General features: G+C 43.6%; 51 protein-coding genes (1 of these 51 running past the window's edge). 29 read left to right on the forward strand and 22 right to left on the reverse strand.

Going from position 1 to position 57,671, the window contains the following annotated elements; all coding sequences use genetic code 11:
- Window positions 1-203: 203 nt before the first annotated feature.
- Together IEX80_RS27040 and IEX80_RS27045 are read right to left on the reverse strand one after the other, a co-directional pair.
- A complete protein-coding gene (locus IEX80_RS27040; RefSeq protein WP_188834753.1) occupies window positions 204-761 on the reverse strand; it encodes an REP-associated tyrosine transposase in 558 nt (185 codons plus the stop codon).
- Window positions 762-892: 131 nt separating this feature from the next.
- The gene (locus tag IEX80_RS27045) at window positions 893-1,261 is read right to left on the reverse strand and encodes a glyoxalase superfamily protein (RefSeq protein WP_229701780.1); all 369 of its coding nucleotides are present in this window, start codon (window positions 1,259-1,261) and stop codon (window positions 893-895) included.
- 228 nt (window positions 1,262-1,489) lie between these two features.
- On the opposite strand from IEX80_RS27045, the gene IEX80_RS27050 reads away from it, so the two are divergent.
- The 5 genes from IEX80_RS27050 (at window position 1,490) to IEX80_RS27070 (ending at window position 10,120) form a co-directional block, all read left to right on the forward strand.
- Entirely contained in the window at window positions 1,490-2,524 is a 1,035-nt protein-coding gene (locus IEX80_RS27050) for a sensor histidine kinase (protein ID WP_188834754.1), read from the forward strand.
- Window positions 2,524-3,225 (forward strand): LytR/AlgR family response regulator transcription factor, encoded by a 702-nt coding sequence (locus IEX80_RS27055; RefSeq protein WP_176622262.1) that lies wholly within the window; start codon window positions 2,524-2,526, stop codon window positions 3,223-3,225. The genes IEX80_RS27050 and IEX80_RS27055 overlap by 1 nt, the downstream gene beginning before the upstream one ends.
- Window positions 3,226-3,645: 420 nt before the next feature.
- Window positions 3,646-6,447, forward strand: coding sequence for a TonB-dependent receptor (locus IEX80_RS27060; RefSeq protein ID WP_188834755.1), 2,802 nt, complete (start codon window positions 3,646-3,648; stop codon window positions 6,445-6,447).
- Window positions 6,438-7,250, forward strand: coding sequence for a DUF4249 domain-containing protein (locus IEX80_RS27065; protein ID WP_188834756.1), 813 nt, complete (start codon window positions 6,438-6,440; stop codon window positions 7,248-7,250). The genes IEX80_RS27060 and IEX80_RS27065 overlap by 10 nt, the downstream gene beginning before the upstream one ends.
- 359 nt (window positions 7,251-7,609) lie before the next feature.
- A complete protein-coding gene (locus tag IEX80_RS27070) occupies window positions 7,610-10,120 on the forward strand; it encodes a TonB-dependent receptor (protein WP_090534211.1) in 2,511 nt (836 codons plus the stop codon).
- Window positions 10,121-10,314: 194 nt separating this feature from the next.
- On the opposite strand, the gene IEX80_RS27075 is transcribed toward IEX80_RS27070, so the two are convergent.
- Window positions 10,315-12,123, reverse strand: a complete 1,809-nt coding sequence (locus tag IEX80_RS27075) for a MutS-related protein (RefSeq protein WP_188834757.1) — start codon at window positions 12,121-12,123, stop codon at window positions 10,315-10,317.
- 63 nt (window positions 12,124-12,186) lie between these two features.
- On the opposite strand from IEX80_RS27075, the gene rlmH reads away from it, so the two are divergent.
- The 5 genes from rlmH to IEX80_RS27100 all read left to right on the forward strand — a co-directional run bounded on the left by rlmH (window position 12,187) and on the right by IEX80_RS27100 (window position 15,382).
- Window positions 12,187-12,660, forward strand: coding sequence for a 23S rRNA (pseudouridine(1915)-N(3))-methyltransferase RlmH (rlmH, locus tag IEX80_RS27080; protein WP_129568404.1), 474 nt, complete (start codon window positions 12,187-12,189; stop codon window positions 12,658-12,660).
- A gap of 156 nt (window positions 12,661-12,816) precedes the next feature.
- Window positions 12,817-13,755: a cation diffusion facilitator family transporter gene (locus IEX80_RS27085; RefSeq protein WP_188834758.1), complete on the forward strand. Its 939-nt coding sequence runs from the start codon at window positions 12,817-12,819 to the stop codon at window positions 13,753-13,755.
- Window positions 13,756-13,821: 66 nt separating this feature from the next.
- Window positions 13,822-14,103, forward strand: a complete 282-nt coding sequence (locus IEX80_RS27090; protein ID WP_188834759.1) for a hypothetical protein — start codon at window positions 13,822-13,824, stop codon at window positions 14,101-14,103.
- A gap of 64 nt (window positions 14,104-14,167) precedes the next feature.
- Complete coding sequence (locus IEX80_RS27095; protein ID WP_176622251.1) at window positions 14,168-14,575, forward strand: Dabb family protein; 408 nt, start codon at window positions 14,168-14,170, stop codon at window positions 14,573-14,575.
- 87 nt (window positions 14,576-14,662) lie between these two features.
- Window positions 14,663-15,382, forward strand: a complete 720-nt coding sequence (locus IEX80_RS27100) for a hypothetical protein (RefSeq protein ID WP_176622249.1) — start codon at window positions 14,663-14,665, stop codon at window positions 15,380-15,382.
- 237 nt (window positions 15,383-15,619) lie between these two features.
- Here the strand turns inward: IEX80_RS27100 and IEX80_RS27105 are convergent, their stop codons facing one another.
- The 3 genes from IEX80_RS27105 to IEX80_RS27115 form a co-directional block, all read right to left on the reverse strand.
- Window positions 15,620-16,126, reverse strand: coding sequence for a DUF5606 family protein (locus IEX80_RS27105; RefSeq protein ID WP_188834760.1), 507 nt, complete (start codon window positions 16,124-16,126; stop codon window positions 15,620-15,622).
- 79 nt (window positions 16,127-16,205) lie between these two features.
- Window positions 16,206-16,643: a peptidylprolyl isomerase gene (locus IEX80_RS27110; RefSeq protein ID WP_090534226.1), complete on the reverse strand. Its 438-nt coding sequence runs from the start codon at window positions 16,641-16,643 to the stop codon at window positions 16,206-16,208.
- A gap of 104 nt (window positions 16,644-16,747) precedes the next feature.
- Entirely contained in the window at window positions 16,748-17,251 is a 504-nt protein-coding gene (locus IEX80_RS27115; RefSeq protein WP_139160067.1) for a hypothetical protein, read from the reverse strand.
- A 275-nt stretch (window positions 17,252-17,526) separates the two neighbouring features.
- On the opposite strand from IEX80_RS27115, the gene IEX80_RS27120 reads away from it, so the two are divergent.
- A complete protein-coding gene (locus IEX80_RS27120) occupies window positions 17,527-18,708 on the forward strand; it encodes an asparagine synthetase B (protein ID WP_218117107.1) in 1,182 nt (393 codons plus the stop codon).
- Window positions 18,709-18,877: 169 nt separating this feature from the next.
- Here the strand turns inward: IEX80_RS27120 and IEX80_RS27125 are convergent, their stop codons facing one another.
- The 7 genes from IEX80_RS27125 to IEX80_RS27155 form a co-directional block, all read right to left on the reverse strand.
- Window positions 18,878-19,408: a PH domain-containing protein gene (locus tag IEX80_RS27125; RefSeq protein ID WP_090534230.1), complete on the reverse strand. Its 531-nt coding sequence runs from the start codon at window positions 19,406-19,408 to the stop codon at window positions 18,878-18,880.
- A 306-nt stretch (window positions 19,409-19,714) separates the two neighbouring features.
- Complete coding sequence (locus tag IEX80_RS27130) at window positions 19,715-21,253, reverse strand: serine hydrolase domain-containing protein (protein ID WP_229701781.1); 1,539 nt, start codon at window positions 21,251-21,253, stop codon at window positions 19,715-19,717.
- 119 nt (window positions 21,254-21,372) lie between these two features.
- Window positions 21,373-22,251 (reverse strand): succinate--CoA ligase subunit alpha, encoded by an 879-nt coding sequence (gene sucD, locus IEX80_RS27135; protein WP_090534235.1) that lies wholly within the window; start codon window positions 22,249-22,251, stop codon window positions 21,373-21,375.
- A gap of 599 nt (window positions 22,252-22,850) precedes the next feature.
- Window positions 22,851-24,098 carry a C4-dicarboxylate transporter DctA gene (gene dctA, locus IEX80_RS27140; protein WP_090534239.1) on the reverse strand — a complete coding sequence of 416 codons (1,248 nt, stop codon included), beginning with the start codon at window positions 24,096-24,098 and terminating at the stop codon, window positions 22,851-22,853.
- A 133-nt stretch (window positions 24,099-24,231) separates the two neighbouring features.
- Window positions 24,232-25,008 carry a hypothetical protein gene (locus tag IEX80_RS27145; RefSeq protein ID WP_188834762.1) on the reverse strand — a complete coding sequence of 259 codons (777 nt, stop codon included), beginning with the start codon at window positions 25,006-25,008 and terminating at the stop codon, window positions 24,232-24,234.
- A 336-nt stretch (window positions 25,009-25,344) separates the two neighbouring features.
- The gene (locus tag IEX80_RS27150) at window positions 25,345-26,145 is read right to left on the reverse strand and encodes a hypothetical protein (RefSeq protein ID WP_176622239.1); all 801 of its coding nucleotides are present in this window, start codon (window positions 26,143-26,145) and stop codon (window positions 25,345-25,347) included.
- Between the two features lie 319 nt (window positions 26,146-26,464).
- Window positions 26,465-28,729: a glycoside hydrolase family 31 protein gene (locus tag IEX80_RS27155; protein WP_188834763.1), complete on the reverse strand. Its 2,265-nt coding sequence runs from the start codon at window positions 28,727-28,729 to the stop codon at window positions 26,465-26,467.
- 344 nt (window positions 28,730-29,073) lie between these two features.
- Here IEX80_RS27155 and IEX80_RS27160 point away from each other — a divergent pair, with 344 nt between their 5' ends.
- The gene (locus IEX80_RS27160) at window positions 29,074-29,460 is read left to right on the forward strand and encodes a hypothetical protein (RefSeq protein WP_090534246.1); all 387 of its coding nucleotides are present in this window, start codon (window positions 29,074-29,076) and stop codon (window positions 29,458-29,460) included.
- A gap of 76 nt (window positions 29,461-29,536) precedes the next feature.
- Here IEX80_RS27160 and IEX80_RS27165 read toward each other — a convergent pair whose 3' ends face one another.
- On the reverse strand, window positions 29,537-30,439 hold the full coding sequence (locus tag IEX80_RS27165; protein ID WP_090534248.1) for a nucleotidyltransferase family protein: 903 nt from the start codon (window positions 30,437-30,439) through the stop codon (window positions 29,537-29,539).
- A 96-nt stretch (window positions 30,440-30,535) separates the two neighbouring features.
- On the reverse strand, window positions 30,536-31,651 hold the full coding sequence (locus IEX80_RS27170; RefSeq protein WP_090534250.1) for a M42 family metallopeptidase: 1,116 nt from the start codon (window positions 31,649-31,651) through the stop codon (window positions 30,536-30,538).
- Window positions 31,652-31,894: 243 nt separating this feature from the next.
- Between IEX80_RS27170 and IEX80_RS27175 the strand changes: the two genes are divergently transcribed.
- A complete protein-coding gene (locus IEX80_RS27175) occupies window positions 31,895-32,791 on the forward strand; it encodes a DUF6340 family protein (RefSeq protein WP_188834764.1) in 897 nt (298 codons plus the stop codon).
- A 67-nt stretch (window positions 32,792-32,858) separates the two neighbouring features.
- Here IEX80_RS27175 and IEX80_RS27180 read toward each other — a convergent pair whose 3' ends face one another.
- Both IEX80_RS27180 and IEX80_RS27185 read right to left on the reverse strand, forming a co-directional pair.
- Window positions 32,859-33,293 carry a GNAT family N-acetyltransferase gene (locus IEX80_RS27180; protein ID WP_090534315.1) on the reverse strand — a complete coding sequence of 145 codons (435 nt, stop codon included), beginning with the start codon at window positions 33,291-33,293 and terminating at the stop codon, window positions 32,859-32,861.
- Between the two features lie 187 nt (window positions 33,294-33,480).
- Window positions 33,481-35,022, reverse strand: coding sequence for an acyl-CoA carboxylase subunit beta (locus IEX80_RS27185; protein WP_217633227.1), 1,542 nt, complete (start codon window positions 35,020-35,022; stop codon window positions 33,481-33,483).
- A 106-nt stretch (window positions 35,023-35,128) separates the two neighbouring features.
- Between IEX80_RS27185 and IEX80_RS27190 the strand changes: the two genes are divergently transcribed.
- The 5 genes from IEX80_RS27190 to can (IEX80_RS27210) all read left to right on the forward strand — a co-directional run bounded on the left by IEX80_RS27190 (window position 35,129) and on the right by can (IEX80_RS27210) (window position 39,574).
- A complete protein-coding gene (locus IEX80_RS27190; RefSeq protein ID WP_188834765.1) occupies window positions 35,129-35,461 on the forward strand; it encodes a hypothetical protein in 333 nt (110 codons plus the stop codon).
- Between the two features lie 80 nt (window positions 35,462-35,541).
- Window positions 35,542-37,146, forward strand: a complete 1,605-nt coding sequence (locus IEX80_RS27195) for a SulP family inorganic anion transporter (protein ID WP_373290445.1) — start codon at window positions 35,542-35,544, stop codon at window positions 37,144-37,146.
- Between the two features lie 14 nt (window positions 37,147-37,160).
- On the forward strand, window positions 37,161-37,877 hold the full coding sequence (gene can / locus IEX80_RS27200; protein WP_090534255.1) for a carbonate dehydratase: 717 nt from the start codon (window positions 37,161-37,163) through the stop codon (window positions 37,875-37,877).
- Between the two features lie 267 nt (window positions 37,878-38,144).
- On the forward strand, window positions 38,145-38,897 hold the full coding sequence (locus tag IEX80_RS27205; RefSeq protein ID WP_188834766.1) for a YoaK family protein: 753 nt from the start codon (window positions 38,145-38,147) through the stop codon (window positions 38,895-38,897).
- 20 nt (window positions 38,898-38,917) lie between these two features.
- A complete protein-coding gene (gene can, locus IEX80_RS27210) occupies window positions 38,918-39,574 on the forward strand; it encodes a carbonate dehydratase (RefSeq protein WP_188834767.1) in 657 nt (218 codons plus the stop codon).
- A gap of 118 nt (window positions 39,575-39,692) precedes the next feature.
- Here can (IEX80_RS27210) and pruA read toward each other — a convergent pair whose 3' ends face one another.
- Window positions 39,693-41,330 carry an L-glutamate gamma-semialdehyde dehydrogenase gene (pruA, locus tag IEX80_RS27215; protein ID WP_188834768.1) on the reverse strand — a complete coding sequence of 546 codons (1,638 nt, stop codon included), beginning with the start codon at window positions 41,328-41,330 and terminating at the stop codon, window positions 39,693-39,695.
- Between the two features lie 152 nt (window positions 41,331-41,482).
- Between pruA and IEX80_RS27220 the strand changes: the two genes are divergently transcribed.
- From IEX80_RS27220 to IEX80_RS27245, 6 genes are all read left to right on the forward strand, one after another.
- Complete coding sequence (locus IEX80_RS27220; RefSeq protein ID WP_188834769.1) at window positions 41,483-42,415, forward strand: DUF1444 domain-containing protein; 933 nt, start codon at window positions 41,483-41,485, stop codon at window positions 42,413-42,415.
- Between the two features lie 7 nt (window positions 42,416-42,422).
- Complete coding sequence (locus IEX80_RS27225; RefSeq protein ID WP_188834770.1) at window positions 42,423-42,809, forward strand: DUF1801 domain-containing protein; 387 nt, start codon at window positions 42,423-42,425, stop codon at window positions 42,807-42,809.
- Between the two features lie 4 nt (window positions 42,810-42,813).
- A complete protein-coding gene (locus IEX80_RS27230) occupies window positions 42,814-43,164 on the forward strand; it encodes a VOC family protein (protein ID WP_188834771.1) in 351 nt (116 codons plus the stop codon).
- 162 nt (window positions 43,165-43,326) lie between these two features.
- On the forward strand, window positions 43,327-43,893 hold the full coding sequence (locus IEX80_RS27235; protein WP_188834772.1) for a pentapeptide repeat-containing protein: 567 nt from the start codon (window positions 43,327-43,329) through the stop codon (window positions 43,891-43,893).
- A 461-nt stretch (window positions 43,894-44,354) separates the two neighbouring features.
- Complete coding sequence (locus IEX80_RS27240) at window positions 44,355-45,080, forward strand: M23 family metallopeptidase (protein ID WP_188834773.1); 726 nt, start codon at window positions 44,355-44,357, stop codon at window positions 45,078-45,080.
- On the forward strand, window positions 45,077-45,835 hold the full coding sequence (locus tag IEX80_RS27245) for a DUF4846 domain-containing protein (RefSeq protein WP_188834774.1): 759 nt from the start codon (window positions 45,077-45,079) through the stop codon (window positions 45,833-45,835). Before IEX80_RS27240 ends, IEX80_RS27245 begins: the two co-directional genes overlap by 4 nt.
- Window positions 45,836-45,959: 124 nt before the next feature.
- On the opposite strand, the gene IEX80_RS27250 is transcribed toward IEX80_RS27245, so the two are convergent.
- Both IEX80_RS27250 and IEX80_RS27255 read right to left on the reverse strand, forming a co-directional pair.
- Window positions 45,960-46,979: an aldo/keto reductase gene (locus IEX80_RS27250; protein ID WP_188834775.1), complete on the reverse strand. Its 1,020-nt coding sequence runs from the start codon at window positions 46,977-46,979 to the stop codon at window positions 45,960-45,962.
- An 87-nt stretch (window positions 46,980-47,066) separates the two neighbouring features.
- A complete protein-coding gene (locus IEX80_RS27255; RefSeq protein ID WP_188834776.1) occupies window positions 47,067-47,363 on the reverse strand; it encodes a GIY-YIG nuclease family protein in 297 nt (98 codons plus the stop codon).
- A gap of 499 nt (window positions 47,364-47,862) precedes the next feature.
- Between IEX80_RS27255 and IEX80_RS27260 the strand changes: the two genes are divergently transcribed.
- Together IEX80_RS27260 and IEX80_RS27265 are read left to right on the forward strand one after the other, a co-directional pair.
- On the forward strand, window positions 47,863-48,189 hold the full coding sequence (locus IEX80_RS27260) for a hypothetical protein (RefSeq protein ID WP_188834777.1): 327 nt from the start codon (window positions 47,863-47,865) through the stop codon (window positions 48,187-48,189).
- Window positions 48,190-48,255: 66 nt separating this feature from the next.
- Complete coding sequence (locus tag IEX80_RS27265) at window positions 48,256-49,869, forward strand: mechanosensitive ion channel family protein (RefSeq protein WP_188834778.1); 1,614 nt, start codon at window positions 48,256-48,258, stop codon at window positions 49,867-49,869.
- A gap of 201 nt (window positions 49,870-50,070) precedes the next feature.
- On the opposite strand, the gene IEX80_RS27270 is transcribed toward IEX80_RS27265, so the two are convergent.
- The gene (locus IEX80_RS27270) at window positions 50,071-51,051 is read right to left on the reverse strand and encodes an acyl-ACP desaturase (RefSeq protein WP_091172035.1); all 981 of its coding nucleotides are present in this window, start codon (window positions 51,049-51,051) and stop codon (window positions 50,071-50,073) included.
- A gap of 583 nt (window positions 51,052-51,634) precedes the next feature.
- Window positions 51,635-51,907 (reverse strand): glycoside hydrolase family 5 protein, encoded by a 273-nt coding sequence (locus tag IEX80_RS27275; RefSeq protein ID WP_188834779.1) that lies wholly within the window; start codon window positions 51,905-51,907, stop codon window positions 51,635-51,637.
- A 382-nt stretch (window positions 51,908-52,289) separates the two neighbouring features.
- Between IEX80_RS27275 and IEX80_RS27280 the strand changes: the two genes are divergently transcribed.
- The 3 genes from IEX80_RS27280 to IEX80_RS27290 form a co-directional block, all read left to right on the forward strand.
- A complete protein-coding gene (locus tag IEX80_RS27280; protein WP_188834780.1) occupies window positions 52,290-53,636 on the forward strand; it encodes a sensor histidine kinase in 1,347 nt (448 codons plus the stop codon).
- An 11-nt stretch (window positions 53,637-53,647) separates the two neighbouring features.
- The gene (locus IEX80_RS27285; protein WP_188834781.1) at window positions 53,648-55,735 is read left to right on the forward strand and encodes a cellulose biosynthesis cyclic di-GMP-binding regulatory protein BcsB; all 2,088 of its coding nucleotides are present in this window, start codon (window positions 53,648-53,650) and stop codon (window positions 55,733-55,735) included.
- 166 nt (window positions 55,736-55,901) lie between these two features.
- On the forward strand, window positions 55,902-57,671 hold the 5' portion of the coding sequence (locus IEX80_RS27290; RefSeq protein ID WP_188834782.1) for a glycosyltransferase family 2 protein. It continues 84 nt past the right edge of the window; 1,770 of the gene's 1,854 nt are visible here — the first part of the coding sequence; its start codon is at window positions 55,902-55,904; its stop codon lies beyond the right edge, outside the window.

A 57,671-nucleotide genomic window follows, 5' to 3' on the forward strand; every position in this document is an offset into this window, starting at 1 on the left:
AAATATTCCTGGCAAATTTTTCGCTTAAACTCCTCACTGTACTGGCTCTGCCATTTACCCCCATACACTTTTGAATATCTTTCCATTTTTGTTTACTGATGTGTAAACCTATTTCAGGACAAGACATATTGTCGAAGCACAAGTCTCCAGCTACGCATCCCCGGGGGCTCAAGACTTGCGCTAAAACTCAAAAAAAATGTAAATTAATATGCTACTTCAACTTCCCACAAAATGCCGCCCTTTTCTTCATAATTAGAGGCGCTACTATAAACATATGCTGAAGATTCGTTAACCCATCCTGCTTTAACAGGATTTTGGTGAATATAATTCAACTTTTGATCAAACATATTTGAGTGTGGCTCAATTTCTATTGGGTGGTTTTCTTGTTGCCATAACTGATAATGGGTATTATTCGTATTTGCTTTTCCTGTGTCAGCAAAGAGTTTAAGCATCCAGAGTTTTCGGCTTTCTACCGGATTTTCTATGATCTCCCTGATAATCTTAACAGATGAAAACTTTTTCATATCCCGCATGATGGCTGATAGACTTTGATCCGCTTTTTTGCCTATAAGCAAATGAACATGATTGCTCATAATAACAAACCCATAAATAATTAAACCTTTTTCCTTTATACAATAACGAAAGCTATCAAGTAAGATATCACGATAAATGTTTCTTGTAAAAACATCGACCCAATGAACAACGGCGAAAGTCACGAAGTATATCCCCTCCGGATTAGCGAATTTATATTTAGTACTCACGCACTGAAAATAGTTAAATACAATTATAAATGTATAAAGAAAGCACAAGTGAGCGCCCCTCCAGCCAACCGCACAACACTTGCGCTAAAAAAGGTTCAACGGCAATGATTTTCATAGGATGTATGAATAATCTACCCCTTCAATTCCTCGCTAAAGGTTAACCTGTTGCCAAAAGGGTCATGAACAGTCATGGTGATAGCCCGGTCATTCCATTCGGGCACCTCCAAACCAGGACGGTTATATTTATATTTTTTGGCGATGAGGTGGGCGTGGTAATCCCTTAGCTCACTAAAGTCATCGATCGCTATGTGGCTGCCCGGACTGGCATCGCCATGATGTTCGGAAAGGTAAAGCACTACATCGCGCATGGAAATTTGGATGTATACCGGCACCCCTTCGGGTTTGTGTTCCCAATCGGTTTTAAAGCCAAGCCAGTTGATATAAAATTCACTGGCTTTATCATAATCAAAAATTCGGAGGATGGGTTTTGTTATTGACATAGGTAATTAGTTATTAAACAAATTTAACGGAAAATGCCACCTTTTTTATACAGCGAAACCGCTTGTTTTCAATTAGCTGCCTTCAAATGTTAATAGATGTTAAATATGCCTTGTGCAGCACCTGAAATTAGGTTTCCATACAACAGATACCGTACTTTCGTCGGCACATTTTGCCCCATCGTCTATTACATTGAATGCGGGTTTAAAATGAGGCTACCTTAGCATGATATGTTTAAACGGATAAAGCCGGCGTTGATTATCGAAATTTGTATCCACCTGTTATTTTGGGCATTGATCATTTTTACGCCCATCATTTCCAGGCCGGATATGCGCGGCTTTCCGCAGCCTGCTTTTTCGCTGGGGCACATTATCAGTTTTAACCTGGTGCTCGCGGCCGAATTCTACCTGAATGCGTTTTTCCTTATTCCCAGGATCTTAAAAAATAATTTCTGGCTTTACTTTTTTGCCTTGCTTGCCTCCTTTGTGGTGTTCAATGCAATACTAATGGAAGTACGGCATTATTTCCCTGTGCCTCATTTTCCCTGGATGGGGCATCATCGTCGCCCCCCGGGGCCGTTCCTGGTTATTTTCCCCTTATTATCTGTTACCGCCGGCAGCTTTGCCTATCATTACCTGGCCGATCAGTTTAAGGCTATCAACAAAAAAAAGGATATTGATAATGCATCACTGATCTCTGAACTGGCTTTTTTACGCTCACAAATCAGTCCGCATTTTATTTTTAATGTTATTAACAGTGCGGTGGCGCTTTCGCGTTTAAACCCTTCGGCAGTTGAACCTACACTCATCCAGCTTTCTAAATTGCTTCGTTATATGCTTTATGTAACCGATGCGGAAAAGGTTACGCTTTGCCAAAAGGAAGACTACCTACGCAGCTATATCGAACTTCAGCAGCTCCGGTTCCGTGACCAGGTAAAGGTCAGTTTCAGCTCGGATATCAAAGCTCCCGAAAAAAGTATTGAGCCTATGCTGCTGATCCCCTTTGTGGAAAATGCTTTTAAGCATGGCACGGGCGATATTGAGTCGCCGGCTATAGCCATCACACTTTTTACCGATGAAAAAAACCTGCGTTTCAGTGTACAAAACGTGTACAACCCAACCGAAGAAAGTAAAGATAATGCCTCGGGTATTGGTCTGGCTAATGTTAAACGCCGGCTTGAGCTGTTATACCCCGGCAAACACAATCTATATATCAACAAAAACGAGCAGGCTTATATAGTTATGCTACAACTGGAACTTAAATGATGCGATGTTTAATAATTGACGATGAGCCACTTGCGCTCGACTTGCTGGAAGATAACCTGAAGCATGTAAACACCATACAGGTAGTGGCGCGTTGCCGCAACGCGGGCGAGGCGATCATTGCCATGCAAAAAGAACAGATAGACCTTATCTTCAGCGATATATACATGCCCGGCATCAATGGTTTACAACTCATCAGGAGTTTGACGCAAAAGCCCATGGTGATATTTGTAACCGCTTATGAAAAATTTGCGTTGGAAGGCTTTGAACTTGATGTGGTTGACTACCTGGTTAAGCCCGTACCCTTAGACCGCTTTTTGAAGGCCTGCCACAAAGCGCTCGACTTATATGAGCTTCGCCGCAGTTATGTGCCGCAGCCAACCACTAAAAACTATTTCTTTTTGCATGCTGATTATAACCTCGTTAAGATCAGCTTTGACCAGGTTGAATACATTGAGGGGCTTAAAGATTATATTAAAGTACACCTCATCAATCAGCAAAAACCGGTATTGTCCCGTATCAGCCTCAAAGCTATTGAGCTGCAATTACCGCCCGACCAGTTTTTCCGGGTACATAAATCATACCTCGTTAACCTCGACCATGTATCCCAAATGCGCCGTGCCCGTATCAAACTCATCAATACCGAGATACCTTTAAGCGACGGATATCGCGATGTGATCAACAGGATGATTGGGAAGGTGTAAAGCTTTAACACATAAAAAAACATACCATTGCCACGCAGCGCTCGTAATAGTATACCTTGTAGCCAGAGGCTGCGATCAACGACACTTTCAAAATCCCCTCTTGAGAGGGGGCGCGGAGGGACGAGCGGTTAGCAGGGGTGTGTTTCTGCTGTAGGCTTATCAAAGCAGAGCCCCCCCTTCCGCCCCTCTCAAGAGGGGAATCGCACGTTCCCCCGCTTTCTATTCCTTAAGTTGACGGCTATGCTCTCAAGAGGGGAATCGCACGAGGCCACGCTTTTCATAGTAAAATAATAGGCTACTCTACCAATACCCTACCACACATCCGGGCATCTGGTCTACAGAAAACCTCCCATGGTCGATTTTATTTGAGGCGCTTCAAAACATGGTGCATTTTCGGCATCGAAGAAAATATACCCCTACATGAAGAAATTTTCCCTAATGTTAATAAGCTCCCTGATTTTGTGCGGTACGGTGGCCCATAGTCAGCAAACCCAACAAAAGCTAAAAAAGATTGTAGTTAACCATTTTTTTTCGTGCCCGCTTGATGAGCTCTTTGATACACTGGCCATGAACTATAAAGTCCGCATAGTATTTGAACGGGAGCCTTTACATGAGATGGACGTTGTGGAGCACTTTTTTGAAGAACCGCTTAAAAATGTAATTGCCAAGGTTTGTAATGAAAACAACCTGCATTACTGGATAGAATCAACCGGCACTATCTACATCCTCCAAAACACCGACGATCTGGCGCGGCTGCAAAAACTCAACAAACTCTCACTGCAGGCAGCCAATGCGGTAAAGGCTAAAGAGATTGAGGCGCCCAAAGCCAAACCCAAACATTTTTTGGTGAGTATTAACGGGCGGGTAATTGATCAGCAAACAGGCGAGTCGCTGCCATCGGCTACCGTTAAGATCAGGGGTACCGATCTTAACGTAATGACCAATGCTGATGGTTATTTTACCATGTTCAGGGTACCTTCAGATACATCGGTAGTGGAGGTCTCCTATACAGGTTATCAAACCGATTATTTTAGGCTAAGCAGCGAAAAGCTGAATTCGCCGCTGATCTGTGGGTTGTATTCATCGCTCAACAGCTTAAACGAGGTTACTATTACCGGTAAAAAAAGCGGCGTTATGAATACCGATAGCAGGCAGGTTGGCGTGTTACAGCTTTCGCCGGCCAATTTAGATAAGCTGCCAACCATGGGCGATAAGGACGTACTGCGTGCATTTCAGCTGATGCCCGGTGTAAGCGGTACCAACGAATCGTCATCAGGTGCTTATGTACGTGGCGGTACCCCCGACCAGAATTTGGTTGTGCTTGACGGCTTTACCATTTACCAGGTTGATCACCTGTATGGCTTTTTCAGTGCTTTCAATGCCAGTGCCATTAAGGATGTGCAATTATACAAAGGCGGCTTTACGGCCAAATATGGCGGCAGGCTTTCGAGCGTTACCGAACTCAACGGCAAGGAGGGTAACAAGAATGAAACTAATATTGGTACCGATTTGAGTTTGCTGAGCGCAAGCGGTTACCTGGAAACGCCGCTTTCTGATAAATCGACCTTGCTGTTAGCGGTAAGGCGCTCATACCAGGGGCCGTTTTATAACAAGATCTTTAACCAGTTTAATCAAACATCAACCACGCAGGGCGGCGGTCCGGGTGGTGGTGGCCGGGGCGGATTTGGTGGTGGCGGTTTCGCCAACCAGATTACACCAAGCTCCTACTTTTATGATTTTGATGCCAAATACACGTACAGCATCAGTCAAAAAGATAAGGTATCATGGACTTTGTACACAGGTACAGATAAAACAGATAACAGCAGAGAGCTTGGCCTGCCATCGTTCCTGTCGTCGGGCAGCAGCGGTATCAACATAACCGATTATACCAAATACGGAAACCTGGGCAGCAGTATCAAATGGTTCAGGCAATGGAATAAAAAGCTATATTCAAACAACTATATTACCTATTCATCCTATTTTAATGACAGGAACAGGAGCACTTCGGGCTTTGCACAGATTGATACCAATGGCATTTCGCACACGCTGAGCAACGGAACTTTGGAGACCAACAACCTGAAGGATGTAAGCTATAAATCAGAGTGGGAATGGACAGTTAGTAACAAGTATAAGCTGCTCTTCGGCGGTTTTGCATCCTACAAAAAAATAGACTACGAGTATACCCAGAACGATACCAGCAAGCTTATCAACCAGCATAACAATGCCATGTTAGCGGGTTTCTACACCGAGCTGGCTATCGACCCAAACAATAAATTTCATATTCAGCCTGGTTTGCGGGCCAGTTATTTTGGCCCTACATCCAAGCCTTATTTTGAGCCGCGGCTGTCGGCAAGTTATAGCCTTACCGATAAATTTACCATAAAAGGCGCTACCGGGCAGTTTTACCAGTTTGAAAACCAGGTGATTCGCGAAGATATTTTAGCCGGTAACCGCAATTTCTGGGTGTTATCCAATAACAGTAATATCCCGGTGGGTATGTCAAGGCATTACATTTTAGGCACCAGCTACGAAACGGACGAGCTTTTGTTCAGCGTTGAGGGATACTACAAAACACTTAGCGGCTTAACCCAGTACACTGTAAGGCAAACACAGCCTGACGGCGGCGGTTTCAGGATAGAGGCTAACCAAAATCAAACGCAAACCGTTACCGAAAACTTTTATGAGGGAACTGGTCGTGCCAAAGGCGTTGAATTTTTGGTGCAGAAAAAAATGGGGCGTTATACCGGCTGGATTAGCTATACCCTTGCCCAGGCCCAGAATAAATTCTCGGCTTTTGGCAATGATTATTACGCTGCCGACCAGGATGTGCGCCATGAGTTTAAATCCATTAACATGTACCATTACCAGCGCTGGAATTTTGCTGCTACTTTCCTGTTCAGCACCGGGCATCCTTATACGGCTCCTCTATCCAGCTACACCATTAAAACGGTTGACGGCAACAGCATCACTTACCTCAACATCAGCGATAAAAACGCCGAACGTTTGCCGGCTTATCACCGGCTGGACATGTCTGTGTCATATGACCTGCTGAAGATAGACGGGCATAAAATAGGCTCCATAGGCTTGTCGCTGTTTAACGTTTACAATCATACCAACACCTGGTACCGCGAATACCAGATGCAGAACAACCAGGTTATTACCACCGACGTTAACTACCTCGGCTTTACCCCTAACGTTACATTAAGCTTAAGATGGAAATAAAAACATACATACGATATACATTTTTTGCACTGATAGCCGGCTGCCTGATGATGGCATCGGCCTGCAAAAAAAACTCTTCTGATACTGATGCGGTAAACAAACCTGTTGTTGAAGCATACCTGATTGCCGGCCAACCGCTTTCAGTAAAAGTTTATCAGCAAAAAGACCTGACGGATACTGCTACTTATGGATCGGCCATTACCGGGCTGACAATTAATGTAAGCAATGGTACACAGACTGTAAAACTCACCGAAGGAACAAACGGAACTTACACTTACAGCGATGCCTCGTTCGTAACTGCCGGTAAAACTTATTCCATGCAGTTTACCTATAACAATGTGGTTGTGAGCGCATCAACAGTGATGCCGGGCAAACCAGTTGGATTTAAATTAACCGACAGTGTATTCCATGAGCCTAATACGCTCGATCAGGCTTATAACGATAAGGTGCGCGCTACCATTACCTGGACCAACCCCGATTCGTTACAGCATATGTTGCTTTTCAAAAACACCGATAGTAACCCTTTTGAGATCATAGCGGTAAGGAACAACAGGAACCCAAGCTTCGAGATCAATACCGAACGCGCCTCTACATACAGCATAACGCAAACCACTTTCAAATACTATGGGGCTTATAAAGTAATATTGCTAAGGGTAAACTACGAATACATTAATATATTAACCAGCAATACACGCGGCAGCTCACAAAACCTGGTAAATACCCCAACCAATGTTGTTAACGGGCTTGGTATTTTTACCGCAATGCAGGCCGATACCTTGAATTTGAGGGTAACAACAGAGTAAAATCTGATAACTGGCATTGAGTCATCAGCTGGTGCAAGTCTTGTGTAGTTGCCCCCGGTCCGGGCTGACTTGCGCTTCTCTTAAAAACCGCGTTGAATCCAGATTTACGAAGTTTCAAAACTTCGTAAATCTTCCCTGCTGTTGTCATTTATCTCCCCTAAGTTTTATCACTCGTAATTGACATGGTTTATATATTGTCGCCTCGTCGCAAATCCCCCTTTTAATCCCCCATTGTAAAATCCCCGGTTACATCATAATAGTGTAACTTATACATTACAAATGCACTATTTGTAAAAAAATAAAAATTCAGCATGTAACATTTAAAGTATTTTCGCCTCCAATTACCAAAATAATACTAAATGAAACGTTTTTACATACTTATTGCATTATTCTGCTTCGCGTTATCGGCTCAGGCCCAGTTTGGTGTGGGCGGCGGCGGACCTACAACAACAGGCAGAATATCAGGCACTATCATTGATTCGCTAACCAAAAAACCAATGGACTACGCCTCGGTTGGTTTATATCGCAGCGGGGGCAAATCGCCAATTACCGGTGTTGTAACCGATGAAAAAGGTAACTTTAAATTGGACAATATAAAGCCGGGCGTATATAAGCTGGCTATCTCCTTTATAGGTTACCCAACTAAATATATTGACCAGGTAACCACTACCCCATCAAAACCAGATGCCAAGCTTGGTCAGGTACTGTTGGCCCCAAGCTCACACGCGCTTAAAGAAGTTTCCGTAGTTGGCCAGGCCGCATTAATCGAAAACAAGATCGATAAGATAGTTTATAACGCCGAAAAGGATCTTACATCGGTAGGCGGTAACGCTACCGATGTGTTACAGAAAGTGCCTTTGGTTGCTGTCGACCTTAACGGTAACGTATCTATTCGTGGTGACCAAAACGTACGCGTATTGATCAATGGCAAGCCATCCGGTGCTACATCTGCCAGCTTATCGGATGTATTGAAAACCATCCCCGCCGACCAGATCAAGAGTATCGAGGTGGTAACTTCACCATCTGCCAAATATGATGCAGAAGGTTCGGCCGGTATCTTGAACATCATTACCAAGCAAAAAAATGTTTCGGGTATCAGCGGTTCAATCAGCGGTGGTGTTGGTACACGTCAAAACAACGGCAACGCCAATATCAACTATAACCACAACAGGTTTAGCTTATCGGCAAACGCCGGTGGTAACGCAACGTGGCCTCAAACCTCGCTTACCTCAAGCGATCAGAACTTTAATTATAACGACCCTACCAAACACTATGAGCAAACATCTACCGGAACCAGCCGCGTTAAACGTCACGGCGTAATAGGTTCTGTTTCGGCTGGCTATGATTTTAACGCGTACAACAACTTACGTACTTCTATCCGTTTAAATCAGGGTGGTTTTGATCCGCATTCGCTGTCAACCACAAATCAAACCTATTATTTTGATCACACCAAAGATCAGTCTTACACTTCTGATGGTCGCGGTCACAATAGTTTTGGTGGCTTTGACTGGAACATTGATTACACGCACAAATTTAAAAAAGAAGGTCATGAATTGGACCTGTCTGCACAATGGAGCCATAGCAAAATTGTTACCGATTATACTAACTTGTATTCGGCGGTGTTTGATTCCCTTCAAAACAATATTAACGGTAAAAACAACGAGTATACCATACAAGCCGACTATACTTTACCTGTAAGCAAACTGCTTAAGCTGGAAGCCGGCGGCAAAAACATCATCAGGAGGATAAAAAGTATTTCGGATTATTTTGTACCGGACGGAAACGGCGGTTTTGTATTCAGCGATCCAAACTCAAACAGGTATAATTATAATCAGACAGTTTGGGCCGGTTATACCGTATTAACTTTCTCTCTGCCTAAAGGCTACTCCATCATGACAGGTGCGAGGCTTGAAAATACGGATATTCACGGCGAGCCAATCAATAGTGCTCAAAATCTTAGCCCTTTTGATCAAAACTATAATACGTTTATACCAAGCTTAACTTTTCAAAAGGCGCTTACACCTACTCAAACTATCAAATTATCATATAGCAAGCGTATAACACGCCCAAGCTTACAGTTTTTGAACCCCTTTGTTAACAGGAGCAATATTACAGCGCAAACAGTTGGTAACCCCGACTTAGCGCCCGAAATATCGCAAACAGTTGAATTGGGTTATAACACATTCATAAAATCGTCTGTGATCAACCTGTCGGCTTATTATAAGCATACATCAGGCCTAATTGAAGGTATAGTTGAAAACCTGCCACCTAATGGTGATCAGAACGCTACTTTAACTACCTATCAAAACATTGGTGTAAATAACTCATATGGCGCAAGCTTTTTTGGTTCGGTAACCCCATTCAAGATCCTGACCATACGCGGACAAATCAACGCTTACACTTACAAACCAACCGCTATCGACCAGTTTACGCATCAACAAACACAAACCAATACTTATGTGCAGTACAACGCATTTTTAAGTGCTCAGCTTACACTGCCAAACAACTTTATAGCTGAGGCATTTGCTGTTGAAAATTCGGCACGCCGCACCATTCAGGGCTCAAATCCATCGTTCAGCATTATGGGCTTTGGCTTTAAAAAACAGTTTATGCAAAAGAAACTTGCATTGGGTATTAATGCCATTGAGCCATTCAATACTTACAAAAACTTTAATACCGACATAAAAACACCAACATTTACGCAAAGCAGCAAATTTGCGTTCCCATTCCGTTCGTTTGGTGTAACGTTTAGCTACAGCTTCGGTAAATTAAGCTTCAGCAACCCGCAACAGCAGAAAAAAGGCATCAACAATGATGACATGAAACAAGGCGACCAGGGTGCCGGCGGTTCACCTACAGGAGGCCGATAATCTTTAAGAGTCAAGACTGTTAGAGTCAGGATATAAGAAAAAATTAAAGAGCCGGGAGCGTAAATGCTTCCGGCTCTTTTTCTGAACCAGGATTGTCTGAACTCGAATTTGTTGAATTCATTGAATTGACAGAATTTTAAAATTCGATAAATTCTTAAAATTCGTTTAATTCGAGTTCAGACAAAATCCCGGTTCTATTCTGCGTCCACCTCAATCCCTATCTGTTTAAGCAATAGCGAGGCGTTAAAAGTTTTGCATTCACCGTGCTTGATCTTGTAATCAAACAGCATTTCGCCGTTCACTACCTGGATATCAAAATAAAAATTACGTACGTAATCAGGATATTTGGTTTCGAGATGGGCTATCTGTAAATCGTGAGTGGCTACCATACCCACCGCATTTTTGTGGATGAGCTGCTCGATAACCGCTTTTGAGCCGAGGTATTTATCAACCGAATTGGTACCGCGCAGCATTTCATCAATCAGGAAAAACACTTTAGGCTCATTTTCAACCGCGGCCAGCAGCATCTGCAGGCGGTCAAGCTCGGCCTTAAAGGTTGAGGTGCTTTCATTGAGCGAATCTTTGATGCGCATATAACTGATCATGGTGATCACCGATACCTGCATACTTTGGGCGCAAACAGGGGCACCGCTTAAGGCCAGCACGGTATTAATGCCCACGGTACGCAAAAAGGTGCTCTTACCGGCCATGTTTGATCCGGTGATGATATCAACCTTAAAGGTGTTATCCAGTTCGTAATCATTTTCTATACGTTTGGTGGCGTCAATAAGCGGGTGGGCAATGGCTTTAGCTGTAAGGGTATAGCCCGGCCTGTCGTCAATAACAGGAAAACTCCAATCCGGATAGTTTACGGCCAAACCGGCCAGGCTTAACAGCGATTCAAATTCAGCAATGACATCAAAAGCGGCTTCAAGGCTGTCCTGGTTTTGACGTTTCCAGTTTTCAATGGCGATGATCTGGCGGATATCCCATAAGAAAAACAGGTTGAGCACAAAGCCGATTAACAGGTTAAGATGATAATTAAGCTTATTGATCAACTCCCCCAGTTCTTTTATTTTGGCCGATGTCTTGTCTGTTTTTAGCTGTTGCGCCAGGGTGTTGCTATAACCGGCCTGCCATTGCTGGTCTTCAATGCACTTAAATACATTTGCATAGTTGGATAAAGTATCACCTATTTTACCGGCAATAAGATCGGCTTTGCTGATGTAGGCTGCTTTTGAAAACACCACCCCCATATTAAACAAGCCAACCACGATGGCCGCAAGCTTCACCGGCGAATAAAAATAAGCGACAACCAACAACGCCGTAAACAAGTAAGGCGCTATTTTGGTATAAGCGGCAAGCCATTTTTCGCCTGGCATATCGAGCGGAATGTGCAGGTATTTGAAAAGGTTTTTAAGCTGGTTCACGTCCTGCTTTATGGCGAAAATGAGCCGTGTTTGCAGATCGAGCTTCCAGCTGTGCTTAGCGGCTATTTCTTTAACGGCTTCCTGCCGCTGTAATACGGTTTGCTTGCTTGCCGGGGCATTGAGCCAACCTGCCAGTTTATTATTTCCCGGGGTAGTAGCTGCACGGTTGATGAGCTGGTATAACGATGCATTACCGTAAATATCCAGGTCGGAAGTGTAGAAGTGTTTGTCGTTAGCGTAGCGCGCGCCATCGTTGTAGATAGTTCCGTGGGTTTGGATACTAACTATCTCGTTTTCATTTACCTGCTGCAGATCGTCATAATACTGTTTCTGCTTTTCAAACGCACTTTGTCGCGCTACCAGCCAGGCAAAGGCAAAAACCAGCAATACAAAGGCTATGGCGATAATACTAAAATTATCGAAGTGAATGGCAAAGGCTATAGTTACAGCCACCATGGCAAAAATGCCGAGCCTCAGCAGTGAATAGGTATTGGCAAGCTTTTTATATTTGGCCGCTTCTGCAGCGGCGAGGCTTGCTCTTTGAGTATAATCGTTTATAATTGTTTGTTCCATTTGCAGATAAATTCAACCAAAATAAACACATATATTTTAAATAAACGTTTATTTGTTGCAGATATGAAGATCACGTTCCTTACCGTTGGAAAAACAGAGGATGCCTATTTAAAGGAAGGCATTGATAAATATGTAAAACGGCTAAAACACTATACCAAACTGGAGCTTGCCGAAATCCCCGAGTTGAAGAACACCAAAGCGCTGAGCCCCGAGCAGCAAAAGGCCAAAGAAGCCGAGTTGATCCTCAAGAAAATCACCCCGCTTGATTTTGTGATCCTGATGGATGAGAAAGGTTCTGAATTTACCTCAACCCAGTTTGCAGCTTATATCAATAAAAAAGAAGTTACCACATCTGCCAATTTAATATTCATCATAGGCGGGCCTTATGGCTTTGATACCTCCGTTTACCAGCGGGCTAACGACAAGATCTCTCTTTCGCGCATGACATTTTCGCACCAGATGGTACGCCTGTTTTTTGTGGAGCAACTGTACAGGGCATATACCATTATGAAGGGAGAGCCTTATCATCATGAATAATCCGAACCATGATTTTTAGGATTTAAGGATTGCCCTGATGATTGATCAAATAAACAGATACGGAGCGGGATTATGACCACAACGATGTTACAGCAAATGCTTATTTCAGGAAATCCTAAAATCATGCGAATCAAGGTTTTTACCTACCTTTGTTAAATGTCAGCAGGTCACGATCATTCACACTCACATTCGCACGGGCACCATCATCACGACCATGCCCCTAAGCTTGATCATTTAAATTCGGCTTTTATTTGGGGCATAGTGCTTAACTCGGTGTTTGTGGTGGTTGAGGCTATTACAGGTTTTATTACACACTCGTTGTCCCTGTTAACCGACGCCGGCCATAACCTGAGCGATGTGGCCTCCCTCGCGTTAGCCTTGCTTGCTTTTAAACTCACCAAAGTAAGCGCTAACAGTAAGTATACCTACGGCTATAAGCGGTCGACCATCATCGTATCTTTTTTTAACGCGGTAATATTATTTGCGGCCGTTGGTTTTATTATTTATGAGGCTATTACGCGCTTCATGAACCCCGAAATAGTATCGGGCGGCACCATGGCCTGGGTTGCTTTTATAGGCATTGGCATTAACGCTTTTACAGCGTGGCTGTTTGTTAAAGATAAAGATACCGACCTCAATATTAAAGGCGCTTACCTGCACATGGCTGTTGATGCCATAGTATCCTTTGGTGTGGTGATATCTGGTATTATCATATACTTTACCAAACTGTACTGGATTGACAGCACAGTGAGCCTGATAATAGGTTTTGTGATATTACGCGGCACCTGGAGCTTGCTTACAGCCAGCCTGCGTTTGGAAATGGACGGCGTACCTGCCGAAATGGACCTTGACAAGATCAAAGCCGAACTTAAAAAAGCCAAAGGTGTGGTTGATGTTCACCACATGCACGTTTGGGCACTCAGCACCACCGAAAACGCACTTACTGCCCACCTGGTGATCAAGCCTGAAGCCATGGCCGATTTTGATAATATCAAGCATGACCTTCGCCACCGACTGGAACATCTTGATATCAGCCACAGCACTTTTGAACCCGAATTTTCGGAAGAAGGGTGCAAGCAGCCGGAGTGTTTGTAGGCTGCTTCTTCATATTTCATAAAACCCCTCAGTTTTCTTATTTTTGAGGTAAACAATTACCTTAACATGAGCAAAGCCCAAACCTTAAAAGTACTATCCGTTATCACTTTTCTTGAAATCGTCGGAATGATGGCATGGCCGGTTATATTAGGCTGGGGGCAGCTTATGAGCTCGGCGGGACTGCTGCTTTCCGTAATATTCGTTTTTCCGCTTATCTACTATGTGGTTTTTATCATATTCCTGTCCCGCTATGCGCAGAGAGATGTGCAGGATCAGAACATCGGGCTTGTGATATTTTTAAATGTGCTGCCTGTTATTGTGCTGCTTTATGTTTTGGATGTGTTTTGATTGAAACAACTTATAAACGTTTTAAATAATTCTTACTACCTTGAAAGCGATTATTTAACCTGTCATGAAATCAACCCGAAGAAAATTCATAACCACAACAGCGGCACTGGCTGCAGGTACAGTTACAGCATCGGCAATATCGCTGAAAGAGCAAAAAGAAGAATGGCCAATAGTTCACCATGTGTTTTTCTGGCTTAAAAATCCGGGATCAACAGAAGACCGTGATAAATTGGTAGCCGGAGTTAAAACCCTTGCCAAAATTGAAACCATACGCAAACTTCGCGTAGGTATCGTAGCCAGTACCGAAAAACGCGACGTAGTAGATAACTCCTGGGCGGTGTCCGAACTGATGTTTTTCAGCGATCTGGCCGGACAAGCCACTTATCAAACCCATCCTATCCACCTGGAGTTTATTAAAAACTGCAGCCATCTTTGGGAAAAGGTTATTGTTTATGATGCGATGGATGTATAGCTTTTAACAAAAGCTTAATCAGATTCCTGCAAACCAATCATTTATGTTTGAGTTAATTAATACAAGTTAACCAAAACACTAAATGATATGAAAGTTAAACACCTGGCTATTTGCCTTGCTATTTCAAGCTTCACATTACATTTAAGCGCCACCGCTAATGCAAAAAGCGGAGGCGCCTATCACAAACCAGCAAAGGCTGCTCCTGCCGTTGAAGGATGGTATTTCAGGGCTGTAAGTGGCTATCCTGCTGCCATTGCCTTTGAACCCGTAGTATTATTTAAAAACGGCGAATACTTTGACGTTGGTGATGAGCCAATTGAAACGCTGGATGTAACAGCCGCTAAAAGCAGCCGCCCTAAAGCCTGGGGAACCTGGAAAAAAACGGGCGCAACCTTTTATCTTACTAATAACGAAGGAAAAACCTATGATTATAAGTTGGGTGAAGGCAATTGGTTCCCGGCCTATCCGTATACAGGCAGTATTAAGCTAAAAAAAGGATATGAAAAAGTAAGCGGCGGCGATTATGGCAACGGCACAAATGCCCTGGTAATCAAAAAGATCAATTTTATTGATGATACTCATTTTACTGAAGGATCAAACGGCGGAATCATGACACCTGCTGCCAGCGCCTGGAAAAAAACCGGAGGCAAAGGCGGCACCTACAAAATTTACGGCAACACCATCGAACTGAATTATGGCAGCAAGGTGATCAAAAAATCATTTGCCTTAGGTGCTTCGGGTTCACCTGCACACGCAACAAATACAATGATCTTTATTGGGGGCGATGCTTATACTGATACCGAGTAATGCTCTTAAATACCCGTATGTTCTTATAATATCATAAAGAAGATGTCATTTCGACGAACCGGCCGGGGAACAAACGGGATGGGTGAGGAGAAATCTTCTACGACATAAAATCAACGTTTTACAGGGCGTATAAGATTTCTCGGCCTTGCCTTCACAATTTCCATCCTTCCAGGCTTCGAAATGACATCATTTAAAGCACGCAGGACGATGGGAATCGCTATAACTAAAAAAAGCCGATTATTCGGCTTTTTTTGTGGCTTTTTTAGCTTTTGCTTTTGGTGCTGCTGGCTCAGCTTCCGGTTCAGCAGTTACTGCTTCGGCAACCGGTTCTTCTGCAACCGGGGCGGGTGCCTGGGTTGGATCGGCCTCTTCAAAAATTGGAAGGGGCTTTAATATCTGGAACCAGGATATTACCTTTTTAATGTCTGATGAGTAAACTTTTTCTTCATCATGATCTGGCGCTACTTCATAAAAGAAGGTACGCAACGCTTTACCGTCGGCTTTAACGTCAGGTATGTTTGATGCTGACTTCATGCGCTCAAGCACATCAGTTAACCTGATATCATCCTCAACACCAAAAATGGTGATCTCACTTAAAGCAGCTAATTTGGCTGTAGAAAGGTTGGCTATCAGTTTTGTTTTCTGTGCATCTAAACTTTCCAGCACATAGCCGGTTTTATTTTGTGCCAAAGCTTTCCATAAACCCGGTTTTCCTGATACCGATACAATTCCCTGTAAATTCATATATTTTTTGTTAGTAGGATTGATGAGGCGAATGATTTACGTAATAACAGGTAAATCACCCGCCCTATCAACTATTCACTTAATCCTCTATAACTTCGATTCCTAAAATTTTATCTCCCTGGCGAATAGCGTCAACAACGTCAACATTTTCAATCACTTTACCAAAAACGGTATGGTTACGGTCAAGGTGGGCAGTGTTTGTGCGGTTGTGGCAAATGAAAAACTGTGAGCCACCAGTGTTGCGGCCTGCATGTGCCATTGAAAGCACACCACGGTCATGGTATTGGTTGTTGCCGGTAAGCTCGCAATCAATTTTGTAGCCTGGGCCACCAGCACCGGTACCGGTTGGATCGCCGCCCTGAATCATAAAATTAGGGATAACACGGTGAAATATCACGTTATCATAAAAGTTTGATTTTGCTAATTTTTTAAAGTTAGCAACGGTATTAGGGGCATCCTGATCGTAAAACTCTACGGTCATGTCGCCTTTTTCGGTTTTGATTATTGCTTTGCTCATGTTTTTGTTTTTTAGAAAACAGTTGGCAAAGGTAATAAAATTGAGGATTAAAGAAAAAGGTTAAAGGCGAAAGGTTAAAGGTGAAAGGTTTGAATATTTATTAATTACCAGGGTGTAAAAGTCATGGTAAGTAATCTTTGTTTTGGCGAATAACTAATCTCGCCTTTTCTTTTTGAATCAAACATTTTAATTTCCGAAAGCGGCTTTTTATAATCTTTACCCAATTCGGCCAGTTGGGCAAAAAACCAGTCGAGTCCTTCCTGATCACCCAAAGTATTGGCAAACCAGGCCAGTTTTTGCAGTTCGGCGAGGTTCACTTTTTCGTCGGCGGTAAAAACGTAAGTCCATTTAACTATTGCCAGCTCATCGGGCTTGCCAATTAGTTGGGCCCGGCTTCCATTGGCATCTGTGGCGACAAAATTTGGCAACAGGCTGATATCTGTGTCCTGCTTAAAAACAAGACTGCTGTCGGCTTCTGTAAGCTTTTTAATCAACGCATCACGATTGAGGCGCATACCCGAACTTCCGTTCTGCGCGTGCGCGGCCAAACAGGATATTAATAAAACACCGACAAGGAAAATATTTCTGACAATAACAGATAAACTCATTTAAGGACCAGATTTAACAACGCCATAAAGCTAAAACAACATGCATATAGCCAGAAGCCCTTATGTGTTAAAAATGGTTAAAATACATTAGCCCTTTATTCGTTACATTTGATAACCCGGCAGTAAACAAATTAACAAGGATCGTGAATAATTCATCAGGCAATAACTTTTCACCTCTTACATTTCGTCTATTACTTATAAAGCTAAAGTTCCTTTTACCTTTCGCCTTTTACCTTTTACCTTTAACGTCGCGGGCTGCATCTATCTTAATCCCTATGGATGATGAGCAAAAGGACCATCTGAAATCGTACGGGATAGCTTTCTGGGTGCTCAAAAACGGCGAAGAAGTCGACTGGCTGCTCAACTATCGTGGTGGCAGTTTCATGATGAAGTACGGGCAAAAAGTTGAGGAAGAGTGCAAGATCCGCGGGGTAAGCTACGAAGTTATTGCCGATGCCAAAGCCACCGAAATTATTACCGAAGTAAGCGATCCATCGGTAAATATGGACCTGGTTAAACTGGAGAAAGCCCCCCGCATGGCGGTTTACTCCCCCAAAAACAAGCTGCCCTGGGATGATGCAGTTACCTTGGTTTTAAAATATGCCGAAATTCCGTACGACGTAGTTTACGACGAAGAGGTGATCCACGGCGAACTGCCTAAGTATGATTGGCTGCACCTGCACCACGAGGATTTTACAGGGCAATACAGCAAGTTTTATGGCGCCTTCCGTTACGCGCAATGGTATACCGATGATATCAAAATCCAGGAGACCATGGCCCATAAACTGGGCTTTAGCAAGGTATCAAAAATGAAGCTGGCCGTAGCCCAAAACATCCGAGATTTTTGCGCAGGCGGCGGCTTCCTGTTTGCCATGTGCTCAGGTACCGATACTTTTGACATTGCACTATCGGCTGCTAATACAGATATCTGCGAACGTATGTTCGACGGTGATGCTGCCGACCAGGACGCGCAATCCAAACTCGATTTTAGTCAAACGTTCGCCTTTCAGAATTTTACGCTGGATATGAACCCCATTTCGCATTCCTTCAGCAATATCGACGTTACCACCACCCGCCAGGTTGATCGTACCCGGGATTTCTTTACGTTGTTTGATTTTTCGGCCAAATGGGATGTTGTGCCGAGCATGCTTACGCAGGATCATGACAAAGTAATAAAAGGCTTTATGGGCCTTACCACGGCCTACAACAAAAGTATGCTCAAACCGGGCGTTACCATCATGGGCGAAATGAAAACCGCCAATGAAGCCCGTTACATTCACGGCGAATACGGCAAAGGCCAATGGACCTTTTACGGCGGCCACGACCCTGAAGATTACCAGCATGCTGTAAATGATCCGCCGACAGATTTGAAACTACACCCCAATTCTCCCGGCTACAGACTGATCCTAAACAATGTGCTGTTCCCAGCTGCTAAGAAGAAAAAGCAGAAAACGTGATTGCTTTTAAAAGATGTATAATAAAAATGTCATTGCGAGCGAAGCGTGGCAACCGCACGGAGGCATAGCCGCTCTGTATAGCATGCGATTGCTTCGTCGTTCCTCCTCGCAATGACATGTTTTTTTAACTGGTATTCATAATAAACTCACGTTATAAACAGATGCAAGTTCAAAAAAGACCTGCCTGCGGGAATTTTTGCTGGTCTATATAATTAAACTGCTTCTTAAAATAAACCCGGGGTACTTTGCTTAAAAACGTTTCTATTATCTTATCATATAATAGCGAAGGCACTGTAAATTTGGTAATGAGTATCTTTTTATCATCAATGGTATAAATCACCATATAATCATACTTCCCAAACTTACCCATATCCTTTTGCTCATACAGCTCAACCCTAACAAGATCAGCCCTGTTTAATACAAGGGTTTGATCCTGATATATTAAAGTGGCCACTTCTCTGCCGTCACTTATAATTAACTGTTTCCCTCGATCATATTCATTAAACTGATTTATCACCCTAACAACATAAACCTGGAAGTAAAGAAACGTTGCCGGCAAAAGTGCTAAAAACAGCGCAATTAATGGATGCTGGTAAACTTTGATAACAATGAAAATAATTAAAGCAACATTAACGGCCATAATAATCACCTCAGCTGTAAGCTTATTATTTTTAAAAGTGTATACCTTGGGTTGCTTCATTTATCCATAAATATACCATAACGACCTTAAACAAAAAAGAGGCTGTATCATAAATCAATTTCGCTAAGACGTAGGTCGGCCTCAAAATGGAATGAAAAAAGGGCAATTTTCAAATCGAAAATTGCCCTTTTTGATAAGTAACTGACCGGTATCAAAATTTTATCCTGATCTCGCTCGTTTGCAACGAGTGTGTAACCTGGGCTCGCGTTTATAACGCACGAGCGATGCAATCGCCAAATCATATTAAGTGCTCGTTGCAAACGAGCGCAAGGTTAAAGAAGCAGAAAACGTGATTTTAACAATTGCTTATTGCACCACATCAAAATGAAACTCCTGTACCAATGGCGGGTTTTCGGGTGTAAGTGTAAAACTCACTTTGATATTTCCAGTTTCACATTTGATTATAAAATAACCGCGCAACTGGTTCTCGGCAACAATATCACCGGCGCTTATTATTCTGCCTGTTTTTGCAAAAGCTTCAGTTGCGGCTGCTTGAAGTTTATCGGGGAAATAATCCATAAAAAAGTTATCAGCAAAAATGCCGCTTTCTTTAGCCTTGCTCCAATCAGCAATAACTTTAAGCAGATCATTTTTACGTTGCTCTAATATGGCTGATGCCGGCAATTGCCGTGGTTTTATACCCGAAAGAGCCAGTAAAGTATCCAGAGCCTGGTTATTGGGATAACCAGCACGGGCATAGGTCAGGTTGGCAAATGAGACAACGCCCACACCGTACTCCGGCAAGATATTCCACTGACTGCCGAAACCCGGTAAGCCCCCTGTATGACCAATGTATACGCGGTTATCACAATCCTTTGCCCAACGTAAACCGTAGGCATAGGCACTGACATTGGGGCATGGTCTGCCCGTGGTTGTTTTGGCATTTACAGTTAAATAATTCACATCCCAGGGGTACTGCATTTCCCGGATAGAACTACGTTTTACAGGCAGGGCTTCGGCATCATCGCGCGGGGGCCAGGCATCCATGTGTACAGCTATGTATTTGCTAAAATCCTCAATAGTGGTGATCAGGCCGCCCATAGCACCGTAAGCCCCGTCATGCAGCAGAGGCTGTTCAACCCATTTACCATCAAGCCAGCGATAGCCATGCGCCAGTTTATCTTTGGGCACTTTGGCATATTCCCAATAGGTATGTATCATACCTAACGGTTTAAGGATATTTTCTGTGATGTATTGCTCGTAAGTTTTGCCCGATACTTTTTTGATGATATATCCCAGCGTAGCAAAACCAAGGTTGCTGTACTCATAGCCCTGACCGGGATCATTGGAAAATGAAACACCTTTTTTGTATAACGCCAGGAGTTCTTCATCGCTAACTGCAAGTTGCCTGTCGCCCCATGGGTTATCTTCCGGGTAACCTGCTGTATGCGTAAGCAGGTGTCTTACGGTTACCGGGACAGCATCTTTGGTCAAATATTTCAACCCCTTCATCTCGGGGATATAAATATAAGCCGGATCATCCAGTTTTAGCTTGCCCTCATCCCTGAGTTTTAGGATAGCCATAGCGGTAAGGCTTTTGGTCATGGAGGCGATCCGAAAATCCGACGATGAATCAGCCTTGATCCTGGCATCAATATCGGTATATCCTAAGCCACCGGTATGTACCAGCTTACCATCAACCACAATGCCATACACCAATCCCGGCCAGTGATTATCTTCAGCATATTTTTTATAAAGCTGATCGATTACCGGGAAAGTAGCCCGGATTTTTTTTAACCTGTCGGGATCAGTAAACGTTGCGGGCTTGTAGGGTTGAGCAGTGGAGGTGTAACTTACCGTAGCCAACAAGAGGGCAAAAGCGGATTTAAGCAGATTTTTGACCATATACATAGATACGGAAAAAGTACTCCAAATTATTTTTAAAACTAAAAAATCCCGGCCAAATCATGACCGGGATCTTCAATATTAAAAAGCTTTTCGCTTTCGGCTTTACGCCTTAAGCTTTACGCTAACTTAGCCAGTTCTTCAGCCATGGCAGCGCCAATTTCGGCTGGTGATTCAACCACACGGATCCCGCACTCGGCCATGATCTTCATTTTAGCAGCAGCAGTATCGTCAGCACCGCCAACAATAGCACCTGCGTGGCCCATACGGCGGCCCGGAGGCGCTGTTTGGCCAGCAATGAAACCAACAACCGGTTTAGTACCGTTCGCTTTGATCCAGCGGGCAGCATCGGCTTCCATATTTCCGCCAATTTCACCAATCATGATTATACCATGAGTTTCAGGATCGTTCATTAATAATTCAACAGCTTCTTTGGTTGGTGTACCAATAATTGGGTCGCCACCGATACCGATAGCTGTAGTGATACCCAAACCGGCTTTAACCACCTGGTCAACCGCTTCATAAGTTAAAGTACCTGATTTTGAAACCACGCCAACGTTACCTTTTTTGAAGATAAAGCCAGGCATGATACCAATTTTGCTTTCATCGGCAGTGATGATACCAGGGCAGTTAGGACCAATCAGGCGTGCATCCTTATCTGTAAGATATTCTTTTACTGCGATCATATCCTTTGTAGGGATCCCTTCGGTAATACAAACAATAACCTTAATGCCGGCTTCAGCAGCTTCCATAATAGCATCTGCACCAAAAGCAGGAGGCACAAAAATGATGGATACATCGGCACCGGTTGCAACAACGGCATCTTTAACCGTGTTAAAAACCGGCCTGTCTAAATGGGTTTGACCACCTTTACCTGGTGTAACACCACCAACTAACTGAGTACCATAAGCAATCATTTGCTCGGCATGGTATGACCCTTCTTTACCGGTGAAACCTTGTACAATAACTTTTGAATCTTTATTTACGAGTACACTCATTGGTTTTTTCGTTTTAGTACGGCAAAGCTAAAGTTTTTGCCCGAATGTCAAACCCTATTGTAATCTAAATTTATATGTTAACATAAAAGTGACTTTTAAGGGGATTGGATGTGGTTATAGGGTGTTTATGTGTTTTAAATTTTTTATGATTATAAAGTTCCCGTTGAATAAAACTCCTAACTGAAAACTATCTACTGCCAACTAAATTAGGGCGTTGCCTGCGGCCCAGGCTATTTGTCTGAACTCGAATTAAACGAATTTTAGCAATTTATTGAATTTGCTTTTCATTCTGGTAGATTCGGGTTCAGACAAAAAAACCGTAAATCAAAAAAATCCTATAAATCCCGGTTCAGACAAAATCCGAAATCATTACACTGCCATCCATAACGTGGCCAATTACTAATTGAATGCAATTGCAAATTCAACCGCTGTAATTAAAACGAACACCAAAAACGTAGCAAGAAATATAATCCCGGCTTTTTTAAGTTTCACTTTATCGCCAGAAATACCCGGGATAAAATTGATCGCAGTAAATGTCAAACCAGTTAACAATACCAGTGCTTTGAAAATTGTTAATAATATATATATATATATCCGATTTATTCATTAACTCCCCTTTCAGCCGGCTGTTCAACAAACTCCCCCTCACTCTTCGCAATCACAATAGTAGCAACACCGTTCCCTATCACATTGGTAATGGCCCGTGCTTCCGACATAAACCTGTCAACCCCTATTAATATCGCCAAACCTTCTACCGGTATTATTTTGATGGCTGTAAGCGTACTGGTCAATACAATAAAACCGCTGCCGGTTACGCCCGCCGCACCTTTGGAGGTGATCATCAGGATCCCGATTATGGTTAGCTCCTGCCCCAACGAAAGCGGGATATTAAACACCTGCGCCAAAAATATCACGCACATGGAAAGATAAATGGTAGTGCCATCCAAATTAAAAGAATACCCCGTGGGGATCACCAAACCCACCACCGATTTGGAACAGCCAAACTTTTCCATCTTCTCCATCATAGCAGGTAAAGCCGATTCGGACGAGGATGTACCAAGCACTATCAGGATCTCCTGCCTGATGTATTTCAGATATTCCCAAAGGCTGAATTTAAACAACCTGCAAATGATATTCAATACCACAAATATGAACAGGAACATGGTCAGATAAACCGAGCCCATCAACAAAGCCAGCGGTTTAAGGGTTTGAATACCATATTTGCTCACCGTAAAAGCCATACCCGCAAAAGCCCCTATCGGCGCCACCTTCATCACTATTTTCATGATATTAAAAAACACTTTCGAAAGCTTATCAAATAGCTGAATAACCGCTTCGCCACTTTTACCCATCCGGCTTAACCCAAAACCAAACAGTATCGCAAAAAACAGGATCTGCAAAATATCGCCTTCAACAAAAGCTTTGAAGATGTTTGAAGGTACTATGTGGGCCAGGAAGTCGCCCCAGTGCATTTCGGCGGCGGCTTTTTCGTATACGGCTAATTTGCCGGTATCCATTTTTGCAGCATGGTTTTCAAAACCGGCACCGGGTTTAATAATATTGGCTACGGTAACGCCGATGACAAGCGCGAACGTGGTTACGATCTCGAAATACAACAAAGCTTTACCGCCTACCCTGCCCACTTTTTTCATATCGTTCATGCCGGCAATGCCCAGCACAATGGTTAAAAAGATGATAGGCGCAATCAGCATGGTGATGAGACTGATGAACTTCTTGCTAATCAGTTCGGCAGTTGGGGCAAAGCCTTTAACGTATAAGCCGGCCACTACCCCAAGGGCAATGGCAATAAGTACCTGGAAAGTTAGGTTTGATAAGAGGCGTTTCATGATTGATCCCCCGGCGCCCTAAAGGGGGAGCAACAGAATGGGACGGCAATATAATAAGTTATTGTTTCAGGCACAAAAAAGCCCCGTACCGAAAAACGGCACAGGGCATAATTGATTGATTGAAAGATCGTGATTATGCAGGCGTTGATTTACCGGTTAGTAAATCAATTAAGAAAATTTTATTAAGGAAAGTCAGCTTTGCCTTGTGGTTGCCCAGGAAAACGATAGTGCCGCTGTAATCCCAGCCCCCGCCGTTTGTTTTTCCTTCCGAACGGAAAGTAGCTGTGCCGCTGGTGATATCAAACTTATCGTTGCCATGTACATACAGGTTAGTAAACACGTAGGTATTATGCACCCTGCTAAACGTTTTGTATTTGGTGTATTCGTTGTCAACATAGGCTTTCATAGGGCCATCAAGCGAGAAGTTTGAGTTATTGGTGTTAAGGCCCCTAACCTTATATTTCTGCACAATATTGTAAACGAATGAATAACCCGGGCCACTGCCTACCGTGTTTAATGAATCAACCGAATCGTAACCAACAGTTTTGTTGCCGTCACAAATAAAATAATATTTGGTACCGCCTGTTTTGGTTGCTTTTAAAGTATCACCTTGATTAAATACACGGTTCAGGCTGGTATCAATATAAAAACCGCAACTATATGTACTCTGTACTTTAAGCTTTGATGAGGCATTGGTTGAGGGGGTAACACCGTCGTTAAGGCTGGCCCCTCCAAATGAACCGGCCAATGATTTTGCCAGGTTATCTGCAATTGCCGAACTGGCTACATTATCGCTGGCTTTTACAGTTGATGGATCGGATTTTACATTAATTCCTGTTTTTGTACAGGCCGAATAAAGAATAGCCACACCTGTTAATAAAGGTAATACACTGCGTAGATTTAGTTTCATAAACGTATAAGATAAAGTTTAGATCTCTTTGCCTCAATTGGCAATAAGCATACCACCAGGTAAAAAATTCGCAAAAAAAACGGCCGGGATATGTGTTTTTAGGCTCATTTTCCTTTTTTATAAAACAGTTAAAGATTTATACTGCTGATAGCAACGGAACACAAAACACACCCACTACCTGCTTTCCCCGCTTCGGGGAAAAATACGTGGAAAATATTCCCCGTTTTTTATCAAATACACAGGTGATAAAAAGCATGCCGTTTTGAAAAACCATAGCATACAAAAAGCCCTGCCTCCGGTTAGGGGGCAGGGCTCTACATATATTTAAAAACGAATTTAATTAACTTCGCCTGTCATCAGATCGGCAGTATAAACAGTGCCGTCGATAGTGATCTTTGCTTTGTGACCACCCAAAAACGTTATCGTCCCTTTATAGTTCCAGACATTTTTTCCGATACTTCCTTTACTCGAAAAGGCAGCACTTCCGCTTAAAATAAAATCGGGGTCTTTTGTTGGATCAACAACAATTGATTTAAAATTGTAGTTAAACGTGCCTTCAACATTTGGCTGGTCTGTTGTAGGTTTGGTGTAGTTAACCCTGGCATAATAATTCACAGGGCCATCAAAAGAGTATTGCGCGTGTTCAACACCCGGATTAAGGCTTCTGAGTATCAGGTTTTCACCCATTTTTAAAACCATTGTAAAACCGCTGCCTGCCATAGTCATATTTAAACTATCATTAGCGGTAACCCCTGAAGGTACTCCATTGGTACAGGTAAGCTCATATTTAACCTTAGCCCAGATATCTATTTTTGAGGTATCGCTTTGATCTAAATTAAATGCTATCGTAGTATCCATTTTGGCGCCGCACTGTGGCTGAGGGTCAACAGATTGTACTTTGATCTTACCTTTTTTGTTCAGGGATAGATCGGTTGGCATACTTAAACCGCTCTTAAAATCAAACCCGCCGTTTTCGGGGTTAAAAATGCCAACAAGGCTTTGCGCAATTTGCACACTCGCTTCTTTTTTACTTACTGTACTTTGATTGTTAGGCGCCATGTTAAGCTTATGGCACGAAGTGTAAATGGCAGTAATACCGGCAAGCAGCAATACTATAATTTTGTACTTGTGTTTCATGTTTAGGATTTTAATTCCGCGCAAAGTTAACTTATTATCAATTAATTAAAGAAATTTTGAAAATATTTAGGAGCAGAATGCTATAATATTGTTCATACCCATTTTGAACGATGAGTAAGGGCAAAAGGTTAGCCAATGTGTCGCCCACGGTTAGGAGACTCGGTTGGAGCCTGCCATTCTTTAAAGTTTCTATAACTTATCAGAGCTCTCTGAGGCCGAATGGCAGGCCGGCCTGTTTAGAGCGCCTGAGTCCCCCCTCCCGCCGCGTATTACAAACCATGAGACTGGTTCGATCACTACCCAAGAAATGAAACAACAATTATAATTTCACTTCAATCTCTCCGCTTTTATTCTCTATTATTTCTTCCTGAAGCTTAACCCCATCAAAACCATGCAAAACAAATTTCAGCTGCATAAACCTCGATTTAGATGAGCCTTCAACTGATGATAAACTGAGGCTCTTTTCTATGGGATTGAAACTGATAACACGTTTATAATAAATACCCTGCTCATAATCATATGATACGCCATCATCTTCGTAATAAATAAAACTATTTGCTTCCCTGCCGTTCCATACGTGTACCTGCAATATACCGTCGCCTTTTTCATTGGTGCTTTGTACAACACTTTGCATAGGGATAATGCCGCCTGCCTTTACAAATACCGGCAGATCGGTTAATGGCGCCTGAACATTAACAATCTGTTCTCCCTCATAAAACTTATCGCTGCTTAACCTATACCACGAGCCTCGGGGCAGGTAAACATCTTCGGTTAGTTTAGTGCTTTCAACAGGAGCAACCAGCATCGCGTCGCCAAACATAAATTCATTTTGAAAGCGCTCATCAAAAACATTCCCGTCAAAACTGTGCTCAATAGCTAATGTACGGCTTACCGGCAGGCCGGTTTGGGTTGATTGATAAAAGCTGCTGTACAGGTAGGGCAGGAGTTTGTACCGTTGTTCAATGTCCTTCTTAATGGTCTGTTCATTATTTTTACCCCATTCCCATGGTTCGCGCATTTTACTACCTTGTATGGCATGATTGCGGAACATTGGGGTATATGCACCCAGGGAGTTCCAACGTACCATGAGCTCAGGCGTAGGATTGCCGCTGAAGCCGCCGATATCCACCCCGATAAAACTCATACCTGTAATGCCCAAACTATTTACCAGTCGTTGTCCTAAAAGCATATGGGCATCGGTGCCGGTGTTGTCGCCCGTCCACACGGCCGAATAGCGCTGCGTGCCCGAATAGGCTGCCCGGGTAAGTACAAACGGTCGTTTGTTTCCCATGATCTTTCTTGTGCCATCATAAGTGGCGCGGGCCATTTGCATGCCATAGGCATTACGCACTTCCGGCATAAACTTATCTCCAAATTTTACTATCCAGGGGATATTTTGCCCCCAGGCGGCAGGCTCGTTCATATCATTCCAGAAACCTTCAACGCCGGGTTGGGTAAGAGCGGTGAAGGCTGCTCCCCACCATTCGCGTACCTCTCCCCTGAAAAAATCCGGAAAGTGACAGCGGCCCGGCCACACATAGCCGGTATAATTTTCGCCGTCGGGATATTTGGCAAAATAATCCTGCTCAATACCCTCATCGTATTCCTTATAACCTTCTTCTACCTTAATTCCCGGATCAACAATGGTAACCAGCCTAAAGTCCATCGCCTTTAGTTTATCGAGCATTTGCTTGGGTTTAGGGAAAGTTTTTTTGTTCCAGGTGAAGATCTTGAAATCGTCCATATAGTCGATATCGCAGTACATTACATCGGCAGGGATCTGTTTTTTGCGGAAGGTTTGGGCGATGTTCAATACTTCATCGGCGCTCATATAGCTCCATCGGCATTGCTGATAGCCCAGGCTCCAGAGCGGCGGCATTTCCATCCTGCCGGTAAGCCAGGTATAATCTTCAATTATTTTCGCAACACCTTGTGCCCCGAAAAAGTAGTAATTCAAATCGCCGCCATCTGCCCCGAACCAGCTTGTTTCCTCATCTGTGGATGCACCAAAGTCGAAGTAGCTTTTATGGGTATTGTCAAGAAACAAACCGTAAGTTAACCCGCTGTGTAATCCTATAAAAAACGGAAAGGTTTTATACAGCGGATCGGATTCGGGCGTGTGGTTTGGCGCATCGGTATTCCAGTTTACGTAGGCCGCGCTACGCCTGTCGAGGTTACCGGTTTTTTCGCCCAGGCCAATAAACCGTTCACCCTCAAACAACCGGCGATAACAGGTCACCCGTTCGCCCTGCCAGTTTGTACCAAAGCGGGCGTCATCTTCACTCAGCGAGCTACCTGCAGCCGTGAAAAAGTTGAACCTTAAAGGCGATTTCTGAATACTGAGCTTCAAGGCTGGTGTAGTAATATCAATATTGGCCGATGACTCATCAAAATCGAAATCGGCCAGTGGCTGCCTGATTACCGCAAAGGAAGGATCATCCGGGTTGAAATTTTTACTGATGCTTACCCTGATAATTGTAGGGCTATAGATATAAACCCTTGCTTCGGCTTCGGCGGTTTTAATTGTTAAAATACCATCCTGTTGTTTAAAGCCCTGTACGTTACCTGCAATTTCTAAATTCATGCCTGTGGGGTACCCAGAATAGATAAAGGTACTTAAAGGCAACGTTGTTTGGTTAGGTTGGTTTTGTTAAATGTAGATTTTGAAAACGTTGCATGGATTTTTCTATTTCATCCCCGAAAACGACCAACCCGCTTTCCTGCCCGATCAACACCCTTTAATTTTCGACCAACTTGTAAAATACTGATAATTAGTGCGTTTTTGGTGTTTGCCGAATGCTTTTGGGTATTGGTCTATATCTTTTCGGTGCTGGTATAACACTTTTTAGCACTTAAAATTAATGTTGTTCATTTGATCATTGAAAATAACAAACACAAAATATTTAACATACTTAAAAGCTCAAAATCATGAAAACTTCAATAAAATTATCAGCACTATTCTTCTTATTAAGCGCAGGTGTATTTGCTACTACAGCAGCTAAAGCCGCCGATGTAACTCCTAAAGCTAAAGAGGTTGTTACCTTTAAAGCCCTTGACCACGACCGCGGTGTTAAGCTAACGCTCGCAAAATCAGAAAACGGCCGTTCATTCGTACGCGTTTACAGCAAACAAAATGAACTTTTGCTGAAAGACGTTGTATCAACCAAAACCGATGTTGAAAGGGGTTATGTTTTAACCAACCTTGAAGATGGTGATTACATTATGGAAGTTAAAACCAATAACCAGGTGGTTAAGAAAACCCTGCACGTTTATGAAGACGGCGATCAAAAAACATTCTTTATTTACCAGGACTAATTTAGGAAGCCATATCAAACAAAAAGCTCCCGTTCGGTTGGAACGGGAGCTTTTTGTTTGAAGGAGCAAATATTAATTAGTCCCAAAGTTTTTCGGGGTAAACGCCGCCTGTAACCAGGTCTGAGATACATTTTTGCACTATTGGTTTATCTTCCTTGTAAGTAACTCCAAACCATTTTGCACCGGTTGGGATCACCTTAAAAGAGGCTGTACCATTTTTGATCAGCTTATCGGCAACCAGGGGAATAAAGAACTCCGATTTCGGGTTGTTTTCGTTAGCAGCAACAAACTCCCTGAACATATCTTCACTTTGCTTGAAAATAGCCGGTGTAAATCCCCAGAAATTCATCGATACACGTGTTTCATTATCAAGCGGATGTTCGCCGGTTGCGTCTTTATAAGCTACGCTGCCGTCCTCTTTAAAATAAACTTCAGTACGTTCGTTAATTTCAACCATGTTACCATTATCATCAACGCTGCAAACACCACGCGATACCGAGCCATAGTCAGATAATGTACGGTCAATCTGGTATCCGATTATTGAATACTGGTCGTCTTTAACGTCGGTGGTTAAAAATTTAGCCATTTTTTCAAATGAATCATAGCCGTAAAAGTCATCAGCATTGATCACACAAAAAGGCTCGTTGATCTGGTTGCGGGCCGCTAACACGGCATGGGCTGTTCCCCATGGCTTGGCACGTTCAATCTCTTTATCAATACCAAATGGCTTAAGATCAAAGCTTTGATATACATAGTCTGTTTCAATGCGGCCGGCAAGCTTAGGCTCAAAAATCGCCTTGAAGTTTTCGGCAAACTCTTCGCGTATAATAAAACTCACCTTGCCAAAGCCCGCTTTTATAGCATCATATATTGAGTAATCAATAATTGTTTCGCCGTTGGGGCCAAAGCCGTCAACTTGTTTCATACTGCCATAACGGCTGGCCATCCCTGCGGCCAATATCAGTAAGGTTGGTTTCATAGATAGTATCGGGGGTATTTGTTAAAAGCTATTTTATAATTAATGTTAATAAGGAATGGATTTTTGCCCTTATTGTTTTACAAATTGTACTTTTTGTTATTTGATGTACCTAAAGTCCTGGCCGGCCTGGATATTCAGCAGCGACTCGTATATCAAACGGATTACGTTATCAACATCTTCTTTGTGGATCATCTCGACCGTGGTATGCATATACCGTAAAGGTAATGAGATTAATGCCGATGGCACGCCGTCATTTGAGTAAGCAAAAGCATCGGTATCGGTCCCTGTTGACCGTGATGATGCCTGACGCTGGAACGGTATGCCCGCTTTTTGAGCACTTTCAATAAGCAGCTTATTCAGGTTGTTTTGTACTGCCGGAGCATATGATACAACAGGGCCTTTACCGCAGGCTAAGTCGCCCTGGGTAATTTTGTTGATCATTGGTGTTTGGGTATCATGCGTAACATCGGTAACAATAGCCACATTGGGTTTAATTTTATGCGCTATCATTTCGGCACCGCGTAAACCTATCTCCTCCTGTACCGCGTTAACTATATATAAACCGAAAGGAAGTTTTACATTGTTTTCTTTAAGTAAACGGGCAACCTCGGCAATCATGAACCCGCCTGCACGGTTATCAAGCGCACGGCCAACATAATAGCGATCGTTAAGCACCATAAATTCATCTTCGTAAGTGATAACACAACCTACGTGGATACCCAGTTTTTCAACTTCTTCTTTTGAGGTGCAACCGCAATCTAAAAAGATATTTTTAAGGGTAGGCGCTTCTTCTTTATCACCGCCCAGGCGGGTGTGGATAGCAGGCCAGCCGAAAACAGCTTTAACCACGCCATTATCGGTATGGATATTTACACGTTTTGAAGGTGCTATCTGATGATCGGAGCCGCCATTGCGGATAACATATATTAAACCATCGTTAGTGATGTAATTCACAAACCATGAAATCTCATCTGCATGAGCTTCAATAACTACTTTGTAATCGGCTTTAGGATTGATGATGCCAACCGCGGTGCCGTAATTATCAACATAATGGGTGTCAATATAGGGCTTCAGGTATTCGAGCCAAAGCTCCTGGCCTTTCCATTCAAAACCTGTAGGTGAGGGGTTGTTGATATATTTTTCAAAAAAAGCGAGTGAAGTTTCGTTTACAACAGACGTATGCTGTGGGGCGTCAGATTTCTTTTTGGCCATATTGAATTAATGTTTTCAATCTAAATGTAGTAATACAGCAAATATAATAAAGCTCATGACATTGCACTAAAATTAAGCCGCATATAAGCAGTAAATCAATTATATAAAATCAATATTAAACGTTTTTGAAAATATTTAGTCACAATGAAGGCGTTGGTTTGTTTTGATACAAAAATGACCGGCTATTTCATAAAGCATTCATGCTTATGTTATACCTTTCCGCGATATTTAATTTTTAATAAGGTGAAACTATTCAGGCTAACTTGTATCTTATTTGCAGCATGTTTTTTAGCAGCATGCAGCGTACCTCAATATGTAAATGTTCCGGTTGATTACGCGCCGAAGCTGAATTTTAACAGGGCAAAAACAACTATCGTGGTTATTAACCACTACATGCCCGATTCGACCCGTAACCGCAATAAACGCGTATTAACTACATTTAAAGCCGCCGCTTATACCGCTATAAACAACGCGGCGGTACAGCTGCATGCGCTGCCCGGTGTAAAAGTTGTACAACTGGTTGATTCGGTTAATTTTACCGCCAATACCGATTCGGTGAAATTTCTGGCAAAAAAATACAACGCTTCTTATGTGCTCGCGTTTGAGGATTTTAAAGGCGAAACCAAATTGCAGCAGGATTATTATAACGGCGTACCGTCGGTTTACCGGGTATCGGTGGTTAAAACCAGCTTTACTCTTTATGAAGCCAATGGCATCTACTTTAAAAGGCTAAACGGCGAGGCTGAAATAAATGACAATAATCCTTATGGTAATGCATCCAGCTTACTTGCCCATGGCGGGCCTTTATTTGATGCTATCCGTAATTCGGCATTGGATGCCCTAAAGGATTACCTGCCGTACACCGATTATCATGACAGGCCCCTGTATACTAATGGCGACCAGCTAAGCAGCTCGGTAGAACTGATCAAAGCCGGAAAATTTGATCAGGCTTTCAAGGTACTAAACCCGCTTATTGACGGGCCCGACCTGAAGCTTGCCAGCCGTGCAGCTTACAACCTTGCGGTGGTTTATGAGGCGCAGGGCGATATCGAGGCCGCACTTGAGGTGGCTAAGACCTCGAACCAGAAACAGCCCAATGATTTTGCCAAAGCTATTATTGTTGATTTGATGAAAGAGTAATTATAAAGCGGAAAGCAAAATGCACAAAGCCTAAAACAGTTGTGCGCTCGATAGCTTACCACTCTTGTTATTGCTGGCCTGGGGAAGGAATAAGTTGTTTTTCGAGGATCTCGTAGTCGAAGCCGTTTTTTGAAAAAAGCTTGCCGGTATGTGTGAAGCCATGTTTTAAATAGAAACCAATGGCCGATACCCTGGCATTGCACCATAATAACGCGCCTCCATTAGTAAGGGCAAAATCGGTTATATGCTCCAGCATTGCTTTACCGATGCCCATTTTTTGAACTGTTTCATCAACAGCAAATTTGCGAAACTGCCATTCGGTGCCTTTATTAAAAAGGGATACTACCGCTATGATATGATTATCTTTAAAAGCAGCAAAGTGATAGCCGTGGTTATCCTCTTCCATCTCCATTTCATAAAGTTTGCTTTCGGGATATAAGATACGTTGCCTTAACCGCCAGGTAAGCTCCGGACGGATTTGTTCGATAGAGATGTTTTTCATTTTTTTTTGAGGCGAAAGGTAAAAGGCGAAAGGTAAAAGGTTTTTTTCAAATTCGCCAAACGCAAAGCTTTTAATGACACCGGATAGGCTAAAAGGCACAAGTAATCCCTGCACTGGCAGCTCTACAATACTTGCGCCGGAAAAAACGGACGTGCAAACCTTTGGCCTTTTACCTTTCGCCTTTAACCTACAAAGGAATATTCCCGTGTTTCTTCCTTGGGTTGTTTACTACTTTATTTTCCAGCATTTTAAAAGCCTGGATCAATTTAATGCGCGTTTCGGCGGGTTCAATTACTTCATCTATAAAGCCGCGCTCGGCAGCGCGGTAGGGATTGGCAAAGGTATCGGAATATAATTGTTCCATCTCCAGCCATTTGGCTTCATGGTCTTCGGCCTTCGTGATCTCCCGTTTAAAAATGATTTCGGCGGCCCCTTTGGCGCCCATCACCGCAATTTCGGCCGATGGCCAGGCGAAATTCATATCGGCACCAATGTGTTTGGAGTTCATCACATCATAAGCGCCGCCATAAGCCTTACGCGTAATTACAGTAACACGCGGAACGGTAGCTTCACAAAAAGCATATAATAGTTTAGCGCCATTGGTGATAATGGCATTCCATTCCTGGTCGGTACCGGGCAAAAAACCGGGAACATCTTCAAACACCAGCAGCGGGATGTTGAAAGAATCGCAAAAGCGCACAAAGCGGGCGGCCTTGGTTGATGAATGGATATCCAGAACCCCGGCCAAAAAAGCGGGCTGATTGGCGACTATGCCAATACTGCGGCCAGCCAGGCGCGCGAAACCCACTACAATGTTTTCGGCAAAATCTTTATGCACTTCCAAAAACGAAGCTTTATCGATAATATGATCAATAACCTCACGGATATCATAAGGTTGTGACGCAATGGATGGCAGGATGGTATTAAGCTCGGGCCTAAGCTCGTCGCCGTTTTCGTAGGGAGCAGCAGGAGCTTTATCCTCACAATTTTGAGGCATATAGCTCAGCAGGCTTTTGATGTGCTGAATGGCGGCTATTTCATTGGCACAGGCAAAGTGCGTAACACCCGATTTGCTGGCGTGGGTGTTAGCGCCGCCCAGTTCTTCGGAGGTTACCACTTCATGCGTAACCGTTTTTACTACGTTGGGCCCGGTAACAAACATGTATGAGGTATGCTCAACCATTAAAATAAAATCGGTAATGGCTGGCGAGTAAACAGCGCCGCCTGCACATGGCCCCATAATGGCCGAGATTTGCGGGATAACGCCGGATGCCATGGTATTGCGGTAAAAAATATCGGCATAACCGCCAAGGGATACCACACCCTCCTGGATGCGCGCACCGCCCGAGTCATTAAGGCCGATAAGGGGAGCGCCATTCTTTAGGGCGAGATCCATGATCTTGCAGATCTTTTCGGCATGGGTTTCGGAAAGCGAGCCACCGAAAACCGTAAAATCCTGGGAAAATACGTAGGTGAGCCGCCCGTTTATGGTGCCATAACCTGTAACAACACCATCGCCGGGATATTTTTCTTTTTCCATACCAAAATCAATGGAGCGGTGGGTAACCAGCATACCTATCTCCTGGAACGAGCCTTCATCCAATAAAAAATGCAAACGTTCACGTGCCGTTAATTTTCCTTTTTTATGCTGACTTTCAATACGTACCGGGCCTCCGCCCTGCATGGCTTCATGACGTTTTAGCCTTAACAGATCAAGCTTTTTATCCACAATTCAGGTTGTTAGTAATTGTCTAAAAATAGTAATTATATTGTAAGAATAGCTTTTGCTTACTTATTCTGGTGGTTTAATAACGGATTTTTATATATTTGTGTTGATGAAGATCAGGAATAATAAAATATGGGTAGTGGCGCTGTTCATGACCGTCTTTGTAATAAAGATGGGCATTTCGCTTGCACCTGTTTTTTTATATCTTGATAATAAAACGGTAAGTGCGGTGATCCTTCAGCTGGAGCAGGAAAGCAAAACTGAAAAAGACAGCCCCGAGAAAGACCTTGTGAAGGAGAAAAAAATCTTCGATGAGTATGATATTCATACCATAAACTTCATCACATTTATTACAGAAACCAAGGTTCTCCATAACCAGGAAAACGCCTTATATAAGCAGGTATATCACCCTGTGGTCCCCACGCCGCCGCCAAACGTTTAAAATGATTAACCGGATACTTCCCTATCCGGATAGCAATGCTATTTAATTCATTTTAAAGTTTTACTCAATCTTTCATTCTTATGCAAATCAAGCAAGGTGAGGCTGCTATGGGCAATCTCAACCTAAAAAAATATTTTCTGCCCAAAAATTTAAAAAGGGATATTCCTTCAAGTGTCGTTGTGTTCCTGGTGGCTTTGCCGCTGTGTTTAGGTATAGCGCTGGCATCAGGAGCGCCGCTCTTCGCGGGCGTATTAACAGGCATTATTGGCGGTATAGTAGTAGGCACGCTCAGCGGCTCACAATTAAGTGTGGCCGGTCCTGCAGCCGGTTTAACGGTAATTGTACTTAATGCCATTACTACACTTGGCGCTTACGAAACCTTTTTAATGGCCCTGGTACTGGCGGGTGTTTTCCAGATCATACTTGGAATTGTTAAAGCCGGCACCATTGCCAATTACTTCCCGTCATCGGTTATTGAGGGGATGCTGGCAGCGATAGGTATTATTTTGATCATGAAGCAGTTTCCGCACGCGGTTGGCTATGATGCCGATTTTGAGGGCGATGAGGGCTTCAGACAAATTGATGAACATAACACTTTTTCGGGTATAACACGGGCTTTCGCCAGGATAAACTATGGCGCGGTGATCATCAGCGTGGTATCCCTGGCATTCATGATCTACTGGCCTAAGTTTAAAAAGCTGGCTATAGTTCCTGCTCCGTTATTGGTGGTACTGGCTGGTATCGGGCTAAGCCTTGCGTTTTCCGGAACAGGCCTTGCCTTGCTTGATAAGCAGTTTGTACGCATACCGCTGGTGAACAGCAGTGCCGAATTTTTTGCGCTGTTTAAATCGGCAGATTTTAGCCAGATAGGCAACAAGCAGGTTTGGATAACGGCCTTCACCATTGCGGTGGTTGCCAGTTTAGAAACACTGCTGAGCCTTGAAGCTGTAGATAAAATAGATCCTATCAAACGTATCTCGCCCACTAACCGCGAACTGCTTGCACAGGGAACGGCCAATATAGTTAGCGGTATGCTTGGCGGCTTACCCATGACGGCAGTTATCGTTCGTTCGTCGGCAAACGTAAATGCCGGTGCCCGCACTAAAGTGAGCGCCATACTGCATGGTATATTGTTATTGGTTGCTTTACTGGCGATACCGTCTTTAATTAACCATATCCCGCTGTCGTGTTTGGCGGCGATCCTGCTTATGACTGGGTATAAACTGGCCCGGATAAGCCTTTTCAAGCACATGTGGCACCAGGGCTTGAGCCAGTTTATCCCTTTCGTAGTTACCATTGTAGCCGTTGTTATGACCGATCTGCTTATTGGTGTGGGCATAGGCATGCTGGTGGGGATCTTTTATATTCTGCGTACCAACCTGCGTAATCCTTATTTCTATCACATTGAAAAAAATGGCAGCAAAAAAGTTATTAAGATTAAGCTGGCCGAGGAAGTATCCTTCCTGAACAAGGCTGCCATACAGGTAACGCTTACCAGCTTACCACAAGGCGCCGAAGTGGTGATCGACGGATCGAACTCAAGGTACATCGATCCGGATGTACTGGAGATCATCCACAATTACAAGCACAATGCCTATACCAAGGGCATTATTGTGCAACTGAACGAAGTAAAGGACAAGTACGATGTACCTCCTTTAAAAGAACTGGTTTATAACCCTAACTAAAAAATCGAAAAACAATGTCAACACAAGAAAAAACAAACGGCAAAGCCGTAATAGATACAAACAATATTAAACTGGCCCAGTCAAGCAGTTACAGTACTTTAATTAAAAACAACGCCGCCTGGGTTGAGCGTAAACTTGCCGAGGATGGTGAGTACTTTAAGAACCTGGCCAAAGGTCAGAGTCCTGAAGTGCTGTGGATAGGCTGCTCAGACAGTCGTGTACCGGCTAACGAAGTAACCGGAACCAAACCCGGCGAAGTATTTGTGCACCGCAATATTGCCAACGTATGCGTACACTCGGACATGAACATGCTGAGCGTACTTGACTATGCCGTTAACGTACTAAAAGTAAAACACGTTATTGTTGCCGGACATTATGGTTGCGGCGGTGTTGCCGCTGCTATGAGCAGCAAACAATTTGGCTTAATTGATAACTGGCTGCGCCACATTAAAGACGTTTACCGTTTGCATAGTCATGAACTTGACCGTATAACCGACGAGACTACCAAAGTTAACCGCCTGGTTGAGCTTAACGTTACCGAGCAGGTATATAACCTGTGTAAAACCACCATTATCCAAAACGCGTGGAAAGAACGTCATGACCTTGAAGTACACGGTTGGGTAATTGACCTGGGCAGCGGCCTGGTTAAAGATCTGAAAGTTAGCAGCAGCAGCCCGCATAATTTAGGCTACGTATACGAGCTTGACGTTGAAGCTGTAGCTGCACACTAAAATATAATTTGATCAGTGCTTCCGACGCTGTAAGGGGCGTAGGGAGGTTTGATTGTTAAGTTGATCCCGGCTCTTAGGAAGTGGCCGGGATTTTTTTTAGCCCCAACCCAAACCCTCCCCGGAAGGGAGGGCTTAAAATTAAAAATCCCCCTTCCGGGGGAGATTTAGAGGGGGCTTATTAAAATATTACCCCTTGCATCAAACAAGCTTATGTAAACTTGGTTAAGGTTTTGTAAATTGTAACTGAACCCCTGCCGTGAAATATCTATGCTTAAAGCTGTAAAAGAACAACGTACCCTTAAAGAAAACCTGATGCTGGCCTCATCAACGGCATTTGTAGCAGGCGTTACCAATGTGGCCGGCATGCTGGCTTTTTTGGCTTTTACCTCAAATATTACCGGGCATGTGGCTAACCTTGCCAAACACATTATTGAACAAAACTACCGCCAGATGATCATCTTTTTAGTTTGGCTGCTGATGTTCTTTGCAGGGGCTTTTGTATCCAGTTTCATTGTACGCTCATTTGATGATAAAAGCAGGTGGCGGGCAAACTCCACCCCAATGGTAATTGAAGCTATGATTTTACTGGGAGTTGCCATTTACGGGCATAATTTTTACCAGGAAACACAGATGGAGCGCGAAATTGTGATCAGCGCTATTTTGTTTTCGATGGGATTGCAGAATAGCCTGGTTTCCAATATCTCGGGCGGCCTGATCAAATCGAGTCATTTAACCGGTTTATTTACCGATCTGGGCAGTGAGGTGGCCGAATGGTTTCATCCCCGCACAGAAAATACCGAAACGGCAGGTAATAAAATATTGATCAGGTTTACAGTGCTTGGCTTTTACCTGTTTGGTGCACTGGCAGGCGGATACTTTTTTAACCTGTATGAGTTTGCCATATTTTATTTTATCCCTGTTATTTTGCTCACCATTATGTATTATGACGTTTCGCCGCTTGCTTTGCATAAACTTAGCCGTATGTTTGCATCGGGCAGAAAACGTCAAACCGCATCTTAAAACATCAATCTCAAAAATATATGTGCGCTCAAATTCATGATACCAGTCATATCACCTATGAAGGCTTACTGGAAGGGAACAAAAAATTTATTGAAGGTGCTTTAGCCGAAGACCCTCAATATTTTGATAAGCTGGCTAACGGGCAAAAGCCCCCTATCCTTTGGATAGGCTGCGCGGACAGCCGCGTACCTGCCAACCAGATCACCAATACCGCCCCGGGCGAGATCTTTGTGCACCGCAACATCGCCAACATGGTTATACACTCGGATATGAATATGCTGAGCGTACTTGACTATGCCGTGAACGTATTGAAAGTAAAACACGTAATAGTGACCGGTCATTACGGTTGTGGTGGAGTTAATGCCGCTATGAGTAACAACCAATTCGGCCTGATTGATAACTGGCTGCGCCACATTAAAGACGTTTACCGTTTACATGCCGATGAGCTTGATGCTATTACCGATGAAACTGAGCGCAGTAACCGCCTGGTTGAACTGAATGTGATAGAAAATGTAAACAACCTTTGCAAAACATCCATCGTGCAAAATGCCTGGAAAAATGGGCAGGCACTTGCTGTACACGGCTGGGTTTACAGCCTCAGCACCGGCCTTATCAACGATATGAAAGTAAGCACATCCAGCAACGAAAATATGGATGCTGTGTTTAAATTCAAGTAACCCCCCGGCCCCCTGAAGGGGGAGGAATGGTGCAAAAGAAAAAGCCTGTTTCCAATTGAGAAACAGGCTTTTTAATATAAAGTCTTTCTTTAACCTCCCCCTTTAGGGGGCCGGGGGGTTAAACCTCTTTAGCCAAAAACGGGTACCTGTAATCCTTCGGTGGATCAAAGGTTTCTTTGATGGTGCGTGGCGATACCCAGCGAAGCAAGTTAATCATTGAACCGGCTTTATCATTAGTGCCCGACCCTCTTGCGCCGCCAAATGGCTGCTGACCAACTACCGCGCCTGTAGGTTTATCATTAATGTAGAAGTTACCTGCCGCGTTGCGTAAACGGGTGGTAGCTTTTTCAATAGCATACCTATCCTGCGAGATGATTGAGCCTGTAAGCGCGTAGATAGAAGTTTTGTCTACAATGTCAAGGATCTCATCAAATTTATCATCTTCGTAAACATATACGGTTAGTACCGGGCCAAAAAGCTCCTCGCACATGGTTACGTAATACGGGTCTTCAACTTTTAGCACAGTTGGCTCAATGAACCAGCCTTTGCTTTTATCGTAGTTACCACCGGCAACAATTTCAACACCCTCGTCGGTTTTGGCAGCGTCGATATATTTGGCCAGTTTATCAAACGATACTTCGGTGATCACGGCATTGATGAAGTTTTCAAAATCCTCTACCGGGCCAATTTTAAACGAAGTAATGTCGCGCTGCATGTTTGCTTTTACCGCAGGCCACAATGAAGCCGGGATATAAGCCCTTGAAGCAGCCGAACATTTTTGTCCCTGGTATTCAAAAGCGCCGCGAACAAGGGCAGTGCTTACCACATCGGCGTTGGCGCTTGGGTGGGCAAGTACGAAGTCTTTACCACCGGTCTCGCCTACAATACGTGGATATGTTTTGTATTTGTGGATGTTGGTGCCAATAGTTTGCCAGATGTTCTGGAACACTTTGGTTGAACCGGTGAAGTGGATCCCTGCAAAATCAGGGTGGTTAAAGATCACCTCGCCTGCAACCGGGCCATCAACGTAGATCAGGTTGATAACGCCATCGGGTACGCCGGCTTCTTTAAAAATCTTCATGATCACGTTAGCAGCGTAGATCTGCGTATAAGCAGGTTTCCAAACCACTACGTTGCCCATCATGGCTGCAGATGCAGGCAGGTTCCCGGCAATAGCCGTGAAGTTGAATGGTGTAAGCGCGAACACAAATCCTTCAAGCGGGCGTTGTTCTACACGGTTCCAAACACCTTTGCCCGATACCGGCGGCTGTTGTTTGTAGATCTCGGTCATGTACTCCACATTGAAACGCAGGAAGTCGATCAGCTCGCAAGCCGAATCGATTTCGGCCTGGTAAGCGTTCTTTGACTGACCAAGCATGGTGGCTGCATTGATTTCAGCACGGTATGGGCCGGCTATCAGTTCGGCAGCTTTCAGGAATATGGCAGCACGTTGTTCCCAGGCCAGGTTTTCCCAGCCGGCTTTGGCTGCCAGGGCTGCATCAATAGCGGCGGTAACGTGGCTTGCATCACCTTCGCTGAAGGTAGCCAGCAAATGTTTATGATCATGCGGCGGACGGATTTCCAACTTAGTGTTGGTACGTACTTCTTTGCCGCCAATGTACATAGGTATATCTAATTGTTGGGCACGACCGGCTTCTAAAGCTGCCTTAAGCGCCACACGCTCCAAACTCCGCGGACCGTAATTTAAAACGGGCTCATTTACCGGTGCCGGAACATTAAAAAATCCTTTAAGCATAGATGATAATTTATGTTGCCGCAAAGATAGGGATTTTGCAGGGGAAGGTTGGGTAGGCGAATGTCAAAATAATGGTGGAGGAAACCCGTAGTTGTAGTTAATTTATTTGTGGATGGAAAAAAGTTCGGCATCTTTAACATAAAATCCTAAATATGTTTTCCTTTTTTAAACGCCCTCGTAATAATGTTGTAGCACCCCAATGGGCTTCTTTTTTTAGTGACGCTGAATACCGGGATTTTATTAAGGCAATTGATAAGTTTTTTTACAAGAAGAACATCAGTTACAAGATAGAAGATGATGCTTCGATAAAGGTTGGGCCTAATGATTTTGGATTGAATATTTTAGGTTTAACAAATGTTGCACAATTATGCAAGCAAGACGAGAGGCGAAACTACTATGAATTAATTTCCGGCCATTTTGATGCACTGATAAGGACTTATCTGTTCGATAAGGATTTTAACGCGATCGTTGACGATTACGAAGCAGTAGAGAAATATCTTGCCACCCGCCTTTATCCTTTAGGCTACCTGGAATACGGAGGCGAAGAAAATAAGATCTATAGCATGATTGCAGGCGAAATAGCTAAGGTGTTAGTATTTGATTTGCCGGATGCAATTCAGACAATAACACCTGAGCAAGCGGAAAAATGGAATAAAACCTACGATGAGCTGTTTGAAAAAGGCGTTGAAAATGTAAGGCAGAAATATCCGTGCAGTATTTCGAGGGAGAAAATAGGCGAATTTGAAGTCTTACTTGCCCAGGGCGATCATTTTTTCGCACCGAATATTGTATTTGATCTGGAGAAACAAAGTCTCGTTGGCAATTGGGGAGCGATTATCGGGGTACCTCACAGGCATGCTGCAATTATATATCCGCTTGAAACATTAGCGGTTGTCAATGCTGTTACTTCGATTATCCCCGTCGTTGATAATATGAGTAAACAGGGGCCCGGAGGGGTTAGCAATAATCTGATCTGGTATAAGGATGGTGTTTTTGAACAACTACGGTATAAAATGGAAAATAATAATATCGAGATTTATCCATCGGAAAAGTTTTTGGAAGTGCTGAACAATATGGCTGAATGATAAGGTTATGCAACTCACTCCAATCGACGACCACTTCTACCTCACCAAAGATGAACCCAACCGAAGCTGCCTGTTAGCCCTGCGTGATATTATCCTTGCGCAGGATCCCGATATCACCGCCGAATGGAAATACAACATGCCTTTCTTTTGCTATAAAGGCAAAATGTTTTGCTACTTGTGGATACACACAAAAAGGCAATGGCCATTCTTAGGCATGGTTGAGGGTAAGCACCTGCACCATCCCTATTTAACATTTGAAGATAGAGCTCGCATCAAGATCATGATTTTTAATCCGGAAGAGGATTTACCTGTTGATACTATCCGGTTCATTTTAAATGCGGCGATTGATCTGTACAGATCAGGATTGATTAAATTGCCGAAGAGGAAGAGTTGAAGCAATGAAACTAAAATTACTGGTTATAAGAACTGCCAATATGCAAAAGCTGGTTGATTTTTATCAGCTACTTGGAGTTAGCTTTGATTATCATAAGCATGGTAATTCCCCATATCATTATTCAGCTACTGTTGATGGAACGGTGATTGAAATATATCCGCTTACAAAAAATCAAACTGAAGCGGATGGAAACCTGCGCTTAGGTTTTGAATTAGAAGATTTTGATAAGGTAATTAAATTATTAAAAGAAAGCCAGTTGCGGTTCGCATCTGAACCTGCACAAACTGATTTTGGTTTTATGGCAGTAGTTGTTGATCCGGACGACAGAAAGGTGGAGTTGTATAAGAGACATTGATATAAACCGTTGTCATCGACTGAGCGGGAAGCGCCGAGCGTAGATGCGAAAGAGAATCTTGTACGCCATGCAAATCCGGTAAGCATGGCGGTTGATCATCTTTATTTAATTTAAAGAGACCGGAAACCATCCCATTCCCTCTAACCTTTTACATTTGCCCCTATGCAATCCCTACTCTTCGAAGATCAAACTTTTACCAAAATAACCGCCGGCCAGCTCAAAGGCGCCACTTACGAAAACTGTAAATTCGTCAACTGCGACCTCGCCCATGCCCATCTCACGGGCATTACTTTTGTTGATTGCCTGTTTGATACCTGCAACCTGCTCCTTGCCGAATTAGGCAATACCGGTTTGCAGAACATCCGCTTTAAGCACTGCAAAATAAGCGGCGTAAACTTTGGCAAGGCTAACGACTTTTTGTTCGAGGTACATTTTGAGGATTGTATTTTAGATAATGCCGTGTTTTATAAAAAGAAGAACAAGAAGGCTACCTACGCCGATTGTTCCATGATGGAAACCGACTTGACCGAGGCTGACCTGAGCGATTGTAAATTCATTAACTGTAATCTTAAAAACGCTTTCTTCAGTCGTACCATCCTTAAAAACGCCGACCTAAGCACATCCTATAACTTCATCATCGATCCGGATGATAACATCATCAAAAAAGCAAAGTTCTCGCTTCATGGTTTACCAGGATTGCTTGCCAAATATGATATCCGGATAGGATAATATTTTGGCGACTTATTAGTTAATATCAAAAGCATAAAATTAAGAATCGTCATTGCGAGTACCCATCAGGGAAGCCCTGAAAAAAAACGTAATGACATGTAAAACATATTTTAGCGGTGTTGCGCGTGGGCCGCGTTAGGGATTGCAGTGTAAAGCCCGCAGCGTGTAGAGAAGTTGCGGGCAGGAAAGGCGAGGACTTGCAACGGAAAGCCCGGGCCGCAGGCAACGCCCGTGTTATAAAATTCATCAAAAAAATATACTTAATAATCAACAACTTACAATTACGTCATTATAAGAAACGAAGACAACCGAGCGAAGGGAGCTCATTAATACCTATAAAAAACAAATTATAGATATTAATAATCGCGAACTATACAGAGCGGATCTGCTAATCGGGGATTGCTTCGTTCCTCGCAATGACGCGTTTGAAATCTTGAAACTACTTACTGACCACAAACCTTATGCAAAAACTTGTCCTGTTTTTTTCTTTTCTGTTGATAAGCACCGGGGCTTTAGCCCAGGCCGATACTTCTGCGTTTACCAAATTCAATGATTTTAATAACATAGTTTTAAACGGTGGTGTCAAAAAACCGGAAGCTCAAAAGCAATTTGAAACCCTGTTAAAACGAATTAACATCCTGGAAATGATCCGTGCTGAGCGGATTATTCCAAAAACGCAATGGGTATTCCCCTTAAAGGGCTATAAAAGCAGCGCCATTGGTGGTACCCATGGTAATGGTTACTTTGATAAGGGTTACCGTTACCTTGACGGCAACAAACATGGCGCCCATCCTGCTCACGATATTTTTATTAATGATAAAAACCAGGATTGTATCGATGACCGTACCAGTAAGCCTGTTGAGGTAGTTAGTGTAGATGATGGCTGGGTAATAGCCTGTACCAATCAATGGGAACCGAACAGCAATATGCGGGGAGGCAAATTTATCTGGATCTATCATCCGGCAACTCATATTTTTACGTACTATGCGCACAATAACCAGATTTTCGTAAAACCGGGTGACTACGTTACGCAGGGACAAAAAATAGCCGAAGTTGGCCGCACGGGTTATAACGCTTATAAAAAACGTTCGCCTACCCACCTGCATTTTTCGGCATTTAAACTGGCAGACGGCATCCCCGTACCTTATAACCCTTATGAACAGCTAAAAAAAGCCAAAACGTTATGAAAATCCTGATCACCTGCCTGCTCTTATTTTTTAATATTAACATTGCTCCTCCGGATAACGTGATTAAAAGATTCGCGGTACCGGCAGGCTATCAGCGTATAACAGCGTCGCCCGGCAGTTTCGGGGCATGGCTGCAGGCTTTACCTTTAAAGCCGGCGGGCACACCAACCAAAACTTATAAAGGCGATATTGCCCGTACCGATGTTTACACCGCTGCGGTTATTGACATGAGCATAGGCAACCAGGACTTACAGCAATGCGCCGACGCAGTGATGCGCCTCCGTGCCGAATACCTTTATCAGCAAAAAAAATACGACGAAATTTCTTTCAACTTTACCAGTGGTTTTAAATGCGACTATGCTCATTATGCCAAGGGCTATCGCTACAAAAACGACCATTGGGTATTGAAAGCCAAACCCGATTATTCGTACCCGGCATTTTTAAATTACATGAACCTGGTGTTCAGTTATGCGGGCACCCTGTCCCTGCAAAAAGAATTAAAACCTGTAACTAACCCCAAGGATGTAAAACCAGGTGATGTGTTCATCCGTGGGGGCTCGCCCGGGCATTGTTTTATTGTGCTCGATGTTGTAGAAAATGCCGCTCATCAAAAGCAATTTTTACTGGCGCAGAGTTTTATGCCGGCCCAAAATATCCAGGTGCTAAAATATGATTCACCCTGGTTTGCTATGGACCAGCACAGCGGGATCATGTATGGCGAGCTGATCAGTAAAAACTATCTGAAGCGGTTTTAGATGAAGTGTATAAAAGAGCGTCATTGCGAGGAACGAAGCAATCCCCTATTAGCAGGTCCGCTCTGCATAGTTTGGGATTGCTTCGTTCCTCGCAATGACGTTGCAGTGGATTGGTAGAGGCAGGCTACCTCTTCTGCACCCTGTCATAAAACCCACCGAAACTGTTCATTTTCACGGCATCCTCATTGAAAAAGTCGCCGGGGAAACCTAATTCAATAGCGCTTACTTCATTCAGCTTTTTGAAATGTTCGGGGGTTAATTTGGTGTCGATGGCTTTGAGGTTATCGTTTAGCTGGTCAATTTTGGTAGCGCCCACAATGGGGATACAGCTAAAATCCCTGTCCATCATCCATTGCAGGGCAACATGGCTTTCGGATACCCCTAATTCAGCGGCGATGTCAACAACCGCTTCAGTAATAGTTTTAGCCCTGTCGTTACGGCGGTTACTTTCCGGTTTTACACGTCCCGGTTCGCCGCGCAGGTATTTGCCGGTTAATGCACCACCTGCCAACGGGGCCCAGGGGGTAACCGTCATGCCGTAATGTTTTGCCATCGGTATCAGCTCCCGCTCGGCAGTCCGGGCCAGCAGGCTGTACTCCACTTGTAAGGCAATGAACTGGCTCCAGCCCATCAGCCCGGCAAGGGTATTCCCTTTTGACACCACCCACGCGGGCGTATCACTGATAGCGGCATAGGTTACTTTGCCCTGTTTTATCAGGTCGTCCAACCCGCGCAGCACCTCATCAATAGGTGTAATATTATCCCATATATGCAGGTACAGCACATCAATAAAATCAGTTTTGAGGCGTTTAAGGCTTTCTTCCACGCTCCGCATCATGTTTTTGCGGTTATTGCCCGATGCATTAGGATTGGTAGTATTATCTTTCAGCGTGTATTTGGTAGCCAGCACAAAATAATCGCGGTCATGATTACCCAGGTATTCGCCAATGATCTTCTCGCTGGTACCCAGTTTGTACACATTGGCAGTATCAATAAAATTGCCGCCTGCATTGGCAAAGGCATCCATAATGGCAAAGCTGGTATCTTTTTCGGCGCCCCAGCCGCCTTCGGTACCGAAGCCCATAGTGCCCAGGCATAATTCAGAAACTTTAAGGCCCGAGCGGCCTAATAATTTGTAGTTCATATATGGTGATGTTTTGTGTAACGTTTTTAAAATATGTAATTGGCGAAGCGTGGCAATCTTGTAACCAATGCATTGCGGCTATGCAGATCAATCATACCAGTCTACACTTAAATCTCCCCACGATGGATTAGCTGCCACTATCAAATCAATTTTCTTTTGCCTTGATCCTGCTTTCAATTGTTTTTCTCTGGCTATGGCATCGTCTATCCATTGAAATTGTTCAAAGTATACCAATTTATCGCACGCATATTTTGCCGTATAACCTTTATAGATCTTTTTCTTATGCTCTAATATCCTGTTATGTAAATCACTCGATACTCCTACGTACAACACTGTGTTAGCTTTGTTTGTTAAAATATAAACGAAGTATTGGTGTACTTTCATTAGATAAGGTTTGGCGCTAATCTAAAAGAATTAATATTAAACTACACCATTTTTAAACATCCACCTCATTGCGGGGAGGCAGATTGGCACATGCATAATCCAACCATTAAAAGTTATGTCATTGCGAGGAGCAGCACGGGCAAAAGAGCGTCCGGGCGACGTGGCAATCTCGTCGTTATGCCTCTACGATATGCAAAGCCGCTGAGCATAGCTACGAGATTGCCGCGCTTCGCTCGCAATGACATATTGGATTGGCACATATATAATCCAACCATTAAAAGTTATGTCATTGCGAGGAGCAGCACGGGCTAAAGAGCATTCGGGCGACGTGGCAATCTCTTCGTTATGCCTCTGTGATATGCAAAGTCGCGGAGCATAGCTACGAGATTGCCGCGCTTCGCTCGCAATGACATATTTTTTTATAATCAGAGGAAAGTCGAGTACAAACAATCCCTCCTTCAACTTTGTACTATTTAATACATCGCTAATATACCAAATTATGAAAATCATCACCCTCCATACCAATACCGACATCAACCAGTTATACCAGTTACTGCACGAAAAACTTAACCCGCTGTTTCAGGAGCAACGAAAAAGCGAATTAAATTTCACCGTTGAGCGCAAAGGCGGGGCGGTTGAAATTTCGTTGCCTGCTGTTTACGAAGGCGCCCTGTTCAGCATCGCGATTAACGGTAACGAACTTTGGATTACCCGGAATGAACATTATGTTGATGATGTAAATTCGCTCACCGTCGAATCGATCCTGAACGATCTGTTCAGCAAAATTGCCGGTAATTTGGGGACGGATCTGGTACAGGAGGGATAGTGGGCATAACGCTAAGCAAATTGAAATGAGCCAAATAATTTTTAGCTTTAACAGAAAAACATCCCTATGCCTAAAATTTATAGCCTGCTCATCCTTTTTCTGTTTGCTACATTTACCATACGGGCACAAAAACTCCCTGAAAAAAACGGCGAACCGGTGATCATTAACCGGGATACCCTGTTTAAATTTTATGCCCCGCAGGGATTGTTTGATCCTAAAGAGCGCGCCGGGATTGTTACCCAACGCATTAAGGACCTGATGAACCGGATAGATTTTAACCCGGATTCGTTAACACTTAAAAACGATACGTCCATATCGATAATAACCTACAACGGCCAGATGATCATGGGCGTTAATAATACCGATGCCTCTTACTCCGAACTGAACCGGCCGCAGCTTGCAGCAAGCTATCTGTCTATATTAAAAAATAAGCTCGGCAACGTTTTTGAAAGCAACAGCCCTAAACAACTAATTACAAACTTGCTTGAGGCCGTGGCGGTTATTATACTGCTTATTGTGCTGATCTGGATTGTTAATAAAGGTTTTAGGTGGATAAAACTTAAAATTATACGGGGATGGGAAAACCGTGTTAAAAAGCTGGCAGAAAAAGGAGCTCCAATAGCCTATGCCTCGCGGCTTCTTCCGTTTATCAGTGGACTGGTAAATATTGGCCGGCTGCTCATTATCCTGCTGCTGGTTTACCTGGCTTTACCCGTATTGTTTTATATCTTCCCTTCCTCGCAGCCTATCGCCACACAGTTAATCGGCTTTGTGGTTAACCCCTTGAAAAGTATCCTGCTGGCCATTGTCCGTTTTATACCCAACCTGCTTACTATAACGGTTATTTACCTGGTCACCCGCTACATTGTAAAACTGGTAAAATTTATAGCTACCGAAATAGCAAACGGGGCCATCGCTTTACAGGGTTTTTACCCGGAATGGGCTATCCCAACTTACAATATCATCCGGGTACTCATGTACGCGTTTATGTTTGTGGTGATATTTCCATATTTGCCGGGGTCGCAGTCTAAAGTGTTCCAGGGGGTTACGGTGTTTATAGGCGTACTGTTTTCTTTAGGTTCCTCCTCGGCCATTGCCAATATGGTATCGGGCATTGTACTTACCTATATGCGCCCCTTTAAAATTGGCGACCGCATCAAAGTTGGCGAAATTATGGGCGATGTAATTGAGAAAAACCTGCTGGTTACCCGCGTACGCACCATTAAAAACGAAGACGTAACCGTGCCCAATGCTACCATTTTAAGCGGTGCTACGGTTAACTATACTTCATCGTCAAAAACTTTGGGGTTGATACTGAATACCAGTGTTACTATAGGCTACGATGCCCCCTGGGAAACCATCCACAATCTGCTCATCAGCGCGGCCGAAGCAACAGAAGGCATTCTTGCCAACCCAAAACCGTTTGTACTGCAAACCGCTTTGAATGATTTTAATGTAAGCTACCAGATAAATGCTTATACCGATCAGCCCGGCAAAATGGCCATGATCTATTCGGTATTGTATCAAAACATACAGGATAAGTTTAACGAAGCAGGCATGGAGATCATGTCGCCGCATTTTACAGCTGTACGCGATGGAAGCCACATCCAGATCCCCGAAAACTACGTTGCCGATGGATATAAAAAACCGGGGTATAAGATAGAACGGGAAGAAAGCTAAAAGCCATTAATAAGCCGAAAGCCGAAGGCTATAGGAAAGAAGCTAAAAGCAAAAAGCTTAAAGCACAAAGCTATGAAAAAGAAGCGCTTTATCGGATAGGGCACAAGTCATTCACCCTCATGCCAGCCACACAAGACTTGCGCCAGAAAAGTGAAAAAGAAGCTTATCAAACCGATTGCAAAGCAAAGCTTTAAGCTAAAATCAACCGTTAATCCAGGTAAACTTATACTCCAGCATTGGGTTTTTCATGCGCTCGGCTACACGCAGTAAGCGGGCCGGAAGGTTTACCACGTAATCGCGGGCCTTTTCGCCGGCTTCGTCCAAACCTGTGATACTTTCGATGTGCCAGTCGGTCAAAAGCTCTTTCAGGATATCCACATAGTCGATAGCTGTATAGATCCCCAAACGCTGGGCAGCATCGGTAAAGTGACCAAAAGTTTGACCAACCTTTAAACCAACCTCACGCAGGAAGTGGGCAGGCATTACAATCTTTTTACGCATCATATCCTCAAAAGCTACCATAGCCTCACTTGGATCTACCTCAAATATTTTTTCGATAAAGTACTTATAAGCTTTAGCATGGCGGGCTTCGTCGGATGCAATAACACCGCACATTTTTGAAAGCAGCGGATCGCCGTATTTTTTAGCCTGTGATGCTACACGACGGTGCGATACATTGGTTGCCAGCTCCTGGAAAGAGGTATATATAAAGTTACGGTACGGATCATGACCGGTACCGATGTCAAAACCATCGGAGATGAGGTATTGGGTGGAGATCTCCATCATGCGCATATCCACACGACCAGACAGGTACAAGTATTTGTTAAGCAGGTCGCCATGGCGGTTTTCTTCACCGGTCCAGTGGCGGGTCCATTTCATCCAGCCGCCCTCTTCATTGTCAGATACCCCTTCAACCATGGTAAGCCATGATTCGTAAGTAGGCAACGCTTCTTCGGTAATGGTATCGCCAATTAAAACGGCGATCAGATCATACGAAAGACCTGCGGCGCTTTCCTGCAATTCCTTAATTTCAGTAAAGAACGAGTCCCTTGAAGAATCGGGCAAAAAATCAGACGGCTGCCAGATGGTATCAATCGGTTTCAGGTATTCATGTATCTTTTCTAACATGAACTTTTCGATATGCACCATTACTTCTCTGCGCTTTTCTTCAAAAAATCTCATAACTGTATATTAGTGAGCAAAGGTAATAAAATTGTAACATTAATGTTTAAAATTTCACTGTACGGCGCTAATTGCGTCTTTCATACACAAGGGCAAATTTCTTATAACCGGCCTGCCGTTAACCAGTGAAAAACTACTGTTATAATCCCAAAGCATGCCAAAAATATCAAGCTCTTTTAAAGCCTTGCGTACAGATTTAATATAACGGCGGCGGCTATCGGCAGCGGCATATTTGTTATAGACGCTTTACGTACCACAATAATGGGCACATCATATTTCAGGGCGCGTTTTTTATAATTTGCTATTTATCATTTATAGATTGTTCGTTACCATCTCGCGGGTACGTCCGGTAATTGCTTTGGCCGCGGGTATTTTTTGCTTTTGGATTAAGTGCAGGAAAATTTTCCGCATTGTATGGAAATGATACCCCGGTGATTGAAACCTGGTCACCTATCCGGCTTGCGCCCCGGTGAATAAAAAAGAAAGGCCCGTAAAAGTGAAAATTGCAGATGATATGGTTATCGGCCAGCCTTTACCAACCTGCTTAGCTCATAGATGCTGATATAATTTGATGCACTTACGATCAGGGTTTGTTGTTTATCAATCTACGGATAAGCGTAACAATATTATACGCGGCAACTTTCCACAGTTTGGGGTTAATATGGGGCAGTTCATTATAATTCTCAAAAAACAGGTTATTATAATCTGCGTTTTTATACCTTTTAGTTAATTTTAGCCACAAATCAATTGTTTGCGGTGTTTCTGTGAGATAATTATTGTCGCCTAACCTGCCATAATGATAATCTGTCACCTGCTTCAATCCATAAGCATTGCATCGCTTAGCAACTTTATCCATATTAGGTAAATAGTCGCGCTGTTGTTTTAAGGCCAAAAGAAGTGAAAGCCACGGGCAGCTTAATACTTTTAAAGCCCAGCTTTTTGAACAGCAGAAAATCGGATTTTTTTAATGGCGTTTGGGCCGCTGAGCTTTCGTTCCGGATTTGCGCAAGCCATAAAATACTGATGCCCTTGCTTAAACTTTGGCCCGGTTTAAAAGCGACCTTCCGAACTTACCGGGGAATTGGACGGCTTTTTGCAACGGCGTTTATTACTGTTGGCAACAGTAACAACAAACCTGTTTAAATTATCGTATAACGAATATTTTTGTCTATCAATATTAAACGGAGTTAATTTAAACAGCGGCCTTAATTTTTAATTACAATTCAAGATAACAAATAATGTTTGTTCAAATTACCAACGAAGAATTAATTAGAGAGACCTCCAAAAAAGCATGGTACCAAACCAATAATATAATCTGGACAATTATATTCCTGTACCCTCTTTTTAGTATTGTTGATTTTATTTACGCTACAAACTATTGGCTGCAGTTTTTTATTATCCGCATTATAACTATCCTTATTATATACGGCCTGTTCAGCTATTTTCAGCATAAACAATTTAGTTACCGCATATTATTGCATATCAGTTTCTTTATGCTTTCGGTAACGGCAGCTATATTATGCAACCTGGTAAACATTCAGTTCCTGACCATTTATTTTATGCTGTTTGCTACCACCCTGCTATTTTTTAACCTGCAGGTTTTTTGGGAGCCTTTAAACTCCATCATCCAAACCTTAATGGCACTATTGTTACTGGCCATTTTCTTTAACCTGCTAAGCGAATACAACCTCGACCTGGTTTTAAGTAACGGCGGGCAGATCTTTTTTATCATCTCGGGCATCTCCTGCTTAATACCCGGGGCGCGTTATAAGGTGATCCAGCGTGAAGTACGCGCGCAGATCATGATCGAAAAATCAAACGAACAGCTTAAACAGCAAAACAAGGATATCAACGAAAAAAATAACCTCATCGATCATCAGTATGAGCAGCTCCGCAAGCTCGACAGCCAGAAGAACAGCTTTATCAATATTGCCGGGCACGACCTTAAAAACCTCATCGGCTCTATCATAATGAGCAACAACATGATCAGGGAAGAAGATTTCAGGCTCAGCACCGACCAGAAAGAATTTGTAGGCTACATCGCCGAATCGGCCGATAAGATGCAGTATATGCTTAACAAGCTGATGGATGTTAAGGAGATCGAATCGCCGGATATGAAATTCAACATGGAGATCTTTGATATCAACGTTGAAGTGATGCATGTTTTTAAAGGCCTGTACGAAACTGCCCTCATGAAAAACATCCACCTGGTTGATAATATCCTGAAGCTGCCTCTCAACGTGCGGCTCGACAAAGTATTTGCAGGCCAGGTATTTCAAAACCTGTTATCAAACGCCATCAAATTTTCGCAAACCAATAACAGTATTAAGGTAGTAACCAGCCTGCAGCGCCAGCGTTTTGTTTTCGAGATCATTGACGAAGGTATAGCCATAGGCCAGCAGGAGCTGGACATGATGTTCAACAAGCTTAAAACCCTTAACGATACGCACGGCGTTACCGAAAGCCGCCTGGGTTTGGGCTTATCAATTGCCAAGCTGATGACCCAGGAAATGGGCGGCGAGCTCAGCTACCGCAGTGATGACAACGGTAATTATTTCAGAGTAGAATTTTACGTAATAAATTAATATTGATATCAATGAATAAGTTTTTTACCTTATTAGCCTTTATCCTATTATTCAACACGGCTTCGCAGGCCCAGGGCAACAGCATTGCATCCTTTAAAGCCTACGGCCATGACGATGAGGTGGTATACGGCATGAGCGGCGCTATTTCATTTTATTTCAAGGTTACCCCTTTGATTGAAATGAATGGCAGTAAACTGGTTTTATTTTTTGAACCGTCGCAGGCATTGATAAAATCGCATTCGTACATCAACCTGGTTATTAATAACAAACCGGCATACAGCAGCCGCCTGGGTCCCGATTCTATCCAGAAGATCACCCTTAACCTGAGCCGTGCCGACCTGAGCCCCGATAAGTTCCTCAAGATCCAGATCAAAACCCTGCTCACCATCACCGACGACCAGTGTAAGGACCTGGATAACCCGGCGATGTGGTTAAGGATCAAGAACTACTCATACCTGTCGCTGGTTAAAAGCAATAAAAACTTTTTTGATAACGTAAATATCAGCAACTGCTTCGACTCCAAAAAAGCTATCGTTTACCCGTCAAACCCAAGCCTGCATGACCTTAAGGCTGTAGCCTGGGCCTATTCAAGGTTAAAAAAGACCCAAACACGTGAAATTGCCGTTTACGAAGAAAGCAAACTGCCCGACAGCGTTCGTAACTACATCAGGGTAGGCGCCATTGATAAATTACCTGCCGATGCGCGTGCATTGGTAAAAGTTACCCCGCAAAATACGCAGGGTTTATTCTACCTGCATAAATCGGTAAGCCTGCTCACTGATACCATTGTGCACATGGTTGATGTAAAAGGCCGGTTTGTGCCGGTTAAAACCGTAACGCAGGAGCAATCGCCCAAAGAGGTGCTGTTTGTTACCGGCGGCGATGATACAGGTTATGAAAAGGCCATCACCGCCCTGGGCAACATGAACATCTTGAACTCAACCTATGGCGATTACCTGCTGATCAACAAGGCCGAGAACACCTTCTTTAAAACTATCGACGAAAACCGCTCAAAGCTATCCTTAAAGCAAATTGGCGGCGTGAGCGACTTCCTGTCGGGCATTGGCTCATTAAAGAGCGCTTACAGCTTTAAAAACAGTGATTTCAGCTTCACCCCTAAAGAAGTGGAGATCCGTTTTGTTGCCAATTACAGCGGCCTTGCCCCCGGCGACCGTGGTTTCTTCAACATATACCTTAACGGTTTGCTCATCAGCAGCGAAAAACTAGATGCATCGGGCAAGCTGAACAGCTCTATCACCATTAACCGTTATCAGCACCATAAATACAACACACTGGAGGCCGAATTCAGGTTTTATCCTACCAACGGCAACTGCCGCAACAGCTTTACCAACTTTTTTGCCGAGGTTGACGTTGACAAATCATACCTCGAATCAAAGAACCCCTTCATCACCAGCGACCTGAGCTTTTACCAGTATCCCGAGGCCTTTAACAACGGCACAACCAAAATTGTAGTAAGCGAGGAATACGCCAAATATGCCGCCGGTGCTATGGGCGAGATCATTTACGAGCTTAACAATAACATCAACGCCAATAACTTCCCCGAGTTTGTTTACTCGAAAGATTTGAAGCCAACTGATCTGAAGCAATACAATATCATAGCCCTGCTATCAAAAGATGATAAAGTACTTAAGGAGTTTCGCGATGCCCCTATCCAGTTCGACAGGAACTTCAGGCTGTACAACACCGATAATAATACCCCGGTTTACGCGCTTTCGGATACGGTATCAAACGGCCTGGCGCAAATCTTTTACGGCGTAAGCAACAATGCTACCCTGGTGCTTACCGCTACCGGCACGCATGTTTCTGAAGCTTTTTTGGCGGTATCCAAATCCATTACCGAGCAGCTTTCAACCCTGTCGAGCAATGTTTGTATCTCGGATGTTAACTCCAACAAATACCTGTTCAACATCAACAAATCCAGCGAAAACCTGGAGTACATCGATACCAAGAGCGGCCTTACCCGTTTCTGGGACAGCTATAACCTGTACATTTTGTTGGGCATCCTGATCCTGATCCTGCTTTCGTTCCTGTATGTGCGGTCAAAAGTTCAAAAATCGCAGGATCTGTTTAACGATTAGTACCTCACCCTGCCCTCTCCAAAGGAGAGGGTTTTAAGAAAGTGACGCTAAGGCGTCATCATAAATACAGTAACAAACCGGCTCCCTCTCCAAAGGAGAAGGCTTAAAAAAAAAGAGCTCCCTCTCCTTTGGAGAGGGCGGGGGGTGAGGTTATAAAACACCTAATATGGATACATTGAGTATTTCTGTTCCTGAAATTTTGGTTGCCCACGGATTTATTTCGCCGGCCGACCAGGAAAAGATCCATGCTTTTTCGGAAAGATCGGGTATGTCATACCTCAAAATAGCCCTTAACTTCGGCTATGTTTCCCGCAAAAACTATGAACGCGCCTTGGGCAACGCAGGCTACCACTTTGCCGAAATCCGCCAGGAAGCCTTCGACCAAAAGATCCTCGACCAGGTTGACCTTAAATTTGCCAACGACCAGCTGGGCCTTCCCCTCCGCATCGAAAACAATAAGGTGGTTACCGTTATGGCCGACCCCGGCAATGAACTTTTCCTTGATTTTGTAAGGTTTACCTATGACCTGGAACCCGAAATCATCGTAGCATCCGATTTGGAGATCACCTGGCTAAGCCACAAGCTTACCGGGCAAAAATATGTGAAGGCATCCGTTTTTGAGCTCCTTAAGCGCGACCCTAAAAGCTCGGCCTCAACAACGTTCACCACATCACAACTTGTTTTCATTTTTGCCTTGTGGGGCATTACCGCCATCGGCCTGTTCCTCAACTTTAAAAACGTATCCATCACCATTAACTTAATCATCAGTTCGTTTTTCCTGATAGCTATCATCTTCAAACTGTTTTTGGCGCTGGTAGGCTCCCGGTTTGAGCTGCACCAGGCCGTCACCAAAAATGATCTGCGCACTATCGTAAACGAGGAGCTACCTGTATACACCATCCTGCTGCCTGTTTACAAGGAGGATAAGCTGATCAAAAAACTCATCTGGAACCTGCAAAGCCTCGACTATCCGCGCGAGCAGCTGGATATCAAACTGCTTATTGAAGAAGATGATGATAAAACATTAAACGCCGTAAAAAACCTCGATTTCCCCGCTGTGTTTGAAGTTATTGTGGTGCCTTTCCACATGCCTAAAACCAAGCCCAAGGCCTGTAATTACGGTCTTCATTTTTCGAGGGGCGAATACCTCACCATTTACGATGCCGAGGATATCCCCGATACCGATCAGCTTAAAAAAGTGGTGGCCCTGTTTCATAAGCTGCCCGAAAACTATATCTGCATTCAAAGCGCCTTAAACTACTTTAACCGCAACGAAAACTTCCTTACCCGGATGTTCACCCTCGAATATTCGTACTGGTTTGATTATATGCTGCCCGGTTTGGATACGCTGGATATCCCCATCCCGCTTGGCGGCACCAGCAATCACTTTAAAATGGACGCGCTGATTGAGCTTGGCGCCTGGGACCCCTTTAACGTAACCGAAGATGCCGACCTTGGCGTACGCGCCTATGCCAAAGGCTATAAGGTGGCCATAGTAAACTCCACCACGTATGAAGAAGCCAATAATAACTTCTGGAACTGGATCCGCCAGCGCTCGCGCTGGATCAAGGGCTACATGCAAACCTACCTGGTGCACATGCGCAACCCGCCGGCCCTCATCCGTAAAATAGGCTTTCGCGGTTTCCTGGGTTTTAACTTTTTCATCGGCGCCACATCAGCCACCTTTTTAATTTACCCGGTGTTGCTCATCATCTTTATCTGTTACCTCATATTTGATTTTTCAACCATCCGTAATTTGTTTCCGGACTGGGTGTTGTTCATGTCGATATTTAACCTCATGGTGGGTAATATCCTCATGATCTATATCAACATGATGGCCGTATTTAAACGCCGCTATTTCGAGCTCATTTTGTTTGCCATAGCCAACCCGGTTTACTGGCTCATGCACTCGGTAGCAGCCTATATGGGCCTGTAC

Source organism: Mucilaginibacter rubeus (genome assembly GCF_014643835.1).
Classification (GTDB): Bacteria; Bacteroidota; Bacteroidia; order Sphingobacteriales; family Sphingobacteriaceae; genus Mucilaginibacter; species Mucilaginibacter rubeus.

Coding starts and splice junctions, on each gene's coding strand:
- IEX80_RS27045 (WP_229701780.1), bottom strand. CDS start 1,261: ATGTCAATAACAAAACCCATCCTCCGAATTTTTGATTATGATAAAGCC.
- IEX80_RS27050 (WP_188834754.1), top strand. CDS start 1,490: ATGTTTAAACGGATAAAGCCGGCGTTGATTATCGAAATTTGTATCCAC.
- IEX80_RS27055 (WP_176622262.1), top strand. CDS start 2,524: ATGCGATGTTTAATAATTGACGATGAGCCACTTGCGCTCGACTTGCTG.
- IEX80_RS27060 (WP_188834755.1), top strand. CDS start 3,646: ATGAAGAAATTTTCCCTAATGTTAATAAGCTCCCTGATTTTGTGCGGT.
- IEX80_RS27065 (WP_188834756.1), top strand. CDS start 6,438: ATGGAAATAAAAACATACATACGATATACATTTTTTGCACTGATAGCC.
- IEX80_RS27070 (WP_090534211.1), top strand. CDS start 7,610: ATGAAACGTTTTTACATACTTATTGCATTATTCTGCTTCGCGTTATCG.
- IEX80_RS27075 (WP_188834757.1), bottom strand. CDS start 12,123: ATGGAACAAACAATTATAAACGATTATACTCAAAGAGCAAGCCTCGCC.
- rlmH (WP_129568404.1), top strand. CDS start 12,187: ATGAAGATCACGTTCCTTACCGTTGGAAAAACAGAGGATGCCTATTTA.
- IEX80_RS27085 (WP_188834758.1), top strand. CDS start 12,817: ATGTCAGCAGGTCACGATCATTCACACTCACATTCGCACGGGCACCAT.
- IEX80_RS27090 (WP_188834759.1), top strand. CDS start 13,822: ATGAGCAAAGCCCAAACCTTAAAAGTACTATCCGTTATCACTTTTCTT.
- IEX80_RS27095 (WP_176622251.1), top strand. CDS start 14,168: ATGAAATCAACCCGAAGAAAATTCATAACCACAACAGCGGCACTGGCT.
- IEX80_RS27100 (WP_176622249.1), top strand. CDS start 14,663: ATGAAAGTTAAACACCTGGCTATTTGCCTTGCTATTTCAAGCTTCACA.
- IEX80_RS27105 (WP_188834760.1), bottom strand. CDS start 16,126: ATGAATTTACAGGGAATTGTATCGGTATCAGGAAAACCGGGTTTATGG.
- IEX80_RS27110 (WP_090534226.1), bottom strand. CDS start 16,643: ATGAGCAAAGCAATAATCAAAACCGAAAAAGGCGACATGACCGTAGAG.
- IEX80_RS27115 (WP_139160067.1), bottom strand. CDS start 17,251: ATGAGTTTATCTGTTATTGTCAGAAATATTTTCCTTGTCGGTGTTTTA.
- IEX80_RS27120 (WP_218117107.1), top strand. CDS start 17,527: ATGGATGATGAGCAAAAGGACCATCTGAAATCGTACGGGATAGCTTTC.
- IEX80_RS27125 (WP_090534230.1), bottom strand. CDS start 19,408: ATGAAGCAACCCAAGGTATACACTTTTAAAAATAATAAGCTTACAGCT.
- IEX80_RS27130 (WP_229701781.1), bottom strand. CDS start 21,253: ATGGTCAAAAATCTGCTTAAATCCGCTTTTGCCCTCTTGTTGGCTACG.
- sucD (WP_090534235.1), bottom strand. CDS start 22,251: ATGAGTGTACTCGTAAATAAAGATTCAAAAGTTATTGTACAAGGTTTC.
- dctA (WP_090534239.1), bottom strand. CDS start 24,098: ATGAAACGCCTCTTATCAAACCTAACTTTCCAGGTACTTATTGCCATT.
- IEX80_RS27145 (WP_188834762.1), bottom strand. CDS start 25,008: ATGAAACTAAATCTACGCAGTGTATTACCTTTATTAACAGGTGTGGCT.
- IEX80_RS27150 (WP_176622239.1), bottom strand. CDS start 26,145: ATGAAACACAAGTACAAAATTATAGTATTGCTGCTTGCCGGTATTACT.
- IEX80_RS27155 (WP_188834763.1), bottom strand. CDS start 28,729: ATGAATTTAGAAATTGCAGGTAACGTACAGGGCTTTAAACAACAGGAT.
- IEX80_RS27160 (WP_090534246.1), top strand. CDS start 29,074: ATGAAAACTTCAATAAAATTATCAGCACTATTCTTCTTATTAAGCGCA.
- IEX80_RS27165 (WP_090534248.1), bottom strand. CDS start 30,439: ATGAAACCAACCTTACTGATATTGGCCGCAGGGATGGCCAGCCGTTAT.
- IEX80_RS27170 (WP_090534250.1), bottom strand. CDS start 31,651: ATGGCCAAAAAGAAATCTGACGCCCCACAGCATACGTCTGTTGTAAAC.
- IEX80_RS27180 (WP_090534315.1), bottom strand. CDS start 33,293: ATGAAAAACATCTCTATCGAACAAATCCGTCCGGAGCTTACCTGGCGG.
- IEX80_RS27190 (WP_188834765.1), top strand. CDS start 35,129: ATGAAGATCAGGAATAATAAAATATGGGTAGTGGCGCTGTTCATGACC.
- IEX80_RS27195 (WP_373290445.1), top strand. CDS start 35,542: ATGCAAATCAAGCAAGGTGAGGCTGCTATGGGCAATCTCAACCTAAAA.
- can (WP_090534255.1), top strand. CDS start 37,161: ATGTCAACACAAGAAAAAACAAACGGCAAAGCCGTAATAGATACAAAC.
- IEX80_RS27205 (WP_188834766.1), top strand. CDS start 38,145: ATGCTTAAAGCTGTAAAAGAACAACGTACCCTTAAAGAAAACCTGATG.
- can (WP_188834767.1), top strand. CDS start 38,918: ATGTGCGCTCAAATTCATGATACCAGTCATATCACCTATGAAGGCTTA.
- pruA (WP_188834768.1), bottom strand. CDS start 41,330: ATGCTTAAAGGATTTTTTAATGTTCCGGCACCGGTAAATGAGCCCGTT.
- IEX80_RS27220 (WP_188834769.1), top strand. CDS start 41,483: ATGTTTTCCTTTTTTAAACGCCCTCGTAATAATGTTGTAGCACCCCAA.
- IEX80_RS27225 (WP_188834770.1), top strand. CDS start 42,423: ATGCAACTCACTCCAATCGACGACCACTTCTACCTCACCAAAGATGAA.
- IEX80_RS27230 (WP_188834771.1), top strand. CDS start 42,814: ATGAAACTAAAATTACTGGTTATAAGAACTGCCAATATGCAAAAGCTG.
- IEX80_RS27235 (WP_188834772.1), top strand. CDS start 43,327: ATGCAATCCCTACTCTTCGAAGATCAAACTTTTACCAAAATAACCGCC.
- IEX80_RS27240 (WP_188834773.1), top strand. CDS start 44,355: ATGCAAAAACTTGTCCTGTTTTTTTCTTTTCTGTTGATAAGCACCGGG.
- IEX80_RS27245 (WP_188834774.1), top strand. CDS start 45,077: ATGAAAATCCTGATCACCTGCCTGCTCTTATTTTTTAATATTAACATT.
- IEX80_RS27250 (WP_188834775.1), bottom strand. CDS start 46,979: ATGAACTACAAATTATTAGGCCGCTCGGGCCTTAAAGTTTCTGAATTA.
- IEX80_RS27255 (WP_188834776.1), bottom strand. CDS start 47,363: ATGAAAGTACACCAATACTTCGTTTATATTTTAACAAACAAAGCTAAC.
- IEX80_RS27260 (WP_188834777.1), top strand. CDS start 47,863: ATGAAAATCATCACCCTCCATACCAATACCGACATCAACCAGTTATAC.
- IEX80_RS27265 (WP_188834778.1), top strand. CDS start 48,256: ATGCCTAAAATTTATAGCCTGCTCATCCTTTTTCTGTTTGCTACATTT.
- IEX80_RS27270 (WP_091172035.1), bottom strand. CDS start 51,051: ATGAGATTTTTTGAAGAAAAGCGCAGAGAAGTAATGGTGCATATCGAA.
- IEX80_RS27275 (WP_188834779.1), bottom strand. CDS start 51,907: ATGGATAAAGTTGCTAAGCGATGCAATGCTTATGGATTGAAGCAGGTG.
- IEX80_RS27280 (WP_188834780.1), top strand. CDS start 52,290: ATGTTTGTTCAAATTACCAACGAAGAATTAATTAGAGAGACCTCCAAA.
- IEX80_RS27285 (WP_188834781.1), top strand. CDS start 53,648: ATGAATAAGTTTTTTACCTTATTAGCCTTTATCCTATTATTCAACACG.